This window comes from Paenibacillus sp. FSL H8-0280, from assembly GCF_045040665.1.
GTDB classification, from domain to species: domain Bacteria; phylum Bacillota; class Bacilli; order Paenibacillales; family Paenibacillaceae; genus Paenibacillus; species Paenibacillus xylanexedens_A.
The window spans coordinates 2,595,213-2,652,883 of the sequence record NZ_CP150296.1; the positions used below are offsets into that span (position 1 = coordinate 2,595,213).

At 39.7% G+C, this 57,671-nt stretch carries 61 protein-coding genes and 3 pseudogenes (2 of these 64 cut by a window edge); 51 read left to right on the forward strand and 13 right to left on the reverse strand.

Features of this window, described 5'->3' with window-relative positions; translation table 11 throughout:
* Window positions 1-385 carry the 3' portion of an ArsR/SmtB family transcription factor gene (locus tag MHI12_RS11700; protein ID WP_405172416.1) on the forward strand. Its footprint begins 308 nt before the window's first position, so only the last 385 of its 693 coding nucleotides appear in the window; its start codon lies beyond the left edge, outside the window; it ends in the stop codon at window positions 383-385.
* 191 nt (window positions 386-576) lie between these two features.
* Here the strand turns inward: MHI12_RS11700 and MHI12_RS11705 are convergent, their stop codons facing one another.
* On the reverse strand, window positions 577-1,143 hold the full coding sequence (locus MHI12_RS11705; RefSeq protein WP_036609176.1) for a TraR/DksA C4-type zinc finger protein: 567 nt from the start codon (window positions 1,141-1,143) through the stop codon (window positions 577-579).
* Between the two features lie 199 nt (window positions 1,144-1,342).
* Here MHI12_RS11705 and MHI12_RS11710 point away from each other — a divergent pair, with 199 nt between their 5' ends.
* The 4 genes from MHI12_RS11710 (at window position 1,343) to MHI12_RS11725 (ending at window position 3,946) form a co-directional block, all read left to right on the forward strand.
* The gene (locus tag MHI12_RS11710; RefSeq protein WP_017689054.1) at window positions 1,343-1,720 is read left to right on the forward strand and encodes a DivIVA domain-containing protein; all 378 of its coding nucleotides are present in this window, start codon (window positions 1,343-1,345) and stop codon (window positions 1,718-1,720) included.
* A gap of 42 nt (window positions 1,721-1,762) precedes the next feature.
* Window positions 1,763-2,197 carry an Rrf2 family transcriptional regulator gene (locus tag MHI12_RS11715; RefSeq protein WP_237175906.1) on the forward strand — a complete coding sequence of 145 codons (435 nt, stop codon included), beginning with the start codon at window positions 1,763-1,765 and terminating at the stop codon, window positions 2,195-2,197.
* A 158-nt stretch (window positions 2,198-2,355) separates the two neighbouring features.
* On the forward strand, window positions 2,356-2,853 hold the full coding sequence (locus tag MHI12_RS11720) for a metallophosphoesterase family protein (protein ID WP_405172417.1): 498 nt from the start codon (window positions 2,356-2,358) through the stop codon (window positions 2,851-2,853).
* Between the two features lie 889 nt (window positions 2,854-3,742).
* Window positions 3,743-3,946 (forward strand): S-layer homology domain-containing protein, encoded by a 204-nt coding sequence (locus MHI12_RS11725; protein ID WP_405172972.1) that lies wholly within the window; start codon window positions 3,743-3,745, stop codon window positions 3,944-3,946.
* Between the two features lie 1,470 nt (window positions 3,947-5,416).
* On the opposite strand, the gene MHI12_RS11730 is transcribed toward MHI12_RS11725, so the two are convergent.
* From MHI12_RS11730 to MHI12_RS11755, 6 genes are all read right to left on the reverse strand, one after another.
* Entirely contained in the window at window positions 5,417-5,962 is a 546-nt protein-coding gene (locus MHI12_RS11730) for a GerMN domain-containing protein (protein WP_405172418.1), read from the reverse strand.
* A 31-nt stretch (window positions 5,963-5,993) separates the two neighbouring features.
* Window positions 5,994-7,388: an N-acetylmuramoyl-L-alanine amidase gene (locus MHI12_RS11735; RefSeq protein WP_405172419.1), complete on the reverse strand. Its 1,395-nt coding sequence runs from the start codon at window positions 7,386-7,388 to the stop codon at window positions 5,994-5,996.
* Window positions 7,389-8,021: 633 nt separating this feature from the next.
* Window positions 8,022-8,387, reverse strand: a complete 366-nt coding sequence (locus MHI12_RS11740) for a hypothetical protein (RefSeq protein WP_340029860.1) — start codon at window positions 8,385-8,387, stop codon at window positions 8,022-8,024.
* Between the two features lie 2,964 nt (window positions 8,388-11,351).
* Entirely contained in the window at window positions 11,352-11,729 is a 378-nt protein-coding gene (locus MHI12_RS11745; protein ID WP_405172420.1) for a hypothetical protein, read from the reverse strand.
* A gap of 652 nt (window positions 11,730-12,381) precedes the next feature.
* Window positions 12,382-12,762 (reverse strand): hypothetical protein, encoded by a 381-nt coding sequence (locus MHI12_RS11750; RefSeq protein ID WP_405172421.1) that lies wholly within the window; start codon window positions 12,760-12,762, stop codon window positions 12,382-12,384.
* Between the two features lie 12 nt (window positions 12,763-12,774).
* Window positions 12,775-13,203, reverse strand: a complete 429-nt coding sequence (locus tag MHI12_RS11755) for a hypothetical protein (RefSeq protein ID WP_405172422.1) — start codon at window positions 13,201-13,203, stop codon at window positions 12,775-12,777.
* A gap of 173 nt (window positions 13,204-13,376) precedes the next feature.
* Between MHI12_RS11755 and MHI12_RS11760 the strand changes: the two are divergent.
* Window positions 13,377-13,746: pseudogene (locus MHI12_RS11760) on the forward strand (SOS response-associated peptidase); the annotation flags it as partial.
* A 953-nt stretch (window positions 13,747-14,699) separates the two neighbouring features.
* Here the strand turns inward: MHI12_RS11760 and MHI12_RS11765 are convergent.
* Window positions 14,700-14,927 (reverse strand): annotated as a pseudogene (locus MHI12_RS11765) (phosphodiester glycosidase family protein); the annotation flags it as partial.
* A gap of 2,022 nt (window positions 14,928-16,949) precedes the next feature.
* On the opposite strand from MHI12_RS11765, the gene MHI12_RS11770 reads away from it, so the two are divergent.
* The 20 genes from MHI12_RS11770 to MHI12_RS11865 all read left to right on the forward strand — a co-directional run bounded on the left by MHI12_RS11770 (window position 16,950) and on the right by MHI12_RS11865 (window position 34,826).
* Window positions 16,950-17,864: a sugar phosphate isomerase/epimerase family protein gene (locus MHI12_RS11770; RefSeq protein ID WP_405172973.1), complete on the forward strand. Its 915-nt coding sequence runs from the start codon at window positions 16,950-16,952 to the stop codon at window positions 17,862-17,864.
* Window positions 17,861-19,033 carry a Gfo/Idh/MocA family protein gene (locus MHI12_RS11775; protein ID WP_405172423.1) on the forward strand — a complete coding sequence of 391 codons (1,173 nt, stop codon included), beginning with the start codon at window positions 17,861-17,863 and terminating at the stop codon, window positions 19,031-19,033. Before MHI12_RS11770 ends, MHI12_RS11775 begins: the two co-directional genes overlap by 4 nt.
* 63 nt (window positions 19,034-19,096) lie before the next feature.
* Window positions 19,097-20,194, forward strand: coding sequence for a Gfo/Idh/MocA family protein (locus MHI12_RS11780; protein ID WP_405172424.1), 1,098 nt, complete (start codon window positions 19,097-19,099; stop codon window positions 20,192-20,194).
* Window positions 20,195-20,566: 372 nt separating this feature from the next.
* Entirely contained in the window at window positions 20,567-20,905 is a 339-nt protein-coding gene (locus MHI12_RS11785) for a hypothetical protein (RefSeq protein WP_405172425.1), read from the forward strand.
* Window positions 20,906-21,148: 243 nt separating this feature from the next.
* A complete protein-coding gene (locus tag MHI12_RS11790; RefSeq protein WP_405172426.1) occupies window positions 21,149-22,021 on the forward strand; it encodes a phosphotransferase family protein in 873 nt (290 codons plus the stop codon).
* A 430-nt stretch (window positions 22,022-22,451) separates the two neighbouring features.
* A complete protein-coding gene (locus tag MHI12_RS11795; protein WP_341006960.1) occupies window positions 22,452-22,892 on the forward strand; it encodes a hypothetical protein in 441 nt (146 codons plus the stop codon).
* Between the two features lie 609 nt (window positions 22,893-23,501).
* Window positions 23,502-23,927, forward strand: coding sequence for a GNAT family N-acetyltransferase (locus tag MHI12_RS11800; RefSeq protein WP_211085347.1), 426 nt, complete (start codon window positions 23,502-23,504; stop codon window positions 23,925-23,927).
* A 234-nt stretch (window positions 23,928-24,161) separates the two neighbouring features.
* Window positions 24,162-24,629 (forward strand): hypothetical protein, encoded by a 468-nt coding sequence (locus MHI12_RS11805; protein ID WP_062833900.1) that lies wholly within the window; start codon window positions 24,162-24,164, stop codon window positions 24,627-24,629.
* Between the two features lie 259 nt (window positions 24,630-24,888).
* A complete protein-coding gene (locus MHI12_RS11810) occupies window positions 24,889-25,293 on the forward strand; it encodes a DUF4259 domain-containing protein (protein WP_405172427.1) in 405 nt (134 codons plus the stop codon).
* 199 nt (window positions 25,294-25,492) lie between these two features.
* Window positions 25,493-25,924: a GNAT family N-acetyltransferase gene (locus tag MHI12_RS11815; protein WP_282321795.1), complete on the forward strand. Its 432-nt coding sequence runs from the start codon at window positions 25,493-25,495 to the stop codon at window positions 25,922-25,924.
* Window positions 25,925-26,177: 253 nt separating this feature from the next.
* Window positions 26,178-26,969, forward strand: a complete 792-nt coding sequence (locus tag MHI12_RS11820) for a GNAT family N-acetyltransferase (protein ID WP_405172428.1) — start codon at window positions 26,178-26,180, stop codon at window positions 26,967-26,969.
* Window positions 26,970-27,142: 173 nt separating this feature from the next.
* The gene (locus tag MHI12_RS11825; RefSeq protein WP_405172429.1) at window positions 27,143-27,862 is read left to right on the forward strand and encodes a ferritin-like domain-containing protein; all 720 of its coding nucleotides are present in this window, start codon (window positions 27,143-27,145) and stop codon (window positions 27,860-27,862) included.
* A 239-nt stretch (window positions 27,863-28,101) separates the two neighbouring features.
* Window positions 28,102-28,746, forward strand: a complete 645-nt coding sequence (locus MHI12_RS11830) for an HAD hydrolase-like protein (RefSeq protein ID WP_341006966.1) — start codon at window positions 28,102-28,104, stop codon at window positions 28,744-28,746.
* Between the two features lie 267 nt (window positions 28,747-29,013).
* The gene (locus MHI12_RS11835; RefSeq protein ID WP_405172430.1) at window positions 29,014-29,550 is read left to right on the forward strand and encodes an AAA family ATPase; all 537 of its coding nucleotides are present in this window, start codon (window positions 29,014-29,016) and stop codon (window positions 29,548-29,550) included.
* Between the two features lie 322 nt (window positions 29,551-29,872).
* Entirely contained in the window at window positions 29,873-30,652 is a 780-nt protein-coding gene (locus tag MHI12_RS11840) for a Cof-type HAD-IIB family hydrolase (RefSeq protein WP_405172431.1), read from the forward strand.
* Between the two features lie 201 nt (window positions 30,653-30,853).
* Window positions 30,854-31,621, forward strand: coding sequence for a nucleotidyltransferase domain-containing protein (locus MHI12_RS11845; RefSeq protein ID WP_405172432.1), 768 nt, complete (start codon window positions 30,854-30,856; stop codon window positions 31,619-31,621).
* A 114-nt stretch (window positions 31,622-31,735) separates the two neighbouring features.
* The gene (locus MHI12_RS11850) at window positions 31,736-32,194 is read left to right on the forward strand and encodes a VOC family protein (protein ID WP_339784444.1); all 459 of its coding nucleotides are present in this window, start codon (window positions 31,736-31,738) and stop codon (window positions 32,192-32,194) included.
* 183 nt (window positions 32,195-32,377) lie between these two features.
* Window positions 32,378-33,010: a hypothetical protein gene (locus tag MHI12_RS11855; protein ID WP_405172433.1), complete on the forward strand. Its 633-nt coding sequence runs from the start codon at window positions 32,378-32,380 to the stop codon at window positions 33,008-33,010.
* Between the two features lie 156 nt (window positions 33,011-33,166).
* On the forward strand, window positions 33,167-33,967 hold the full coding sequence (locus tag MHI12_RS11860; RefSeq protein WP_405172434.1) for an inositol monophosphatase family protein: 801 nt from the start codon (window positions 33,167-33,169) through the stop codon (window positions 33,965-33,967).
* A 205-nt stretch (window positions 33,968-34,172) separates the two neighbouring features.
* Complete coding sequence (locus MHI12_RS11865) at window positions 34,173-34,826, forward strand: lysozyme inhibitor LprI family protein (protein WP_405172435.1); 654 nt, start codon at window positions 34,173-34,175, stop codon at window positions 34,824-34,826.
* 240 nt (window positions 34,827-35,066) lie between these two features.
* Here MHI12_RS11865 and MHI12_RS11870 read toward each other — a convergent pair whose 3' ends face one another.
* The gene (locus MHI12_RS11870) at window positions 35,067-35,282 is read right to left on the reverse strand and encodes a hypothetical protein (protein WP_405172436.1); all 216 of its coding nucleotides are present in this window, start codon (window positions 35,280-35,282) and stop codon (window positions 35,067-35,069) included.
* A gap of 25 nt (window positions 35,283-35,307) precedes the next feature.
* Here MHI12_RS11870 and MHI12_RS11875 point away from each other — a divergent pair, with 25 nt between their 5' ends.
* From MHI12_RS11875 to MHI12_RS11945, 15 genes and pseudogenes are all read left to right on the forward strand, one after another.
* Window positions 35,308-35,529 carry a helix-turn-helix domain-containing protein gene (locus MHI12_RS11875; RefSeq protein ID WP_405172437.1) on the forward strand — a complete coding sequence of 74 codons (222 nt, stop codon included), beginning with the start codon at window positions 35,308-35,310 and terminating at the stop codon, window positions 35,527-35,529.
* A 186-nt stretch (window positions 35,530-35,715) separates the two neighbouring features.
* Window positions 35,716-36,117, forward strand: a complete 402-nt coding sequence (locus MHI12_RS11880) for a GNAT family N-acetyltransferase (protein WP_405172438.1) — start codon at window positions 35,716-35,718, stop codon at window positions 36,115-36,117.
* A gap of 104 nt (window positions 36,118-36,221) precedes the next feature.
* Window positions 36,222-36,432 (forward strand): annotated as a pseudogene (locus MHI12_RS11885) (helix-turn-helix domain-containing protein).
* Between the two features lie 369 nt (window positions 36,433-36,801).
* On the forward strand, window positions 36,802-37,359 hold the full coding sequence (locus MHI12_RS11890; RefSeq protein WP_405172439.1) for an HAD-IIIA family hydrolase: 558 nt from the start codon (window positions 36,802-36,804) through the stop codon (window positions 37,357-37,359).
* 55 nt (window positions 37,360-37,414) lie between these two features.
* Window positions 37,415-37,816, forward strand: a complete 402-nt coding sequence (locus MHI12_RS11895; protein WP_339784432.1) for an NUDIX hydrolase — start codon at window positions 37,415-37,417, stop codon at window positions 37,814-37,816.
* A 202-nt stretch (window positions 37,817-38,018) separates the two neighbouring features.
* On the forward strand, window positions 38,019-38,546 hold the full coding sequence (locus tag MHI12_RS11900) for a YfiT family bacillithiol transferase (protein WP_405172440.1): 528 nt from the start codon (window positions 38,019-38,021) through the stop codon (window positions 38,544-38,546).
* Window positions 38,547-38,578: 32 nt separating this feature from the next.
* Window positions 38,579-38,974, forward strand: a complete 396-nt coding sequence (locus tag MHI12_RS11905; RefSeq protein WP_405172441.1) for a VOC family protein — start codon at window positions 38,579-38,581, stop codon at window positions 38,972-38,974.
* Between the two features lie 126 nt (window positions 38,975-39,100).
* A complete protein-coding gene (locus tag MHI12_RS11910) occupies window positions 39,101-39,655 on the forward strand; it encodes a helicase (protein ID WP_405172442.1) in 555 nt (184 codons plus the stop codon).
* Window positions 39,656-39,697: 42 nt separating this feature from the next.
* The gene (locus MHI12_RS11915) at window positions 39,698-40,354 is read left to right on the forward strand and encodes a hypothetical protein (RefSeq protein WP_405172443.1); all 657 of its coding nucleotides are present in this window, start codon (window positions 39,698-39,700) and stop codon (window positions 40,352-40,354) included.
* Window positions 40,355-40,384: 30 nt separating this feature from the next.
* Window positions 40,385-40,867 carry a DinB family protein gene (locus MHI12_RS11920; RefSeq protein ID WP_405172444.1) on the forward strand — a complete coding sequence of 161 codons (483 nt, stop codon included), beginning with the start codon at window positions 40,385-40,387 and terminating at the stop codon, window positions 40,865-40,867.
* Between the two features lie 54 nt (window positions 40,868-40,921).
* On the forward strand, window positions 40,922-41,461 hold the full coding sequence (locus MHI12_RS11925) for an AAA family ATPase (RefSeq protein ID WP_405172445.1): 540 nt from the start codon (window positions 40,922-40,924) through the stop codon (window positions 41,459-41,461).
* Window positions 41,462-41,545: 84 nt separating this feature from the next.
* Window positions 41,546-42,343 carry an aminoglycoside N(3)-acetyltransferase gene (locus tag MHI12_RS11930; protein WP_405172446.1) on the forward strand — a complete coding sequence of 266 codons (798 nt, stop codon included), beginning with the start codon at window positions 41,546-41,548 and terminating at the stop codon, window positions 42,341-42,343.
* A 26-nt stretch (window positions 42,344-42,369) separates the two neighbouring features.
* Window positions 42,370-42,849 carry a DinB family protein gene (locus MHI12_RS11935; RefSeq protein WP_405172447.1) on the forward strand — a complete coding sequence of 160 codons (480 nt, stop codon included), beginning with the start codon at window positions 42,370-42,372 and terminating at the stop codon, window positions 42,847-42,849.
* Window positions 42,850-42,935: 86 nt separating this feature from the next.
* Window positions 42,936-43,871: an acetamidase/formamidase family protein gene (locus MHI12_RS11940; RefSeq protein WP_405172448.1), complete on the forward strand. Its 936-nt coding sequence runs from the start codon at window positions 42,936-42,938 to the stop codon at window positions 43,869-43,871.
* Window positions 43,872-43,889: 18 nt separating this feature from the next.
* Window positions 43,890-44,078 carry an HAD-IA family hydrolase gene (locus MHI12_RS11945; RefSeq protein WP_405172449.1) on the forward strand — a complete coding sequence of 63 codons (189 nt, stop codon included), beginning with the start codon at window positions 43,890-43,892 and terminating at the stop codon, window positions 44,076-44,078.
* A gap of 59 nt (window positions 44,079-44,137) precedes the next feature.
* On the opposite strand, the gene MHI12_RS11950 is transcribed toward MHI12_RS11945, so the two are convergent.
* Window positions 44,138-44,587 carry a DUF1569 domain-containing protein gene (locus MHI12_RS11950; RefSeq protein WP_405172450.1) on the reverse strand — a complete coding sequence of 150 codons (450 nt, stop codon included), beginning with the start codon at window positions 44,585-44,587 and terminating at the stop codon, window positions 44,138-44,140.
* Between the two features lie 157 nt (window positions 44,588-44,744).
* Here MHI12_RS11950 and MHI12_RS11955 point away from each other — a divergent pair, with 157 nt between their 5' ends.
* The 7 genes from MHI12_RS11955 to MHI12_RS11985 all read left to right on the forward strand — a co-directional run bounded on the left by MHI12_RS11955 (window position 44,745) and on the right by MHI12_RS11985 (window position 49,315).
* A complete protein-coding gene (locus MHI12_RS11955; RefSeq protein WP_405172451.1) occupies window positions 44,745-44,987 on the forward strand; it encodes an rRNA adenine N-6-methyltransferase family protein in 243 nt (80 codons plus the stop codon).
* 111 nt (window positions 44,988-45,098) lie between these two features.
* Window positions 45,099-45,926, forward strand: coding sequence for a methyltransferase domain-containing protein (locus MHI12_RS11960; protein WP_405172452.1), 828 nt, complete (start codon window positions 45,099-45,101; stop codon window positions 45,924-45,926).
* Window positions 45,927-45,960: 34 nt separating this feature from the next.
* The gene (locus MHI12_RS11965) at window positions 45,961-46,893 is read left to right on the forward strand and encodes a hypothetical protein (RefSeq protein ID WP_405172453.1); all 933 of its coding nucleotides are present in this window, start codon (window positions 45,961-45,963) and stop codon (window positions 46,891-46,893) included.
* Window positions 46,894-46,952: 59 nt separating this feature from the next.
* Window positions 46,953-47,582, forward strand: a complete 630-nt coding sequence (locus tag MHI12_RS11970) for a phosphotransferase family protein (protein WP_405172454.1) — start codon at window positions 46,953-46,955, stop codon at window positions 47,580-47,582.
* Between the two features lie 355 nt (window positions 47,583-47,937).
* Complete coding sequence (locus MHI12_RS11975) at window positions 47,938-48,384, forward strand: GNAT family N-acetyltransferase (RefSeq protein ID WP_405172455.1); 447 nt, start codon at window positions 47,938-47,940, stop codon at window positions 48,382-48,384.
* Between the two features lie 45 nt (window positions 48,385-48,429).
* Window positions 48,430-48,753 (forward strand): hypothetical protein, encoded by a 324-nt coding sequence (locus tag MHI12_RS11980; RefSeq protein WP_405172456.1) that lies wholly within the window; start codon window positions 48,430-48,432, stop codon window positions 48,751-48,753.
* Window positions 48,754-48,790: 37 nt separating this feature from the next.
* Window positions 48,791-49,315 carry a GNAT family N-acetyltransferase gene (locus tag MHI12_RS11985; protein ID WP_405172457.1) on the forward strand — a complete coding sequence of 175 codons (525 nt, stop codon included), beginning with the start codon at window positions 48,791-48,793 and terminating at the stop codon, window positions 49,313-49,315.
* 134 nt (window positions 49,316-49,449) lie between these two features.
* Here MHI12_RS11985 and MHI12_RS11990 read toward each other — a convergent pair whose 3' ends face one another.
* Genes MHI12_RS11990 through MHI12_RS12000 form a run of 3 tightly spaced genes read right to left on the reverse strand, consistent with a single transcriptional unit; the run spans window position 49,450 to window position 53,814 of the window.
* Window positions 49,450-50,415, reverse strand: a complete 966-nt coding sequence (locus MHI12_RS11990) for a sugar ABC transporter substrate-binding protein (protein WP_405172458.1) — start codon at window positions 50,413-50,415, stop codon at window positions 49,450-49,452.
* A complete protein-coding gene (locus MHI12_RS11995; RefSeq protein ID WP_405172974.1) occupies window positions 50,408-51,997 on the reverse strand; it encodes a response regulator in 1,590 nt (529 codons plus the stop codon). The genes MHI12_RS11990 and MHI12_RS11995 overlap by 8 nt, the downstream gene beginning before the upstream one ends.
* A gap of 5 nt (window positions 51,998-52,002) precedes the next feature.
* Window positions 52,003-53,814 carry a sensor histidine kinase gene (locus MHI12_RS12000; RefSeq protein ID WP_405172459.1) on the reverse strand — a complete coding sequence of 604 codons (1,812 nt, stop codon included), beginning with the start codon at window positions 53,812-53,814 and terminating at the stop codon, window positions 52,003-52,005.
* Between the two features lie 243 nt (window positions 53,815-54,057).
* Between MHI12_RS12000 and MHI12_RS12005 the strand changes: the two genes are divergently transcribed.
* From MHI12_RS12005 to MHI12_RS12015, 3 genes are all read left to right on the forward strand, one after another.
* A complete protein-coding gene (locus tag MHI12_RS12005; RefSeq protein ID WP_076216274.1) occupies window positions 54,058-55,080 on the forward strand; it encodes an ABC transporter substrate-binding protein in 1,023 nt (340 codons plus the stop codon).
* An 86-nt stretch (window positions 55,081-55,166) separates the two neighbouring features.
* Window positions 55,167-56,678: a sugar ABC transporter ATP-binding protein gene (locus MHI12_RS12010; RefSeq protein WP_405172460.1), complete on the forward strand. Its 1,512-nt coding sequence runs from the start codon at window positions 55,167-55,169 to the stop codon at window positions 56,676-56,678.
* Window positions 56,679-56,682: 4 nt separating this feature from the next.
* Window positions 56,683-57,671 carry the 5' portion of an ABC transporter permease gene (locus tag MHI12_RS12015; protein ID WP_405172461.1) on the forward strand. Its footprint extends 55 nt past the window's final position, so only the first 989 of its 1,044 coding nucleotides appear in the window; the start codon lies at window positions 56,683-56,685; its stop codon lies beyond the right edge, outside the window.

Here is a 57,671-nt window from a genome sequence, read left to right on the forward strand (position 1 = left end):
GTTTCGGTCCGAGACGCTCAAATTATTAAATGAGATGTTCGAACAAAGTCGTCAGCGATTCATGCATCAGGCGGAAAACGAAGATCGGATGTTTCTCTCGGATATCACGCTGTATGCAACCCGTGAGGAAGTAGAGCAGCTGTATAAAAACATCATAAAACTCTGTGAACCCTACACTACAAAAGAGAATCAACAAGGAGAACATGAGGTCTTTCAGTTATTCTCTGCTCTCTCCAAACCTATAGTGAAAATACCTGCTTCTAAGACAGATGCAAAAGAGAAAAAGAAAGCTACGTCCAGTAGGGGTAAAGCAACTCCGAAAACGTCTCAATCTGTGTCTAAGCGGCAGGAATCTGCATCATCTGGTAGTGAGTCGGAAGAATAAATGGATGGAATGCATGGGTTCAGCGTTATCGCTGGAGGCAAGTAACGGCAAACGTGAGAGACTGCTATGGAGAAAACTAGAAAAAGCCGCCCAATGGCGGCTTTTTAATGCGTGATAAGGAAGGCTAATGGTGGAGCAGCCTATGGAATCCAATTCAATTTTGACGCTTACCATTTCAGTTCATAACGAAGTTACATGTTCTCATCGTAGCCCTTCACGTCACGTTTGGCTGCGGTTGCGGGGGAATTAGATGTGCCATATTCTTCGACCGCTTCCCAGGCATCTGCGTTGTCGAACTTGCCGGCCCGCTGCTGTCTTCCTTCTCCAGCACCACTCGGAGGCATGGTCATTACTTCTTCTTCAACAGGCCGATCGTTGCTGATCTCCCTGTTAGGCGTGTCGTCAATACAGTAAGCGGTGTAGGGGATAGCCTCAAGTCGTTCGAAGGGAATATCTTCGCCGCACGTTACACAGGTTCCATATGTACCTTGCTCCATACGTTCCAATGCGTCGTTCACTTGATTGAATTCGTCTGTTAATGTATCGTCAATCGCCAGATCACGGCTGCGTTCAAATGTTTCTGTACCAGCATCTGCCGGATGATTATCATAGGAGGACAGCTCACCGGTTGAATCTTTCAGCGACTCGACTGGAGCACCGTCTTCCATGCTGGATTCAAAATGACGCTGCAAGTTTTCACGTTGCTCCAAAAGGGCGTTTTTCAGTATTTGATGTTGATCTTTAGTTAATGTACTCATAAGGACATGCTCCTTTCCCGTTGTGGGGTGTAGTGAGTCTTTACCCGAATTGGATGAAAAGCAATCATTTTCGTGAGGAATAGGGCTGTATCGTTTTATATCTGACGGATTATGTGTTATAAAAAATAGAGAGAGAAAATGCCGTATGATCTTTACAGGAAATAGAACCACGGCTTGGCTTATAATGGAGGTTGTCAATATGGATGAACATATGAAACGAAGATTGGATAAACAGAGACAATTGTTTAAACAATTGGGAGTGCAGCTAGATGCGTTATCGATACATGAAAAACAATTTAATTATAAACTTCGTGGTTATGATCCGGATGAGGTAGATGCTTATCTTGATCTGGTCATCAAAGATTACGAACGTTTCTATGCCAATATTGCAGATCTGATGGACAAATGGCAAGAACAGCAGTTAACGATCCGTGATCTCAAGTCGTCCGCGAAACCGGTGGAAGATCCAACCAAGATTGATCGCAAACAACTGGATGATATTGTAAAACAACTAGAATACAGTGTGCGACAGCTCAAGATCAGAGCACGTCCCGAAAAGGATCTGTTCTCTGAATAAGGTCAGCATATCCTGGATTATATTAAATAAAGGTGGTTAATCATGAGTACTCATTTTTCGGTCAGTGTGCATTGTTTGTTGTTATTGTCACTCAGCGCGCCTGAACGAATCACGTCTGCACATATTGCAGGTAGCGTGAATACCAACCCTGTCGTCGTCAGACGTATTCTGGGCGGGCTGAAAAAGGCAGGATTAGTGAACTCCTCTCCTGGAACAAGAGGCTTTTACCTAGCAAAGCCATCCAATGAAATCACATTAGCCATGATCTATCAGGCTGCCAAGGACGAAGGCCCATTGTTCCCGATTCACGGCAATTGTAACCCGGATTGTGAAGTGGGCTTGCATATAGACAGCTTGCTGACCAATCTGTATCAAGTTGCCGAGGCGAAGGTGGAGCAGTTCTTTGCATCCATTACACTCGAAGATATGGAACGTTCCTGTACTCAGATGCAAGCTGTTCCATCACAGACAGAATAGATTGCAACAAGACTTAAAGTGCATGTTCAAAAAGAGTGGTTTTCAGTACCGAGAAGATGGGATGAATTCCATATTCGATGTTGCGATGCCGTTAGGCATCCTTCGTAATCAAAAGCGGACTTTTTGAACGACCTCTTAAAGGAAAGGTGCGTTGTTATATGAAAATTGCAGTCATCTCCGACACACATTTATCACGTAAATCACGGAAGTTACCGACTAGGCTCCTGGATGTATTGCCGAGTGCAGATCTCATTCTTCATGCCGGTGACTGGTCGGATTGGAGCGTATATCCATTGCTTAGTGAGTATGCACCAGTTGAAGGTGTAGCGGGTAATACGGACCCGTCCGAAATCGCTGAAAAACTGGGATATTCCCGTATTGTTGAAGTGGAAGGGCTTCGTCTGGGTCTTGTGCACGGTCATCTGGGATCAAAGGGTACGGAGCAGAATGCAATTCATACCTTTGCAGGCCAGCATGTGGATGCTGTCATCTACGGACACTCACACATCCCAGTGATGCATACCGTGGACAACACACTGGTATTTAATCCGGGGTCGCCTACGGATCGGCGTTTTCAGAAACAATACTCATTTGGCATCATGACAATAGATCAGGGGAAAATACAGGCTGAACACGTATTCTTTGATCGGGATTAGAGAGATATGCGCTGGTTGCAAGTTGGACGAGTACAAGAGCCAGAACCAGCTACTGAAGTCGCGACTGGATAACTGATAGGGAACCTTTTCCTTAAATTTCATCTTATATATCTTCTAATTCAGGGAAGGATTAAAGAAGTTTATAAATCCTTTGAAACAACATGTGAGTCTTCTCTAGTATTATACTTGAGAAGAGGGTGCTTAAAATCTACAAGAGAAAAATGTATATATTAATGAAAAAGGTTATGACGGTGACGAGCTAGAGATGATTAAAGTAGTAATCTATCAACAAAGTTACAGAAATGAAGGAAACGAAGAGGAATAATTAAGGCTGTTTAATCCGGAACATATGAAGAATCGATAGTATCCCAACTAGAATCAATTAATTTCATGTCTGAGAATGTTGGAAGTGTGGAAACTGCGACAAAAATATGATGCAGAACAAGAGCCTGGAATAGCATTATTTGTTTTTGAGTAAGCGAAGGCAGGTGGATTTTTTCCGGAACAGACTAAAGAATGGGTTTAGGAAGAAGCAGTCACCGTTTAGTGGAGAGAAGTTCTGTTTCTACTAAGAAACGTCATATATATTGAATTTTCTTGCAAATAGCCACAAATGATTACTTAGATGAGCACTTAAGCATAATGACTATGGCGGATAAATCTAGGAGATGTAGCGTCGAAAATTTCAGGTATCAACGATGTAGTTTAAACATGTATAAGGTGATTTTCGGGGATGTTTTTCTCCGGATTTAATACATGAAGTATTGAATGTACAAAGAAACCGCCTCCTTTAAAATGATGGTCGCACTCCCATTTTTCCTAGGAACGGTATATTTTTTAACAAAGAGACTTTTTTATACTTCTTTTTATAAAATGTGGTATATATTTGTTGAACAATGGTGCTGTAATATCCTCCTATACTCCATACCAAGATAATAATGAGGTTTCTCTTTGGGCATGTGCAGGTGTGGATTTGGTATCTCAAGAATCGATTATGAAGGGATATCCTAATCAAAAGTTTATGACGAAAAGAGATCTAACTCGCGAAGAAGCAGCAATGATTATCTATAATTTAATCCAATGGAATAAATAATTTTGTAGCTAGGAGCAAAAATAAATTGAATTAGGTCAGTTAGCGCATAATAAGAGAAATCGATCTAATTGTTTTTATACCAAGTGAACAATGCGTTAAAGGATCTTTTTAGGTAATGTAACATTTGAAGCGAGGGTGGATGGAATATAAAATAAAAGAGAGTAGTGGAATAGACTTGGATTTCTTTCATCCCACAAACAATGATATATAATCTTCCTCTTGCTGTTTTACACAAATATGGGAACTTCCAGTTCTATTTTCTCGCAGAGCACTAGAAGTTCGTCATGAAGTAATAGCACGGTTTACTGCCTCCCCAATTCTTCAGGAGTAACTATTATCAACTTTTTAAGAAGAGAATCATGAAAGCAATCAGGGCCATTTCTTTTGAATACCATAGTAGATAAGCTACTAATAGAATTATAATTATTCACACCAATCACTTGCACTTTCATTTTTGTATGCTCTTATTAAACATCCTGATTTTACTATCGAACGTTGCACCTATAATTGACTATATGAAGGGGCATCGCCAACGGATAGAAGCTACCCTGAGGATAACAGGCTTTTGTCTCCCCCAAGAGTCACATTGACGGGGTGAATTGGCACCTCGATGTCTGCTCATCGCATCCTGGGGCTGAGATAGGTCCAAAGGGTTGGGCTGTTAATTGGCGAAAACCCAAGAACTACGAATCTCTTTCAAAATTCAATGTAAATGTTCTGCTACATATCCTGCACCCTTTAAAAAGACAATTAGATTTACACGTTGTAAATATTGTGGAGAGCGTGTCTTCGTGGATTATGCCGAGGGAATTTATTGAGAACCGTTTTGGCAAGGAATTATAAATGACCAATACTAAATTTTTATACTGTAACCACCTAACACCTGAGGGAGTTGAGAAATTATTCAACACATATGCCCCTAAAAATTAAACTTTGATAATTAGTGTTCGTATAACTTGTAAAGAGCAAAAGTACTTCCTATCTATAGTATGTAATTTGGGTATAATATAAGTAAAAACCAGACTTTTATGGTTATAGTCAAATCATAGCTACAATATTTTTTATCTTCTAACGACTTTAATTTTTGTTAACTATAGAGGTAATAGAGTAAACTGTTGTGGAGTAAGTGACCTCTTTAAACGAATCTTTGGCAGTGCAATAACGAAGATGTGATTGAATGCATTAGTGTAATTACCTCAACAGATATAAGAATTGATTCATAAACGAGTCAGTTGACAGTCTTAATATACAATTCCAAAAAGTAGATTAGTTTCTGCTAGTGATAATCAGCAGATCATCTCTGTTTTCATTCGTGAAATCTCTAAATATCGTGCTAAAGGATAAATATTACTTAGATATTGAGTACCAAAATATACGATAGTCGACGATATTTTTAGCAAAATAATATTATGTGTGAAGAAAAACAGCCGTTTCTAATAGAGATTCGGCTGTTTTTTCATTCGTCAAAAGTTATTCACGGGTTAGTGGGTTTTCTAATTCCACATGGCCCATTAAACTTTCAGTTGCATTTCCGTTAACAAGCAGTTCAATGCTTGTTACTTCATCAAACTGAAAAAATGTCTTTCTTAGTGCATCAATTGCTAAAAGTTCTCCACCAGATCCTAATCTTGCTTCATCCGGAATATTTACATCTAATATCAATTTTCCTTGATCAAAAGTTGCTGAAAGTAAATCAATATTTTTCCACAGTGGGATTAGTTCCATTTGATCGCTACTTTGAAGGGATGCGTAAGTTTTGCTATATTTATCGTATTCATCTTCGAATGTAATTTCCTTCTTTCGTTGATCGAGTTGTAATAGTTGATCATCAGCGTAATAAACATTAATTTCTTTAGATTCCTCGCTATTTTCGTCCTGATTAGCTATTGGAGCTGGTGTAGTACTTGTAGGATCAGAACCCTGCACTGGACTTGAAGAAGTAGGTTTACTACCACAACCCACCGCTAGTAAGCTTATGGCACAAATTGCGATAGCAACATAAATTCGTTTTTTCATAGAAGCACATCCTCTTAAAGTATTCGCTGTCCTATAACTTTAGATACTCTTTTATTCCATCCACAATGGCTTGAGCCGCTTTATTTAGATTGGTTTCTGACATCATGGCCTCTTCCTCAGACTTGTTACTTAAGAATCCGATTTCTAAGAGAACAGCCGACATTGTAGTTTCGCGGATGACCTGATAGTTTCCGTTCTTAACGCCACGATCTTTAAATCCCAAGGTCTTAATTAAATTTTTATGAATAATGGTCGCGAGTTCTTTACTACTTTCACGTTGGTAATAATAAGTTTCGGTTCCCGATACTTGAGGGGCAGCGGTTACGCTGTTGCCGTGTATAGATACAAACACATCCGCCTTAAGATCGTTTGCTAGCTTCACACGTTCCGAACGTGTTGGGTAGATATCCGTTTCACGAGTCATAATTAATTCTATATCAGGTTCTTTTTCTAAAAGAGCCTGCACTTTCAGGCCTAAAGCAAGGGCAAAAATCTTCTCAGGTTTTTTGGTGAAACTTATTGTACCTGGATCACTTCCTCCATGTCCTGGATCAATAACGACTATTTTTTTGCCACTGCTGACAGGAGTTGCAGGTGCAGGTTGATTTACCATACTGAGGTCAAGGATGAATTTTCCAGATATAGTCTCTTGCGTATAATTAACCGAACTTACATTGTTTAATTCAACGACGATTCGAACTTGAGCAGGATCATTTTTGAAAAGCGAATATCGTACCTCAGTAACACCTGGAAAGTCGCTAGTATCCAACCTTCCCATGGATCCTCCAGAGGGTACTTGTCCCATATTACCAAAGTTGGTAGATGGGAAATCCACAATAATTCGTTCTGGATTTTTTAGTGTTGATATGACTGGAGTAACTTCACGTTCTAATGAAACGACCAATTGATTATTAGTATAATTTATATCATGAATCAAGTTAGTGGTTGTTTCATTTACATTCCCATTAGAGGGAGGAGATGGGATTGATGTATTATTGCTAGTTAGAGTAACGATCTTGGCTTGGTTATTCCAGCCAACTCTGAGACCCATCTCTTCACTAACAAAACGTATGGGAACGACAACTGTATTTTTGATCATTTGCGGAGCAATGTTAAGAGATACGGTGTTATTTTGAACATTTGCTTGATCTTTTCCAACGGTTAGTGAAACTGCATTAGAACCTTGTTGGATATTCACGTTTTGTGTTTTTTGGTCCCAGTTCACATTGAATTTTAAATTCTCTGCAACTACTCGAATTGGAATCATAATATTGTTTCGGACATTAACTACTTCAACATCATTAGGTAAAATTAGTTCTTGACCATCTAAAATAATTTTGGTCTGATTTGTAGCTGCTTGAGTATGCATAGGAATCAGAAAGAGTAGCAACGCACTAAACAGTAACATGATTATAGATTTCTTCATTTTACACCTCGGTTTAAATTTACGTAGTATTAAACTTAAAGCTGAATGACAAGGTTACAGTAAGGTCTTCATCTATAAAAAGGAATCACAGGAAAATAACCTTTTATTTGAAGTGATCAACCCAGAGAAAGTTGAACTGATACTATGAAACTGAAAGGAATCAAAATAACGGGAAAACCAATCACCTCCTATAACCCGCAAGTTAGTTTAGAAATCTGAAATACTAACTATTCTAAATTATGACATCATCCTACAGTTATACATATTTATCCTGCGAATCCGTACAAAAAATGAAAAGATATGTAACTATCCCAATATTTAATGTTTACTATAATTCCTCGAGATGTAATTTTGGGAGAAAAAATTCCTAAAATTTTCTGCACATTAATAAGAACGCTATACCCCGTACAAAAGTTGCGCAGAAATTGGTTTTGATACAAAATTATTCAAATTATGGGTCGCAGAGCTCATGGGGATGTTGGACTTAGTTAGCCGACAGCTATAAGTGAAGGAAGATTATATAAGGTTTTTAGGAGGGATTTAAGTTAGGAAGAAATATACACCCCAAATTCTCCAACAGAAGAGTTTGGGGTGCTTTAAACCATATTAGTAGGAATTAGACATTAGATTTAATCAACCGTATTCTACCAAATAGGATGCTTGGATCCAACCCCATTGTTGAAATTTGTAGCTGTATACATTTACCCAAGTAACTCCGTTCACAACTCGTGTTTCATTACCGTTCACCAAGTCTCCAGCGTAGTGAGAGCCGATATACTCACCAGTAGGGGAAGGTGTTTTTCTAAAATTGGAAGATGCATTAACCTGCCATGTTGTCGACATAATTGTAACAACATCAGATCCGGGTTGTGTAGTAATTTGAACATCTGGACTAGAAGAAACGACACGATCAGTTATTCCTTCAGATGCAAATGCGCCTGTTGCAGGGAGAAGCACTGTTGCTGACACTAGTGAAACAGCAATAAATTTTTTCAACATCTTCACAACACTCCTTGTTCATGATTGTAGTTATCTTATATAGAAGTATAACAAGAAAAATTGTTAAAAAATAAATATATAACTATCACCTTACTTATATCCTTGTATATTCCATATAAGATATATACACAATATACCATATAATCTCATATTGTGGAAACTGTTTTTGCTTAATTTAAATATTGTTATGAGTGTGAATAATTTTGGTTTCTAAAAAAACAAGTTGAACAAAAGGTATAAACGAAACTGACTTATACTACACGGAAAAAATTTGTTCCTTATAAGGGACGGTGGACTGAGTACAAAAAAATAGAGGGTAGCTTAGCTTATAACTTTCTAGATAACACTACTCATTGTCTGAAAAAATTTAATGGCTAAGAAACACACGATTGGATTTTAATTATTTGCTCATTATTAAAAAATTATCTAGCTCTCAACCAATTACCTCTAAAGCCGAAAGCTGAATGTATCCCGATTCCCCAAGTCTATAGCTCGTTACTGGGGCCGGAATAACTCCGTTCAGAGTCACATAATTATAAGCACTTGTCAGCTGCTCGCCAGAATATAGAGAAGGGGATTGATCTTAAACTAGTAGCTGTTTTACTCTCAAAGTTGTACTCATAATAGTAATTACATCTGATCCTGGTGTAACTGTGATAGTTGGTGCGGCAAGTAAGGAAGGCTGTTATCTGATGTTTGAAAACACCTTATAAGTGAGAGAGAAATGATACATACACAGTAAGAATGTGGAGCCACTCAGGTGTTTGTATACTTCATCATGTTCGCTCAAAACTACTTATGGAAGCGTTTAACAATGAGTTATCATACTATAGCAAATTTTCCAGATAATCGTGACAAAAAAGGTACGGTGAAAGTGTATTCTGATTAAAGGTGATTTGGTTTTTGGTCCTAAGTATGCTTTAGGCAGAGGTTCAAATGATCCAAAAATGGTAACGGCCATATAAACTGGTCGCAGCGAAATTATAATTCACGGAGGTTCTCCTGCCACATACTTATCACTTTCTTGGTACCCACTTCGTCCAACATATGGTTGTAACAGACTTTCTAATGCGGATCAAAAAGCGTTGATTGATATCTTAGTGAAACACGGAATTAATTGAAAGATTACAGTAAACAACATTTAAAAAGAAGGGCGGAAATTCCTGCCCTTTCTTTGTTTATTTCGTAGGAAATTTATCTAATTCAAACCACTGTTGAAAATCTATCTGAGTAATTTTTTAAACAGGCTTAACCTTTTTGCTCTCTGTATTATATCTGAAAAGAATCCATTGATCTGAAGGATAGTCATTAATGAAATCAATACTTTTTCTGCTCTGATGCCATAAAATTAAACCGGTGCTAATATAGTTGGTTGCCTGAGGGAGATAAAAACAAAACGCTCTTTTTTATTACCGTATTTGCTAAAGTGCTTTTCTCCGTACTTTCATAAGAAAATGCAATGATGTCTTCTTTTGGTGACCAATTATCTGACACAATTGTTTCGACATCTTGTTCACCCTGTTTTTTCAAGACGTTCGTTTAAAATCGTGTACTTTCCTGTTGTAAGGTTCACGAGAATGAGGTTGCTACCTGCACTTTGTTCTTCTTCTTGAATAGCAATCCATCCGTTAGATGGAGTTCCAACAACACTAGTAATATCCAGTAATATAACTTCGAAATCTCCCGTTTGTAGGGTTTTCTTTACCATTGAGTAACTACAATGGTGTTAATGATGTTTTGTTCTAAATCTGCAGCAACATCTTGCTTTAAGGTGTTCGCGGTTATTGTGATGTTGTTACCTTTCCAAACAATTTTCGTTTTTTTTGAACTTAGGTATACTCTGGCATGTCGAAGAGTTCACAGAAGTTGTTTTTGCAGCAATTGGAGCTACTAACTTATCAAGAAGATGGAACGAAGCTGATGCAGTTGATAATGTGCCTATGCTTCCTAAGACAATGACACTTGACAATAAAACATTGGTGTATTTCATTATTATTTCTCCTTCAGTTGGGAGGCGGACGGTGTAGTTAAATGTCGAGCTAACTACCTACAATCGCTTAGCAATATCCTGAACATTTTTCTCGTGGTCTCTCCCATAACGGTGACTAAATTAATCCATCCATTATAATCATCCGAGAGCTCGGAATCTTCTGCTAAGTGTATACTACTCAATCCATGTTCAGAGTCGATATACTATGTGGATCCGATAGCGAAGAGAGAGTCTGACGGACATTAAAAGAGGGGGGACACGATAAGATGAGGGTGTGTTGGAAAGAGCAGAGCTAATACGGCTGTTACCCTACTGTTGAAGGAAGCGTGGCCTGATGCAACGCTTTCGCTAAGTAATTTACAGTGAATTGAACCAGTGGAAAAGATTAATTAAGCTAAAGGCCTAATTGCTCATATTAAGAATTCTCCAATTGTAGCTATGGCCGCATAGCTGGAGTCTATAAAATAGCACCATTAGATCTAATACGTATTTATTGAATTCACTCTAATTATCCCATAAAAATAGCAGGTACTTACTGTCTACGAACTTCTTGCAAGCAATGACGACTAAAGCTATTTTCATTTTCTCTTCTCATTCACATATCTCCTAATTCTAAGATCCGAATCTCTTATTGTCCTATCTTTTTAATTAAGTTATTTATTATACAATTTATATCATCACAAACGGACAATGATATTCTCCTGAATGTATATCGGATAATTTCATGTTTGAAAACAAATTTCCCATTTTCGAAAGACTGAGGGATGGAAATTTATAATGAAATTCTGACTGGGTTACTTTAATTGATTAGAATTTAGCTTTTACCGTGTTATTTCAAATTTTTATTCACGCATATATTTTCAGTAAAAAAAGATCCAATCGCTTAATTACAACGCGAAAGGATCTTTTTTAGTAATGCATTTTATTTAGTAATTAAAGTTTTACGTCCAAATTATATATAATCCCGGTGATTATTAACCAGTCTCTTCAAGAGCTGAGAGTAAAATGTAGCCCGCTACACCTGAATTGTTCCAGACATAGACCCATTCTTGTCCGTTCACAACAAAAACTTCACCGCCGTGCTGACCGGTTAAAGTATATCCTGGATATACTGTGAGCACATGTGCCCCAGTTGGCGAGGGAGTTTTTCTAATATTGGCTACAGTTCTGACTGTCCATGTATAAGCCATAATGGAGGTTTCGTCTTTTCCTGGCTCAACTGTGATCGTTGAGTCAATAGCATTTGGTGTATTTGTTCTAATTCTATCCGTTGGATTATCCGATGCAAAAGCTCCAGTTACCGGAAGTGCCATTGCGGCGATTAAAGAAACAGCAATTAATTTTTTCAACATTTTAAAGTCTCCTTTTTAGTTGGGTTTAGATATGTAAAAACAATATTCCAATCCTTTATATTTACTATTTAACTTATATATGTAAATAAAGAGGATATACATAATATACCATATAATCTCACAAAAAGGAAATGTCAGTTTTGTAACATTTATAATAAGTCAAATAAATAAGAACTTATTTTCTAAACACGGCTTAAGTTTTTTATAATGTGTTAGAAGGTTCAAAGCGAAAATTACTTATCGTGGAGCAGTGTTATTTGTTTGAATTGAATAAATCCTAATAAATAACTACTTTGATACACAAACCAACGTTTACCAGAGAAGTTATTACATTATTATTCCTGATAAAGTAAAGATAATTTTCAGAGTGCTTAATTTTGGATAATATTTATATATTAGAAAAATTAAGGAAATGGATCATTTTAATTTTTGAAGTTAATCTTAAGGATTCGTACTTTGATTTGTTTGACTAATTTGTAAGGGGTTCTCACATATCAGCTTACAAGGTATACAAAGCATAACAAGGAGATAGAGAAAACAGGATACCCCTTCTCAAAAAAATGAGGAGGGGTATCCTGTTTATAGGTGTTGAGATTTTAAAGTGCTCTCAATCATTATGGGAAATTTTTTTGGGGGAGTAGTGAGATTAGTGTTAATCTTCAGAACTAACGAGTAGAAATTTTCCGATAATATTCTCGTTGCTATCGTACAAGTTTATATACTTATCGACTTTTGGTTCATTCATACTCTGAATTGCCTCTTCGGGAGTTCGTGGCAAATCTTGATTCATATCTGAAGTCTTGATGTAACCTTCAGTTCCGTCTACACCAAAAGCCTTAACTAGATCTAATTCTGTTTCATCATGATAAAGAAGTGAACCATATGTTTCACCTTTATCATTGATTTTTATTTCCATTTGATCTTTAGAGGGACTAGTATCAGCAGATGCAGCTCCCCAGCCATAGACACCTATTCCAACTCCTAAAGCAAAAGTCACACCAACTGTAATTAATTTTAGTGATATTGTTTTCATTAGAAAATCCTCCTAATGTTGAATGATTGGTGTTTTAGAACTACCGTAATATTCATACTTACTAGTACCAGACTGCCAAACGGCAAATATTGCTTCAGTTTGGTAATCCCCTGATCCGAAATTTATAGTCATGGAGGCATTTGCATATGAAGATACAGATTTATTATAAGTGTAGCTGCCTTGCCTTACCACAACACCATTTTTATACAATATTGGCTTCGCTCCTAAAGACCCTACATCAAGTGAACTACCATTAGTGGTTTGAACCAAAGCACCTGCTGTCATAGGGCTTGAATCATCAAGGGAGGCGAAGCCCTTAGTACCGTAGCCAGAAGACCAGTTACTAGATGTATACGCTGCAAATACGGATGGTGTTAAAGAACCGAAAATAATACCTGCAATTAAGAAAATGCTTAAGAATTTAATACGTTTAAGCAACATATACTCATCTCCTCTATAATACTTTTTTACTTTAACTCCCCCCAATTGTAGTAACTCTATTAAATTACTCAATTTCAAATTATTGTAACGTTGCACTTGGTGATTGTCAACCATTTTTTAGGTTATTTAGATGCTTATGTAACCGTTCATCGTGATAATACGCTGTGAATAGAATGAAGGATGACAGAATATTTTCGCTTGCCGGTCTTTATGATACCTGGACAGACCCAGACGGAAACAAACTGAGTACGTGTACATCATCACTACAGAACCGAATAGTCTAATGGAAGATATCCACAATCGTATGCCGGTTATTTTGCGACCTGAAGATGAGGAAAAGTGGCTTGGTCGAAACAGTGATGTTCAATCGTTGCTCGGAATACTAAAACCATTTCAATCATCTGAGATGCGGTTATTTGTTCCAAAGAATTAGGGAATGTGAGGAATAACTATGAGGAATTATTGAAGGAAGTAAATCAGGAGTTTAACGGGAGTGGGCACCCTAGGGGGGAAGCACTCTTTTTTATACAAAAATATATGTAAATACCTAACATTCGTTTAACCGCACAAACAATATAATGGTTAATTTATTCGGTATAGGGATCATTATCGCAATGTTTGTACTTGCAATGCTAGCTTTTAAAGCAATGTTTAGAAATATAAAAAGAAAGTTTAAACCTAACGCAAACAACTTAATGCATTGCGAAACTTGCAGAAGTGTGATTTCTGCGGAGGCTTTCATGTGCCCACACTGCGGGCAACATTAAGGTAAATCAGCACTGGTAATTCTATATGTTAATGTTTATTGACCGGATGAGGATTTTCGTTGGGGGCATTTTATGGTCTCCAACTCTTCTTTGAAGAGAAGGAGGTTCTTATTTTTATCCAAACATACTGGATTTATTTGCATCTTTTGTAATGAGGGTGATCTTAGTAGGGGGACTACGGGATGAATATAAAAGAAGTATTATTGGCTGATATTCTTGTGTTGAGTGTACTCTGAATAGCTGTTTGTGAATCCGATGAGGCGCAGGCACCATATCCTGTTCAATCAACAGCGCAAGAACCTATCCAAACAAAGGAAAAGGATCAAGTTAAATGAGGAACAAAGTGTATACATTGATGAAGCTGATTATGAGGGTGAAGAGCTAGAGCTGATTAAAGTAGTAAATCTTTCAACAAAGTATAGAAATGAAGATGAAGGGAACGAAGAGGAATTCCTGAAGCTCTAAAACCCGAATCATATGAAGACGTTAACTCCGACTCAAGTTGAAAGTATTCAACTTGAGTCAATTAACTTCATGTCTGAAAACGCTGAAAGTGTCAAAACTACAATAAATTATGATACAAACAAGAGCCTGGAATAGCTTTATTTGTATTTGAGAAAAACGAAGGCAAGTGGATTATCTCTGGTACAGACTAAAGAACAGTTTAAAAGAAGAAGCAGTCCTCACATAAGGGACTACTTCTTTGTTTGTATCGAGCCTTATACCCATTTAGTTGCTTCTACGGCGAACATCGTGAATATTACCTGGATCAAAAGATGCGGGTGTTGGATTAGCGTTACGAACAACGACATACTTCATCCATGATGAGTCTCCACCGTCGAGCATAATAGCCAGGTTGCAGCCGCGGCTAATCATGAACCGACGTACTTCATATGCATTCTCTGACTGGAACACCACTAAGCAGATTTTTGATCTATCCCAACCAATTGCTGTGCGTGGACTGAAGCGATAAGCATTTTAAGTATTGGCTTTAGCGTTAGGACATGCTTTAAAATCACCTGTGCCATTAGTGGCAGTATAGAATGCTGCAGCACTAGCGTATGATACAGACTGTACTGGCCGATGGCTAACTTGATGTTGCTCAAGCTAGTTCAGTGTATGCTCCGACAACGCCTGTACTAATGGCATTCCCACCATTTTAACAATACATGGTACCTCGTTTGGTAGCAGTACCGCATGGTCCTTGATTGAGAGTTTATTAATGTGTACTCTTGCTACACTGTGCATAGCGATACTAGTCAATTGACCGTTTGTAAGGTTGAAGAATATTCCGTTGACTTCGATCTGTGGTTGGTTAACAACAGCTATAGCACCGATATTGCGAAGTACTTATGGCCCCCAGATCTGCTTTAATTGCATGCACTACTCTGCCGTTTTGTGTATATTGAATATGTAAAGCGATTGTCATATACAAAACCTATGCATTCTCCGAATTAGATGTCGGTTGTTTGGTAGGAGTACCTGCTCCGTTAATGTCAGCTTGATTAGCATCTTAATTTGCATAACTTTTGGTTGGATGTAAAACGTATCCCCCGATAGCCTAGAGAATATCGTGTGGGGTTTCATTAGATGGATTCAACTTTGATTGTGTTCAGATCGGCTTGAATATACCGAACTGCGTTTCTGGCATGTATGATTGTTACATATTTCTACTTGATATCATTACGACTCTAGACATTATTAATTGTATCTATTTATAAATAAGTAAAATTTTTTTGGTTTCCAATTATCCTTAACTTCTCACTTAAATAAATATTTTTACTAATAGATTCAATCTAAATTGCAGATATTACGGTTATTATAAAGTTTGTTTCTGGTCTATTAGCTAACGCAAACGTAGAACTGGAGACCTAGATAGGTGAACAGAAGAATTAGTGAGAACACTGCAATGGATGAGTTAAATATATATTTTATGATCAGAGTTCCTTTCCTTGAAAATGAGGTTAGGTATCCAAGATAAAAAGCACCTTGAATTATGCGAACTACGCAGTGAAATTAACTCCTTGTTAGATGCGACATTGTATCTATATTTTAGCCTCCATGCTAATCTTTTTTAATTCTGAACTGTATCTTTCTTTTATGGTCTGCATTCTAATGACCTCAGAATTTTTATGAACAATAGTTTTAGTTTATATTAAACTGGTAGAAATTGCTTAAGCATGTGGTGTTTCAGTGGATGTCGAAAGTAAGAATCATTTGAACTCCAAAATTTAAATGTATATTCTAACTTACGTAAAACTTAAATATATTGTGTGATACAATGCAAAATTACAAGATATTTTAATTTTTTTTTATATGGAATTAAGACGTATCTTGATACTCTAGCTAGCCACATCATAATGGATACTAAGGCCAATACCAGTTCGCCTACCACAATAATTCTTTATGTTGTTAAAGGCATTCTCCCCAATCGCGCTCTGTGTACACATCCCGATCATATTTTGGAATTAAACAACGATTTTTTTCATAAATAACCATTTTTTCTTGTTGTTCTTTCAAAAAGTTTTGAATGACATTTATGCGCTTGGTCGGCTAAAAGATGCAGCCATGTTTTAATTGAATTCTAGTGGCCGGTTGTGGATCTATATCAGCTGTTTCACCGTTATCATTTCTGAATTTAGGAGATAAATTTAATAACTTTACTAACTCTTTTTCTTCGCCCTCACACTTCGATGCATCAACAAGTACTTGTTGATGCTCTTTGACTTGATCCTTTTCCGCTATATATAAAAGTATTATACAAGGCATCTTTGAACAGAATTGAAATCTGTTCCAAGGATGTCTTTTTTGATTTTTGATCACATCATTCTTTTGGAAGTTATCTCTGAATGGGGAATGTGCTCAGTTCGTTATCTGTCATTCATCTGTTGGCGTTTTCCCCTATGGTGACGTTCAGTGGAGTGATACAATGCCTTTACGACATAAAATGAATACGTTTACATAAGGAGATGGATCATGATGAAACTGTCTGTATTCACCGTGGCTACCCCTGATCTGAATGCAGAAGAATTGGCATCGGCTGCGGCTGCAGCGGGGATCGATGGAATTGAGTGGAGATTCCGTGGAATTCCTGAAGATGCTATGTCTGAAGAGCCGTCTTACTGGAGGAATAATCGATGTTCGGTAGATCCGAGTCGCTGGGAGGAACAGGTTCATGTTTTTCGTGAAGCAGCGTTAGGGCAAGGTAGAAAATCCATCGCACTTGTACCGTATCTGAACTGTGGAGATCTGTCTGCCACCGAGCAGGCGTTTCAGGCTGCGGCTGGGTTAGGAGCTTCAATGATGCGTGTGGGCGTTCCTGGATATGATCGTAAGACCAGTTATCCTGAGTTGTATCGTAAAGCCGTTGATTACCTGAGTGAAGTACAGGATTTGGCCAAACAGTACAACATCAAGGCGATTGTAGAGACACATCACCAGACGATTGCACCGACGGCATCGCTGGCCTATCGGCTTGTGCAATCGCTCGACCCTCAGCATGTGGGTGTATTGTACGATCCAGGCAATATGGTGCATGAAGGATATGAGAATCATCGAATGGGACTTGAGTTGCTGGGCCCTTATCTGGCTCATGTACATGTAAAAAATGCCGGGTGGTTTGAACCAGAAGGGAAAGATTCACAAAAGGCTAATGTGACTGAGAAGAGCAGCGTAGTGGCTCTGAATACAGCCTGGAAATGTCACTGGACTCCGCTGACTGAAGGCATGGTCGATTGGGTACAGATGGTGCGAGATCTTCGTGCCGTTGGGTATGACGGATACTACGGAATTGAGGACTTTAGTGGTGCCTTGGAATCCAAGGCGATGTTACAGCATTTTGCAGACGTTTTCGCCGAAATTGAGCGTCGTGTGGACGAGGAGGAGCAGTCATGAGTATCGTACGAGTAGCGGTGATTGGTATTGGAAACATGGGAGCAGCACATGCCAGAACGTTGGTGGCTGGAGAAGTACCCGGTGCAGAGCTGGTCGCCGTATGTGATGTAAGAAGAGAGATGGAGAGCTGGGTATCCAATCATCTTCCGGCAACGGTCACCTATTGGCAGGATGCTGAGCAGATGATGGCTTCGGGTACGATTGATGCAGTCATTATTGCAACGCCGCATTATGATCATCCGGAACAGGCCATTCAGGCTTTCAAGCATGGCTTGCATGTCATGATCGAGAAGCCGGCCGGTGTGTATACAAAACAGGTACGCAAGATGAATGAAGCGGCCGCAGCCAGTGGCAAAGTCTTTTCCATGATGTACAACCAGCGAACCAATCCACTCTACATTAAGCTGAGAGACTTGATTGCTTCGGGCGAACTGGGTGAAGTACGGCGTACCAACTGGATTATTACGAACTGGTATCGATCCCAAAGTTACTATGATTCCGGCGGCTGGCGGGCAACATGGGCAGGTGAAGGGGGCGGTGTACTGATTAACCAAGACCCCCATCAACTGGATCTGTGGCAGTGGACTATCGGCATGATGCCGGTACGAATGCGTGCGTTCTGTTCGTTTGGCAAGTATCGGAACATTGAAGTGGAAGATGATGTAACAGCTTATGTGGAGTATGAAAATGGAGCAACGGGTGTCTTCGTAACGACTACTGGAGAAGCACCGGGTACCAATCGATTCGAGGTCAACGGAGACCGGGGTAAAATCGTGATCGAAGATGGAAAACTTACGTTCTGGCGACTTCGGGAATCTGAGCCTGAATTCAATCAGCGGTTTACCGGAGGTTTTGGACAGCCAGAATGCTGGAAATGCGAGATTCCGATTACAGGTGTGGAAACGGGTCACCCGGGTCTGATTCGTAACTGGGTTGATGCGATTCGTACAGGCGTACCACTTATTGCTCCCGGTGAGGATGGTATACACGGATTGACGTTATCGAACGCTATGTTGCTGTCCACCTGGACGGATAACTGGGTGGATCTGCCGATCGATGAGGATCTGTTCTATGAGCATCTGCAGGAACGCATTGCTGGATCAACGACGAAGAAAGACAAGGCATTCAGTGGCAGTCAACCTGCTGATTTGAGTCAGACGTTTAAATGAAGACGATTTGTTATGTAAGACGAGTTCATTGTAATCAACATTTTATAAAAAGGATGGGATGACATGGCTAAAGACGGGATGTTTTATGCACCAAAAAGTGTTACAAAAGAGGTCGTATGTGGTCCGGGTGAGTTCACGATTGCTGCTGTTGCGCTGGATCATGGACACATCTACGGCATGGTTGGGGCATTGTTGGAGGCTGGAGCTACTCTCAAGTGGGTGTATGATCCGGACCCGGCGAAGGTAGAGGCATTTCGGAAGCAGTTCCCGCAGGCTCAAGTCGCTGGATCTGAAGCAGAGGTGCTTGCAGATGATGAGGTGTTATTGGTGGCAAGTGCAGCGATCACTTCAGATCGTGCGCCGCTTGGTATGAGAGTTCTGGCTGCAGGCAAGGATTATTTTACAGACAAAGCCCCATTTACCACACTGGAGCAATTAAAGCTTGCACGAGAAGAAGTGAAGCGAACGGGCAAGAAGTACATGGTGTATTACAGTGAACGACTGCATGTAGAAAGTGCGATCTATGCGGGGCAGCTCATTGAACAAGGGGCAATCGGCAAAGTAGTGCAAGTTATGGGTACAGGCCCGCATCGCCTGAATGCTGGAGGAAGACCCAACTGGTTCTTCAAGCATGAGCAGTATGGCGGCATTCTATGTGATATCGGGAGTCACCAGATCGAACAATTTCTGACGTTTGCCTCATGTACGGACGCTGAGGTAGGTTTCAGTCGTGTGCATAACTTCAATCACCCACAGTTCCCGGAATTGGAAGACTTCGGCGAAGCTTCTCTGATCGGGGACAACGGAGCGTCCGGTTACTTCCGAGTGGATTGGTTCACACCCGATGGTCTGGGCACATGGGGCGATGGGCGTACAGTTATTCTTGGAACGGACGGTTATATCGAGCTGCGGAAGTATATCGACATCGCAAGGGAACCTCAGGGGGATCAGGTGTACCTGGTCAATCATGAAGGGGAGTACCGTTACAATGTAAAAGGCAAGGTCGGCTACCCGTTCTTCGGTCAGCTCATCCGCGATTGTCTGGATCGCACCGAGACAGCCATGACACAGGAACATGCATTCAAAGCGGCAGAACTCTGCCTGATTGCACAGCACAAAGCGATGAGCGAGCGTGTGGTCTGGAGTAGCGGAGCGAAGTAAATGTTTTAGGTGAAGGGGAGCAAAGGTTGATCACTAAAGGTTATTAGTAAAGTTGAGCGAAGAAAGAGCAGCCCAAATGTAAAACTGGCTCCCAAAGGTTAGTCTTTTCTAACAAATGGAGCAGTTCGCACTGGGGCTGCTTTTTTTGAGTATGTTCGTGACTTCGCATATGGATTAATTTGGGTTATATTATATGTAGTTCGGATATTCGTTAAAAAGAAAGGTATTTACGAAGTTCTTAAATATGATGTTATCCGAAATACCTGAAATGGGGAATTGAAAATGGAGTACTTGAATACAAGAAGAAAAAGGTTTATGTTTGCATGTTTGCTCATCGTAGTAATTTATTTTTCTCTTTCTGGATGGATTAGCATGGAAGTGAAAAAAACAGTAAGAAGTGTATTGCTAACTGAAGATTTTATAAAGAATGAAAAAAATATAAAGAAAGAAGCATTTGATAACTTTTTGAGATTTAGCGGTAGGGAAGTTTATCCGTTATATAACAAAAATGATGTTGAGATAGATGTTGTTGTAAGTCAACCTATTTCAATTCATTATTTTGTTGGGGGATATGCATGGATGACTTATAGATATAGAGGAATTGACAAGAAGACTAATGAAATACTATTTGGTGCAAATGCTCCAATAAGAATAAAAGTAGATCTGGTTAAGGGTCGATGGAAAATCATTAAGAAATGGGAAAAACCGTGAATGAGAGTAATTCAATGAAGTCATGTACATCGGATAACAATACATTCCTACTGTGGGCATTCGCCCTTGATCGCTTAGAAGGATTTTCAAGAAGATTATTCAGGCGATACATTCAACCAGCTAAGTCTGACGACCCGTTCCCTGCGGTCACTTAAGCTGCTTGAACGTCAGGAATGCCAAACGTTATAGGAAATCAGCGACAATTCAAGTAAACAAAATATTTATTATTGAAGGAGCTTGTATATGATCTCTACCTACGTTCGACGCATTCAAGAAGTTTACCCAAATTTACATATTCAAGATGTTAAACAAAATGAGATCGGACAGAATAATAACGTATTTATTCTTAATGAATCTCTCGTTTTTAGGTTTCCTAAGTATAAGGAAGAATTAGAGAAATTAAAGCGAGAAACCGAGATGTTAGAAACTATTAGTAAGACTGTAACATTGCAGATTCCCTATCCAGCTTATAAATCCATTGATAAGATGGAGGTAGGTAAGGCTTTCATGGGCTATGAGCTGATTGAAGGTGCTCCTTTTTGGAAGGAAGAATTATTAACCATCAAAAGCCAAGACCTAATGGTTACAATTGCCTCACAACTTGTTACTTTTCTTATTGAACTCCATTCTATGGACATACCGAAAGCAGTTGTTATTCAAAAACAACATGAAAGTGTACATAGAATTATAGAAAATCTGTTTATTAGAATAAGAGAGAAACTCTTTCCATTTATGCGTGTAGATGCGCAAGAAAAAGTAGTAGATAACTTTAATACATTTTTAAATAATACTCATAATCAGAATTTAGAGAAAACCTATATTCATGGAGACTTTGGAGCAGGCAATATCATATGGAATCGAAAAGAAAACAGAATTGCAGGAGTTATTGACTTCGGAGGCTCAGGACTTGGGGATCCAGCATATGATTTCGCAGGAATTCTCTCCAGTTACGGAGAAGAGTTTTTTGAAATATGCACTAATCTGTATCCGGGTGGAAAACAAATTTCAGAACGAGTTCACTTTTATAGAAGCACCTTTGCTTTACAGGAAGCTTTACATGGGATAGATCATAATGACCAAGAAGCTTTTGAGAATGGAATTAAAGAATTTAAATAGTTCAAAGAGGGCTGACATCCTATAACATAATATCTACGCTGCGGGCCGTTCGGCCCTTGGTTCGCGAGAAGTGGAAAGCGGAGAAGTTGAATCAGCGAACAACCCTGAGAGGCTAAGTCCGTCAGACCCGGTCGCTGGTGCTCCCTTAAGCCTCTCGAGTTCGTAGATACAGGAACGTTATACGCAACCCCTTAAGAATGTTAAAACATGCAACCAATTAATAACAAATAATAAATATAGGTGAAAGAATACATTTACAACGTAGCAGTTGAAAACCAGGATGAACGGAATATTAGAAGGTGTACCATATAACAATAAATTTCCACATCGTTAGTTATGCTCCTTGGTCATCAAGAGGAATACCAGAGAAGCGGATACATAATAAAGTGCAAACTAAAGAATATTTCTATTATGCGAAAGAGAGGATCAAATGAATTATCATTTTGGTTTTTCATGGAAGGGTCTGATAATCTTTTTATTGCCAATGATACCAAATATATTTTATTTTTTAATCCCTGCGTCAGATATATCAGGAAACCATGCAAATAGCCATTTGATTTTAGATGTTTTGGAGCACGGAAGTCAGGCGATATTTTTCTTTCTTCTGATATTTGTTGTAAGAAAACAAGCATCTGAAATGCGATGTCCGTATATAATTGGTATGGCAATAATGTTGATTTTTTATTATGGGCTATGGATATTGTATTTTACAGGCAACGCAAACTCGATTATTTTTTTGGGGATGGCCGTTCTCCCGGTAGTATATTTTATATTAGCTGAGATTTGGCTTCAAAATTATCTGGCTATTATACCAACAGTACTTTTTGGTATTGTGCATGTCATTAATACATATTTGACTATTGCGAATTAAAGGGAGGACAACAATCCTCTTAAATTTTGATTGTGCGTTCAGCATCTATTCTATATCAAGGATTAAGTCCCGAATGGTGAGGGTAGAAGTAAGCCATAGCTTAAGGCAGGGGTGTCCAACGTGGGCAGGAATCTGAATGAAGCCATCGGCAAATCTCCGGTCCGAGGAACACGAGCCTCTTCTAAGGCTAGCGTTCATTGGATGAAGTTATTACACAAACCAAAGTTGATACTGCTGGAGGCGTACGAGAGTAAATGAGGGGATCTTTCCAATGCGGAAACGGATTTGATAGGAGCAAAAGATAGAACCAAAAGATAAAACACGTAAAGACATATTAAATACATAAAACACACAAGACATATAAGGATGTGGAATCGAAGAAGAAGGGGCAGCGTATAACAATGTATTTTTGCTTCGTCGCTGACGCTCCTCGGTCTTCAAGAGGGATTTCGGAGAAGTGGAATCAGGCGACACATCCAACCAGCTAAGTGGCAAAGCACCCGGACCTTCGGTCCTTAAGCCGTTTGGACGTCAGAAATGCGCAACGTTATAGGAAATCTGCTTAGAGCTTAAAACCCACAATATTAACAATAAAATGGAGGTGTTCTCATGGAGATGATCTATAAAGATTATTTAATTTCTGATGATAAATCTAAGCTTGACAAGCAAGTGATTTTAGATTTTTTAGTCCAAAGCTATTGGGCTAATAGGAGACCACAAGAACGTATATTAAGATCTATAGAAAATTCACATTGTTTTGGAGTTTATCATAATGACAAGCAAATTGCTTTTGCAAGAGTAGTTACAGATAATGCTACTGTCTATTATCTCTGTGATGTATTTGTATTGAAAGAATATCAAGGTCAGGGGATTGGAAAGAAATTGGTAGAACAAATTGTAAATTCTGATGAATATGAATGGATGAGTGGAATTCTTGGGACATTAGATGCACATAGTTTATATGAACAATATGGATTTGAAAGAGACTTAGAACGATCAATGAGAAGAATACCTCAGGGAAGAAAAACAATGTGAGCAATTAAAGAAGACACAGACTTCATATAACATTATATCCACTCTTCGGGCCTAAAAGCCCTTGGTCCGCTAGAAGCGATTGGCAGGGAAGCAGAATCAGCGGACACATCCGCACCGACTAACCGCTCGCGGCCGGCACCTGGCGGAGCCTTAAGTCGGTAGTACGTCGTGGATACAGGAACGTTATGCGTAAGATCTGGAAAATGAAAATTATATTAGAAAGAGAGATACTTAATGAATATATTTTCTATAGATATGCAGACAAGTAAATATGTCAATGTAGAACATCCTGTAATAACGATTGATGGAATTCCGTTTGATTTATATCTTCATAATTTGTATCCAGATAATTTATATTTAGGTTTAATTCCGACAATTACTGATTGGATTGGACTGAAGGAAGAAGCAGAGTTAGTACTAAGACGTTTTCTTTCAGAAGAAGAGATTGTTATTTTACCAATATTAATGTGTCCGGATGATTGCGATTTAACATGTACACTAATTGTTGCTGAAGTTTTAAAATTAAATGATCAAGTGATTTGGAGACGGATTGGAGTGGATTCTAGTAATCTAGGAATACCATATAATTATGAGTTAGTCGGGAAAGAAGTTACCTGGTTAGATTTAGTGCCCAAAATGAAATTTAGCAAGGATAAATATATTGAGAATCTTAAAACCATTTATAAACATAGTATCTCGTAGAAGTCAGGTACTACGCATAACATAATATTCACGCTTCCGGCCATTCGGCCCTCGGTCTGGCCGGAGTCAGAAGTGGATTCGATGATGCTATTCGCAGTAGCGGGTAAGTGAATTCAGCCAGACACATCCGCACCGACTAACCGCATCGCGACCGATCCCGTTGGTCGCTTAAGTCGGTGGGACGTTGTGAATACAGGGAACGCTATGTGAAATTCCCTAAGGGCTTTAAAACATAATGACACTTTTTGGAGGTTAATTGATGGGAGCATGGGGAACTGGGATTTTTGAGAACGATGATGTATTAGATTGGAAGGCAGATTTACTTGATTCTGATGACATCGAATTAATTGAAGAGACGATTGAAGAAGTATTAGAAGAAGAATATATTGACTCAGATTTAGCTTCAAATGCTCTAGGCGCAATTGAGATCCTTGCAGCATTACAAGGTAGTCCTGGGAAAGAGATATTGAATAATCAAAGTAATACAGGAGATCTATATGACTGGATCGATACACATAGAGGTAAAGGAAAAAAACTCATTTCAAAAGCTAAACGAGCAGTCAAGAAAATTAAGAAAGATTCAGAACTAAAAGAGCTATGGGAAGAATCAGAAGAATATCCGATCTGGTTAAATACAATAAATGATTTAGAAAATCGATTGTAAAGAACTTGATAGCTTTTCGAGAAAAGGGAACTTCACATAACAAAATATTCAAGCAGCGGCTCCGATGAAGTCTTGGTCTGCGGGAAGGATTTCAAAGAGGCACTTCGGTAGACAACCCCTTCGGGGTTCGTGAATACAGGAACGTTATCCGAACTTAACAAAGAACTATTAAAAACAAAATATAATTGGAGTGAAATCTTTGATTGAAACGAATATTCAAATTCGAATAGCAGAGGCAAAAGATGCAAAATATCTCGCTAAACTTAATGTTGAATTTAATGGAGTAGGAATTTCTGAAGAAGAAATCATTGCAAGCTTATCTGATTCAAATGAGATTGTTGTAATAGCCTTAATCAATGATTTACCAGTTGGATTTGCATGTGCCCAGTATTTTAAATCAATCTGTTATTCAGAACCGTATGCAGAAGTAACCGAATTGTATATTATGGGTGACGCTAGAAGGAAGGGAATTGCTACAAAGGTATTAGACTTTGTTGAGAAAGAACTTATATTAAAAGGCGTTAGATCGGTGAAAGTGCTCACAGGTAAAAAGAATGAAACAGCGATAAAAACATATGAAAAATCAAATTATATAAAGAAAGAGGAGCAAATACTACAAAAGAAAATATAAATAAAATAGAACAATAAAGATGTATTGAACCTAAAGGTTATAAAGAATGTGAAAGTAAGTTCAAGAAGTCATTAACATCGGATAACATAATATTCATGCTATGGCTCCGATGGAGCCTGGGTCTACGAGAAGGAATTCGGGGAAGTATTTCAGTAGACAAGCCCTTCGGGGGGCATGAATACAGGAACGTTGGGTGAAACTACTCAAAATTAATTGCATAATTATATGCAAATTAAGGAAGGGGATAGATTTAATGATTTTTAATTTTGAACTAGCGGATATTTTAGAAAAATCTGAAATTAATTATATGGTTGATCGAATGACTGCAATTAGAGAACGAGGAGGAAACCCTGAGGGGATTGAAATAAAACGATTCGGGGAGAGCACGGCGTTTTATAGCAAAACCATGCCCTGGGGTCTATTTAATAATGTAAAGGGAAGAATTTCTGAAGATGTCATTGAAGATATCTTAGACTTTTATAATGAGCGGGAGAGGAATTTTGAGATTCAAGTCATCCCCGGTAAGATAGATCAAAAAGTAATGAAAACGCTCCATAATAAAGGCTTTTATCAATCAGGATTTCATACAACGCTTTTTTGTGAACCTGGAAATCTAAATTCGTTTGATCATCATAAACTGGAAATTCGTGAACTACTTGAAGATGAGTTTGATACATATGCAGAAATTCATTGCTTAGGTACAGGATTATCTCTTGATGGGAAAGAACACGTAGCTGCAAATAACCGAGTACTGTTTTCCCGTCCTGGATGGCACTATTATTTGGGGTTGGATCAGGGCTATCCAGTTGCAGTAGCTGTAATGTATATAGAGAACAATGTTGCTTCATTAACATTTGCGACAACACTACCTGAATATCGAAATAAAGGATTTCAAACAAATTTATTACTTAGACGAATTCATGATACCTACAACAATTGTAATCTCGTTGTTAGTCAGTGCTCATTTGGCTCGCAAAGCCATCGGAATATGGAAAGAGTGGGTATGAGAATTGGATATACCCGGGCAACATGGACAAGGAATTAACTGTGAGGGGAAATTTAGGCTGGCATCGCCTAACATAATATTCAAGCAGCGGCCCTTCGGAGCCTGGTCTGCGAGGTGGATTTCGAAGAGGGATTTCAGCAGCCGACCCCTTCAGGGTTCATGAATACAGAAACGTTATCTGACATAAACCTATTACATTTTAGGAGCAAATAATGAAGATCACTTTCTCGAAATGGGTTCAATATTATCGAAGAAATAATCAAAATCTCAAATATATTCATTGGGATGACAACTTTAAATTAACAAATAATGAAAGAGAAATAATCATTAAGTCAATTCAACAGTTTCAATTAGGAGAAAACTCTGAAGGTAAATATCTAATTAAACGTGCACAAGAATATGTACATCAGACACAAGATCAGGATTACTATGAAGCGCTTATAGAGTTCATTAAAGAAGAACAAAGGCACGCTAGAGATCTGGGCAGATTTATGAAGGTACAGGGAATCCCACTCCTTCGTAGACATTGGGTGGACAATGTATTTAGAAGATTACGTCGATATGCGAGTTTAGAACAATCAGTCATTGTTCTATTAACCGCTGAGATCATTGCTAAGTTGTACTATAAAGCTTTGCAAAAATCTACAAAGTCAGAAGTATTAATAGATTTATGTAATCAGATTTTAAGTGATGAGGAGAAACATGTTCAGTTTCAATCCGAAACACTTCATAAATTTGCTCAGAATAGAAACGTTCTCTTTAACAGAATAGTTTATATCCTTCGTAGAATCCTTTTTGAAGGAACGCTAATTATAGTGTGGTATCAACATAAACCTGTATTTAAAGCTGGGGGATATAAACTCAAAAGTTATTACTATGAATGTCGTCATGAGTTTAACTTAACGAACAAGATTATAGCTAATTCACAGTAGAGGTTTACGTCAGATAACATTATATATCCAAGCTTTGGGTCCTGACGCTCCCTCGTTCAGCCCGAAGGGAATTGGCAGGGAAGTGGAATCAGGTGGACACATCCGTACCGACTAACCACATCGCGGTCGCCCCTAACGTGGCTTAAATAGGTGGGACGTCGTGGATACAGTAACGTTATAGGAAATCAGCGTATAAAAATACAAAATAAATTATTCAAACTCTGAATAGGAGTGAAATCATGCTGGAAGCGGTTATTTTCGATATGGATGGTACACTATTTCAAACAAACAAAATCTTAGAGTTATCGTTAGAAGAAACGTTTTCTGTCTTGAGGTCTCGTAATGAATGGTCGAGTGAAACTCCAACTCAAAAATATCGTGAAATTATGGGAGTTCCTCTACCAGTAGTTTGGGAAACGTTACTACCGAACCACTCAAACGAAATCAGACGAATTGTGGACGAAATCTTCTTGGAGAAGTTAATTGCAAATATAAATTATGGTAACGGTGCACTTTATCCGCATGTCAAAGAAGTTTTTGATTTTTTAAAACAGGAAGGCTGCTTAATTTTTATCGCAAGTAATGGACTAATCGAATACCTCAATGCTATCGTTAACTGTTACAAGTTAAATAATTGGGTGACAGAAACCTTTAGCATCCAACAAATAGAGACTCAGAATAAAGATGAATTAGTTAGATATATCCTTATGAAATATCACATCAACAATGCTGCTGTAGTTGGCGACAGGATCTCTGATATCAATGCAGCAAAAAACAATGGATTGAAGGCTTTTGGTTGTCGATTTGACTTTGCCCAAGAATGGGAGCTTAAACAAGCGGATTATATTATTGATGATTTACTTGAATTGAAAAAATATATTTAACATCATGGGAAGTGGAATATTTGTGTAAGTGTTATGGAAGAAGACGCTGACATCCTATAACATCATATTCAAGTAGCGGCGCCTTACGGAGCCTTGGTCTGCAAGGATTTCGCAGAGGAATTTCAGCAGACACCCCCTTCGGGGTTCATGAATACAGGAACGTAATCGGAAATCAGCGTAAATAAGAAAAATACAAATTTCTATTAAGAGACATAATGGAGACTCCAGAGAATATTAACCTTACTCAAAGATGAAAGGAGAATTTGAGTGCGTAATAATCATGAAATAGACGATTTTATCTATCAAGTTGATGTTTCCGTTCCATTAGTAGTTATGATGTGTGGTGTGGCTGGATCGGGAAAAACAACATTTGCTCAACGATTAGAGCAGAGGGGCTTTGTACGTCTCTCTATTGATGAAGAAATTTGGGCTACAAATGGTCGTTACGGAATTGATTATCCAGTTGAAATCTATGAGCAACTAAAAATTAAAGCCGAGTTAAAGCTGCGTAATGAACTAGTACATCTTATGAATGAAAAGCGCAATGTGGTTATTGATTTCAGTTTTTGGCAGCAGAAGAGACGAAATGAATATAAGAAGCTAATTGAAGATGGAGGAGGAGAGTGGAAACTGGTTTATTTGAAAGTTCATCCTAATGATTTGCGTGAACGACTTCGCATTCGGAGCCAGCGATTCGATGCTAATGCTGCGTTTACAATAACAGAAGAAATTTTATCTTCTTTCCTCAAGGGTTTTGAAGTGCCTTCTGGAGAAGGGGAAATTATCATAGAAGCTAAAGAATAATCAAAGTGACTGATGTGTTGAGGTTCCAATGAAGGCGCTGACATCGGTGACAAGGCTTAAAGATGAAGAATATATCTCAATCTTAATGAACCAAGCACATTGAAAGTAGCTCGAAGAAGCCCCTAAAATCTTGCCAACACCGTATTCACACTGAGGGGCTAAGCCCCTTGGTCTGCCAGAGGGATTTCGAGGAAGTAGTATCCAGTAGACAACTCCTGTGAGGATAAGTCTTCGACCCAGTCGCTCCTTTAAGTCTCTCGGGTTCGTGAATGCAACAACGGTAGATAAAATAACGAAGAAGTTTATATTGGGAGTTGATTCATTGAAGTATTCAACTGTAGTTCTTGACTTGGACGGAACATTATTAAATTCAAAAAAAGAAGTATCTAAGAGAAACGTAGATGCGGTCTTATCTTGTTATCAGAAAGGAATAAGAATAATATTTGCAACAGCTCGACCGCCCAGGGCGGTTAATTGGTTGCTTCCACAAGGATTAGTAGATATCGGGGCTTTTGTATATTATAACGGAGCTCAAGTGATATGTAAGGAGACCAAGATAGAAATTAATGAATCAATCCCTGCTAATGTAACTACAGAAATTCTTGATTACTGTTTGAAGTGTGACCCTCAAATTGAGCTGACTATGGAAGTGAAGGATGAGTGGTTTAGTTTAAGAGAGCTTGATTATATTAGCTCAATGGACACACAATCAAACCCTATAGTAAAACCCTTAAAAGAATTAAAGCAATATGATGCTACGAAGATACTTCTGACTGGCGATAATCACAATTCTGGATTGATTGAAAAATTCAAGGATAGAGTGAATATACTAATTACGGATAATAATAAATTAGTACAAATCATGCCTCTTCTGGCATCGAAGGAAATGGCAATTACTAAACTCTGTGAATTATATAATGTAGAATTGGATTCCGTTATTGTATTTGGTGATGATCATAATGATATAGGCCTCTTTAAGATGGCTGGACATTCTATTGCTATGGGAAATGCGATTAGGGAATTAAAGGAAATCGCTGATGAAATAACCGTTAATAATGATGAAAACGGTGTTGCTGTAAGTCTAGAAAGATTTTGTGGGTAACTCAAGGTTACTTTATCTCACAGTACATTCATACACCGTCGCACTTGCTCCTCGGTCGCCAAGAAGGATATCGGAGAAGTTGATTAAGGCGACACAACCAATCAGCTAAGTCTATTGACCCGTTCCCTACGGTAAGCTGCTTGAACGTCAGGAATACAACAACGTTAGCCGAAAGAAGCTCATATTTTAGGAGGAGTCTATATGATATTAGAAAAAGTTATAAATAGAATTGCCATACAAAGTGAATATAAGGATTTGGTTGATAAGTATGTGGATCATATTCTTAACGAATTCAAAGATAAGATTCATAGCATTTATATGTGTGGCTCGATTCCAAAAGGAACAGCTCAACCTTTTAAATCAGATGCAGACTTTACTATTGTATGTGCAAATCCCGAAGATATTGATTACGAAAGATTGTCAATGATTAAAGACAGGCTTTTGGAAGAATATCCATTCGTCACTAAGATGGATACGATCATTTGCTCGATTGATGATGTATTAAGTAGACCGAACGATTGGGGTTTTTGGGTTAAGATCATTTGTGTGTGCATACATGGGGAGGACATTGGTGAAAAAGTACCCCCGATCATAATTTCTCCAGAATTCATTGTAGACTTAAATACAGATACCAAGGAGGAAGTGGATCGTGTACATCGTTCACTTTCTAATGTTAGTGATCAATCAATGAAAACTAGATATATTAAAGGTTACTCTAAGAGATTAATTCGTGCATTATACTCTTTGGTTTTAGAAGATACAGGGGTATGGGAAGATGAAATCATTAAGATGAAGAATGCCATATTAAACTATTGTGAGATTGACTCCGCTTTAGTTGAGTATCTGTATGCTTGTTACTTGGATAGCGATGTATCTGTTGAAGAGTTTCTGGAAATCGCAGATGAAGTATATAGCTATTTTGAGAACGCCTTAAATACAATGGCTGTTTCCAGAAATTCATTTGGCTAACAACATATTGACGCTACTAATGACTCTTAGAAGCGAGTGACTACATCCAGCCCCCTAAGCACGTCGTCAATACAGGAACGTTATCTGAAACCGGCAAGATTGGAAGGAGAAAACATGATACTTGGGTTGTATGAAGCACATTTACCAGTGAGTAACTTACATCAATCAATCGAATTTTATTCTAAATTAGGATTAGAGCTGGCCTGGAGAGATGAAGATACAGCTTTCTTCTGGATTGAAAAAGAAAAGAGTTGGGTCGGTCTATGGCAAGGTGCAGAGTATCTCACTTCTTATCATCCATCATTAAGGCATATAGCATTTCGAGTGAGTTATGAAGATCTTAAAGACAGTGTGAAATGGCTTCAAACTATTGAAATAGAGCCTGTCCCATTTGGAAAAAGAGATTCAATAAATCCATTTGTAAGGCCTAATCAGGGAAATGCTTCAGTCTACTTCAATGATCCAGATGGAAATAGTTTAGAGTTAATGTGTTTTGTAAGTGTCCCAGAGAACTTAAAGAATATTTCCAATAAATTATCAATCGAAGAATGGGAAGACCTTTTGAAGAGATAAAAACTAAAGAATGTATTTGGGGATTTAAAAGAAGTATCAGCATCAGATAACATATATTCAGGCTACGGCTCCTTCGGAGCCTTGGTCTACCGAATGAAAGCGCTTCATAAAAATATTAAACTACGTTGAACGTATGAATACAGAAACGTTAGGCGAAATAATTGCTAGTGGAAGGAGATTTAAATGCATATTAGAGGAATAATTCTTGAAGGATACTCAAATGCCGGGAAGACTTCAGTATTAAAAGCAATTAAACGTTATCAATCACAAGAAGAATCCTCTGAACGGAGCGTAGTTATCCTTGGAGAACATTATTCTCAAATTTTGAATAATAAACATGGAGAATATGTAAGTCTAACCCGGGAAGGACACATTGAGTTACTTAAAGAGCGGGTTGACATGCTAAAGAAACTTAACGAATGGGCAATTCAACTTGGTCCTGCATCTAGAGGATCTAGGGGACTATTTTATGTTCTGGAGAGGTTTCACTTAAATCATAGAGCTGCATTTGTAGATTCGGATTTGGATGAGATAAATAAAATAGAAGAACAGCTTGAGTCTTTAGGTGCCAGGTGTATTTTGCTTACAATCTCGCCCGAAGTTGTAGAAGAAAGAATTAAAAGTAGACAACCAGAAGAATGGATCTATAAAACAGAAGAAGAAGTAAGATCGTCGGTAAGTGAATTATTAAGAATCCAAAATGTATTAAGACATCAAGCTCAAATCTCAAGAGTACCAACAATAGAAATCAATACAGATGATAAGGATTGGGATGAGTATGTAAGGGTAATCATGGAGGGCAACGACATCGCCTAACCAGATGTTCAAGCATTGTCGCTAGTGCTCCTTGGTCGGGTAGAAACTATAAACAGAAGAATGTATCCAGCCAGTCGTATCAGGCATTCGCCAGTCGTCGTGAACACAAAATGTTAGATGAAATCAGTTAAAATCAAAATCAATATGAGGTGCGTAATGGATCGTAAGATTATTCAAACCGCAAAAGAGATAGCAATAAGAATTATTCGCGAAGCAGGTCTAATCTCTAAAGAGAAGTTTGATAACTTTGTTGAACTGAGATCTAAAGATGAATTTGGGGATGTGGTTACTGAAGTAGATCATATCTGTGAAGAAATCATTATCAAACAAATACAAGACGTATTTCCAAGTCATCAGATACACAGTGAAGAGGCAGGGCTTATCGGAACTAAGCACGATTGGTTATGGTTAATTGATCCTTTAGATGGAACTAATAATTTTGCGATTGGTTTACCTGTTTTTGCGATATCAATCACCTTAATGTACAAAAGAGAGCCTGTGCTTGGAGTGGTCTATGAACCTCTAACAGAACGTTTATTTGTATCTGTTATTGGTGAAGGGGCAAGCTGCAATAATCGACAAATACAAATTAAGAGTAACCCGAATATATTCAAAGGAAATATAGGTTGGATTCAAGGTCACAGAGTACAAAACGACCCACAAGCAGTAAAACTAAGACAACACATTGATATTAGATTTAAACGAATGTTAAGATTGTGGGCTCCAACGCTTCAATGGTGTATGTTGGCCAAAGGAGATATTGATGGAATTGTTCTGTACAATTCTGAAGGTGATGACTTGTATTCAGGTATCTTAATGGTTAAGGAAGCAGGGGGGCTTGTTATAGATTTTGAAGGAAATAAGTTTAATGGAATGAAAGAAGAACCTTATTTAATTGCATGTCACCCAGACCACAAAGAAGAATTATTGCAAATTGTAAGAGAAGGATTGAGTTAACGCTAAAAGCAACTGACATCATCTAACATTATATCCACGCTCCGGAGCTTGACAGCTCCTCGGTCTGCGAGAAGCAATTGGCAGGGAAGAGAATCAGCGGACACATCCGTACGACTAACCGCATCGCGGCCGCTCCAATTGGTCGCTAAGTTGGTGGGAGGGTCGTGGATACAGTAACGTTATGCGCCATTAAAGGAGATAATTTATGAAAGGTAAGATACTCTTATTAGTTTTTATTACAATAGTGTTTTCATCTTGCCAAAATAGTAGTCAATCGACTACCTTGAACAGCGAAACTAAATCAAAAATGAATTCTGAACTGCCTCCTGATGAAGTGAGTACAGGTAATGGAACAGAACCGAAAGAAATAACTGAAGATCGATCAGATGCTTCTAACAATGAAGTGTTATCCATGAGCATTGGAAACTATGAATTGAAAGGAGAATTTTATGATGAAATGCTTCGAAATCCTATAGATCATGATTATGAAGTGGAATTTGATGAGGCTCAAAATTCAAAAGAGATTATTACAACAATGGGATGGGGGGCGTTGGAAAGCAAATATACAGAGATTTGGGATAATGAGTTGAATCAAATATATAAAATGCTTCTTTCTAAGTTGGATAGAGAATCAAGAGAAGCACTAATTGAATCGCAGAAAGAATGGTTACAGCATCACTTAAGGGAAACAAAATTTGTAGAGAAGACATTTATTGATAATGGTTACCTTGGATCAAAAGGATCAGTAAGCCTAACAACGGTTATACGGGAGAGAATTAGGGAAAGAACAATGCAATTATTTGAATATCGATATTTGCTAGATGGTGAAGTTGAGTTTTTATACCAAAGTACAAAATAGAATTGGAATCTGGATCAAAGGTATTTAGGTAATGCTTCGAAGTCAGTAACGGCACATAACAATGTATTCAAGCTGCGGGGATACCACGCCTTGGTTGTAAGATGTATAATCATGGAAGAACATTCAGAAAACATGACTCAGCCTAAGATAAGAGCTATCTAAGGCTGGGTATTTTCGTGAACGTGCAGGACGTTATACGACAGAATCAAAAACAATAGAAAAAGAGGGTCATATAACCCTCTAAATACTAGAATTCTGCAATTCACTAAATAGTTGTAGGGCATCTTTGAAACCTTGTATGTAGATAGTTCTTTCTAGGATGGATTGGAGTGAGATTTGTGCGTCTTCATAAAGAAAAACTGTATGTTGAAGTTGATCGGGCAAAGTATCACGAAGTGTTTTAAAGTATTGATCTGTCTCCGCAGAAAGCTGAGTGGGCTCCCTATGACACTCCATAAGATAGAATTACGGAGGGGAAAAGATGAACATAATCAAGTGTAATATACGAGAACTCATGGCAAAACACCGAATAGATGATATAACAGAATTGATGGCAAAATCGGGCTTAAGCCGGAATTCGATCAATAAGCTCTATAGGGAAACAAATATAGAAACAACAAAGCTGGAAACCTTATTCAAGCTATGCGATACATTTAATTGTAAATTATCTGATTTGATTAAATACGTACCAGGAGAAAAATAAATCGTGAAGGTCAATTCGAGAAGCGATTCCATCTCTATAACATAATATTCAAGCATTGCTCTTTGGGAGCCTGGGGCTGCGGATGGATTTCGAGAAGATGCTCAGCAAACATCCCCCTCGGGGTTCTTGAATATAGAAACGTTGTCCAATACCCCCAATCCAAACAACAAGCATAGGAGCAATATAATGACAATCATGTTCAAAGAAATAAAAGACATTGATACACAGGCAATTCAAGAACTGTTTCATTCGGTGGACTGGAAATCAGGAGATTTCCCAGAAGATCTTAGACAAGCAATAAACAACTCGCATACAGTTATTACTGCATGGGATGATAACAAATTAGTTGGTTTAATAAATGCATTGTCTGACGGAGTGATGACAGTATATTTTCATTACATGTTAGTACACAAAGAATATCAATCATTAGGAATTGGAAAGAGAATGATGGAACAAATGCTTAGTCGATATTCTAATATCAAAACAAAAGTGCTTATATCCTATGATAGTGCAGAAAAATTCTATAGATTATTTGGATTTAAGCCAGAAGAAGGCACAAAAGCCATGTTTATTTCAGATATGGTATAGCATTGAAGTAAAGATTCCGATCAAATGAGAATTGATTATAGATGGAGTTGTTTTTTGAGAAGGTCGCTATATAAAACTTCAATTCGGATATGAAGGGATACCAGATGATAAGTTATAAACTATTTCAAAAATTATTGATTGACAGGGAGATTAAGAAGCAGGATTTATTAAAAATGACGTGGATTTCATCGGCAACGATGGCAAAACTCAATACGAATGAGTCTGTATCGTTAGAAGTAATCGTTAATAATGTACGGCATTGGATGCCAGCCTGTAGATCTATTGGAGCTTATAGCAGATCCGAAACCAAGTTAAAGAAGAAAAAATATGTTAGTCAATCAGAGAGTCGATTCCGCCATATAACATTATATTCATGTTATGGCTCTTAACGGAGCGATAGTCTACTGGAAGTGTATTTTATGGAAGCGCTTCAGCATACATATTTAAAAACGCTGAACGTCGTGAGTACGGGAACGTTTTGTGAGATTATCGTTAATGTTAAAAGCAGGGAGGAATAACGGTGAGTCTAAGACAAACTTTAGCTAGATTTAGAATCAATTCTTAGATGTTTCTCAAGAGATAATCTGAATGTTGGTTTCGAGTGGTGATTACAGAAACGTTATCGGAAAGTCTAGTGAAGATGTATTTATAAATGATCAAAATCCGATAATTTGGAGGTTAATTATGAAAGCGTTCAATGTAGAAGCAGTTTTTATTGATCGTGATGGAACGATCGGTGGTTCAGATGAAGTCCTTTACCCGGGGGAATTTGAATTGTTTCCATACACTAAAAAATCTCTGGAAAAATTAAAAATACTTGGAATTAAACTGTACGGATTTACGAATCAGCCCGGTATTTCAAGAGGTGAAGCTACAAAAGAAGCATTTGTCAGAGAAATGATAGAATTTGGCTTTGATAATGTTTTAATATGTCCGCATCAACATACTGAGAGATGTGAGTGCCGTAAACCGAACCCAGGAATGTTACTCGACGCTGCTAAGAAAAACAATTTAGATTTAAGTAAATGTATTGTAATTGGGGATCGATGGTCTGATATTTTAGCAGGTCATCATGCTGGATGCAAAAAGATATTAGTTTTGACTGGAGCAGGGAATGAAGCTTTAAATAAATACAGACATAAATGGTTAAACACAGAAGCGGATTTTATTGCACGTGATTTCGAAGAAGCAGTTAATTATATTATTAGTCTGGAAGGAACGATTGAAGCGGACCTAAGATAGGAACTAACTAAGATAAGATATATTTTAAAGAAATAAATTAACAGGAGGAATTAGAATGAAATTTATCGTTTCTGCTAGTGTAATCGTTCTCAATGAACATAATGAGATTTTGCTCATGAAAGGTCGAAGAGGTTGGGAAATGCCTCAAGGTTGTGTTGAAGAAGGAGAGACTATTAGGCAGGCAGCGGTTCGAGAAGTGAAAGAGGAAACAGGGATTGACATTGAATTAATTAAATTTTGTGGTTTGTATCAGAACATAACGCGTGGCGTATGCAACAATATATTTACTGGAAAACCGATTGGTGGATCTTTAACTACCAGTGATGAAAGTGAAGAAGTGGGCTACTTTACTTTAGAAGAAGCTCAGCAAATGATAACATGGGGAAATTTTTATGACAGAATTCATAATGCATTAGATGAGCAAAGCCATCCATTTTTGATTGAATTTTCAGAATAAGGTCACTCATTATGATAGACTCCACCTTAAAGTTGCTCGTCTCTTGGTTGGTGATACAGATATGAGAGTAGTTTAATATAAGGAGTAGCCTGGGAACAAAGGTTGCTTCTTTTTTTTGCTTTTACACTTCGCAAATGGAACATTGTGGGTTATATTGGATATGATTTGGTACTATAGTAGAGAAATGGAGAGGTGGACAACCTTGGATGAAAAAATATGCTTTCCGATAGGACACTTTGAGCCAAGTCTTAAATTCTCTAATGAGGACCGAATCCACATCATAGGTCAAATTCCCGGAATTACGAAGTCCTTAAGAGAGATTACACAACATCTCAATGATGATCAACTTTGTACTCCTTATCGTGATGGCGGTTGGACGATCACACAGATTGTGCACCACCTTGCGGACAATGACATGAACGCTTATATCAGATTTAAGAGAGCCTTGACTGAAGATGAACCGATGGCAAGCTCATATCGAGAAGATTTATGGGCATCATTACATGATTACAGGAATACGCCCATCGAAGATTCAATTTTGTTGATGGAGATACTGCACAAGCGACTTCTCAGTCTGCTGCTTGGTTTACATCCCGATCAGTTTAGACGAACACTCCGAACAGAAGTGTTAGGTACAATTACATTGGATATCGCGATTCAAAGATTTGTATGGCACGGGCAGCATCATATTGCTCAAATTAAATCTTGTATAACATCCCAAGGGTGGTAGGGTCTTATACATCTCAAGTGTGGAGGTAACATATGGGGAATGGAAGGATTCTGGGCATAGCATATAATGTAATTCCAGTGAAAGATTTAGAAGTGTCAGCCGCCTGGTTTGTAAAACATTTTGGATTTAACATACGCCACCAACGCGAAGGATATTTGAGTTTATTTCGGGGGAATCGCCCAATTTTGGACTTGATCCAAAGCGATAATGAAACACGAGCGACATTTGAAGTTCATCAGAAAAAGAGATGGGTCATTACATTTTTCACTGATGACATTGGTTCTTTACATGACTACTTAACATCAGAGAATGTGAAAGTAGGGGCTATTAGTGATGAGGGACAGTATGGGAAGTTTTTTGTGTTAGAAGATCTGGACGGTAACTTATTTGATGTGTGGGAACACCATGATTGTGAATTGAATTTCTAATGAGGAGCCTTGATCAGCTACTATCAATCACCTAAGATCTGTATGTAAACGGATTCAGAATTAGGTGAGAGACTGCATTTTATATATAAAGTCAAATAGAAGTGAATCCAGATTAGGGAGATGCGGATGTTGATTGAAGATGAAAAAGTATACCCTGATTGCGCAGTTGAAATTAGAATAGTAGACGTTGGCGGTTTAACAAAACCACAGCTTATACAGAAACTGGACCAACACTCTATTTTATTGAATAAATATGGAGAACAGTTGTTATATGATGAGAGATTTGTAGTTTCCGGTACAAAGCAAAGCTTGCAAACGGTTGAGTTGACCGTCAGACAACTTGGATTTTCGGAGGGTGCTACGACTTTTCAGCTCTTTCGAAGAGCAAATGATCTTGGGTTGGAATGTTGTCCTATTGAGTTAGGTCCTTATCTAAGAATGCAATATTTAGATCAGCCTGAGATATGTTCTACCAATATTTCAGAGAGTAACAAAGCTCCGTCCGGCTCCATTACCATAGCATCTGCAGCCCTTACGGAGGATAATGAATTTCCAAAAGGTTTTTATCTCAGACGAATAAACGACAAGTTATGGTTACGAGGATATCTTGCCGACGATTTGCATATTTGGAGTCCTCATGATCGTTTTATCTTCTGTAGGTCTCAGCTTTCTATAGCATGAAGATCAGAAAGGTATTTTTGAAAACAAAGGAGTGAAAGACCAATGGATATCAAAAACAAAAGCGGAGATGTGCTTGGAAAAATTCAAATTGAATCTTTACGCAATGATCATGCGATTGACCGGATCGTCATTGACTTAAAGCCTGGTGACGGGAAGGCGATTTACACTGCAGATGTTATAGAAAATCAATTCACGCAACAGACCAATTATGCACCCATTCCATGGGAAGACGGTCTGGAACTATTGCAACGACACTACTCTCCATGGCAGCCGAAATTTCCGATTGATTCAGATATAGATGCCATTCATGTATTTTATGGATTTGATAATTTAACTCCACTAGAAATCGATGAAATGATTGAAGAAAGTAACAGGTCAGGCCGAAATGTAGTGATTCGAGACTTGAAGCCCAATAAGAAGGTTGTGGGCATCAGCATCACGTATAAAGAATACGGTGGTTATAAACTTAATATTTTCGGGACAACAAAAAGCCGGATCACATTGCCTGATCATGGTGGTACTACGGTTAAACAAGCAGCCATACGTGGCGTCGAAGCATTTTATATTTTCGATGACCAAACTTCCCAATTGATATGGATCGAAGAGGATGTGCATGGGAAGGCGCTGCAATACGAGATCATTGGCAGAAACATGTCAGAAGATCTTGTGATGAAGATTGCGAAGTCAATGAACGGATAAATGATGATATTATCTGAGTGAGGTGCAACGATGAGTTACAAAGCTATTCTCATAGACCAATTAAACGCCTGTTATCATGACAAGAGCTGGTTTATACCGCTTCATGATATTTTGACTGACCTCAATGCGGCGGAAGCCGCTTATGTAAAGAATGAGGGGGATCATTCCATTTGGGGGATCGTCAATCATCTTATTTTCTGGAATGAGAAGTGGCTTAAGAGATATGTTGCCGAACAGGTCGGCGGGCAGCATTCAGTGAATAATGAGGAAACATTCGAGATAGATCCATCTAACCTGAATGATGTGGAGTGGCGCAAGACATTACATAGACTGAAAACCGTCTTTAGTGATTGGAACAGGGCACTCGAAGATAGTGAAGAAGATAAATTGACCCGTGAAATCCCTTCCTATTTCAACGCGCCATGGTGGGGAGTTGTATCAAATCTATGTATTCATAACGCCTATCATATTGGCCAGATCATGCTGCTCAAAAAATCAATGAAACACACGTAGAACACGTTGTATTACATTTATAAAACTATACTTAAGAAAAGGAAGATGACTATCATGGAAAAAGGAAAAATTATATTTTTGAACGGTGTAACCAGCTCTGGTAAAACTTCAATTGTAGAGGCGATGCAATCATACGATGATCCGTTTTTCTATGTTGTGGCTAATGATTTATTTGAAAATACGATCGGTGATAAACATCTACAGACGGATTACTGGAAGTATCTGAGTGAAGCAATTGTAATGATGTATCATACGGCAAAAGTGTTTTCAGACCATGGCAAGCATGTTCTGATCGATGGCATACTTGTGGAAAGACCAGAGCTCGCGCCGCATTATGAACAAGTCAAACAGATTTTTGAAGGGTATCCACTGGATATCGTTGAGTTATATTGCCCCCTCGACATCTGCCGTCAGCGGAACATTGAGCGTGGTGATCGCAGAGAAGAGCAATCGGATGAGCAACATCAAATCATGGCCCAAAACATCAACTATGGCTACTCCATTGATACAAGTATGAACACACCGGAAGAATGTGCAGAGAAGATTATTGCAGCGCTGTTCAAGACCTATGATGAACCATTGAAAAATATGTAAAGATTATATTACGAAGCTGTAGTGGAATCGATATCTAGTAACAACTTTGTCTGCTTTGGTCTGGAGGATTAAATGAGGATTTCAATGGATTTACAAACAAGAAAAAGTATAGTTAATGATTTAAAGTCAATGGGGATAAGGGAGGGCATGACGATAATCGTTCATTCCTCCTTCAAAGCAATAGGTAAGGTTATAGGTGGCCCGGTAAGTGTTATCTTAGCTCTGGAAGAAGCCGTTGGAACCAATGGAACCATTGTTATGCCTACTCAAACAGAACATCTTTGTGAACCTTCAGAGCATGACGCGAACCTGTCCTCAGAGGAAATTGAGTTCATCAAAGACAATATGCCTATTTATTATCCTGATTTAACACCAACCTCGTATATGGGGATCATTCCTGAGGTGTTTCGGAGGCAAGATGGTGTGTTTCGAAGCTCACATCCGCACATGTCTTTTGCTGCCTGGGGGAAAGAGGCAAAACGGATAATGGAAGATCACAACTTGCATTATGCATTAAATGAGAAATCTCCGTTAGGAAAAATCTATGATTTGAGTGGATACATTCTGTTACTTGGTGCGCCAACAAATAGTAACACCTCCTTGCACCTGGCAGAGTATAAACAGCAGAATTCATTTGTTAAGCCAAAAGTCTGGGGAGTAAAAATGCTGGTGGATGGACTTGAGCAATGGACTACATACGATGATATTAACAATGAATCAGATGATTTTGAATTGATTTTTAATGAGTTTAAGATCCAGACTAACGCTGTTACCGAAGGAATGGTAGGGGAAGCTGTGAGTTATCTGATACCCCAAAGAGAGATGGTTGATTATTCTTTGGGATGGATGAATAGGAACAGAAGAGAACATATCGAGCAGTGAAAAAGAAAGAAGGGGGGAATGTAATCATGACCAAAGAGATTGAACATTTGCTTCAAGCTTTTGAAGAATGGGCGTTGTTTGTCAAGACGATGAATCATCTCGAGGAGAAGACCTGGAATTCCAGCATGGAAGAAGGGAAATGGACGATAAAATCCATCGTCAGCCATGTGATGTTATGGGACCGATATTTTTACAAAGAAGCGATTGAGAAGATTGCTCTGAAGCAGCCAGTTACGTTGAAACATATGAATTTTGAAGAGTTTAATCGCAAAGCTATTGAATTTGGTAACCGCACAGAGACGTCCGAAATCGTAAATAAGGCTATCACGTACCGCCATAAAATTATGAATGACATTCGAGGGTTATCGGAGGAACAGCTTCATCAGACGTATTTAGACGCAGAGGGGAACGTATTTTATATTCCCCAATACCTTAAAGATTTTATATGGCATGACCAGCATCATATGGAACCGTTGAAGAAATATCTTGCCAACCTTGAAGCGTAAAGGATTTAGCAGGCAGGGGGTGACACGGAATACAGCATGTTGCTTGCTTGAAAATAATACGTATCCCAAACCAGGGAGGGATTGTAGTGAGTAGTCATACGATTGAATTAACTCAGGAAAATCTGATTGGTTCATTTACTAATGAGGTAACCCCCATTTTGAGCGTGAAATCTGGTGATTCCATTCGTTTTCAGACGCTAGATGCGGGCTGGGGAACAGGTGTGAGTTATGTGGAACGCATGAAACCTTTTGATCGACAAGGTGAAAAAGATGGAGGTCATGCCTTAATCGGTCCGATCTATATCGATGAGGCGAAGCAAGGACAGACGTTGGAGATTGTTTTTAATGAGATCGTACCCGGGAGTTACGGGTTTACTTCCGCCGGCGGATATCCGAACTGGCAGAACCAGAAGTTACATCTAACAGAGGTTGAAGAACTGTCGCTGAACTGGACACTTGATCGCCAAACGATGAATGGAATCTGTGAAATAAAAGGAAAGTCCTTCACTGTATCTCTCTCGCCGTTTATGGGTGTAGTGGGCATGCCGGCAGAGTCAGGTGGGATTCATACGACTTGGCCGCCTCGCTATTGTGGAGGAAACATCGACTGCAAGGAACTGGTGCAGGGAAGTAAATTATATTTACCTATCCCCGTAGACGGGGGTTATCTCGCGATTGGTGATGGTCATGCACGGCAGGGGGACGGTGAAGTCAGCTGTCAGGCCATTGAATGTCCGATGGAAGTGGTGGATGTCACGCTTAATGTGATTGATGATATGATTTTGACCAATCCTCGTGCACATACGCCATCCGGCTGGATTACCTTCGGTTTTCATGAAGATCTGAATGAGGCTACGGTTCAAGCATTAGACGGGATGCTCAATCTGATGGGTGAGTTGTACGGACTAGATCGAGTGGAAGCGATTGCACTTGGAAGCGCGGTAATTGACCTGCGTATCACCCAAATTGTGAATGGCGTTAAGGGTGTACATGCTGTCCTTCCGCATGACGCTTTTAAGTGACTTAAGGCCTCAAATCAAGTGGGTTTATGCAAACCTGAGATTGAGATATACCAACGGGTCAAAACCCTCCTGGCAGCTGGAGAAGAGGTTCTATTTATAGATGATCAAGAGAAAAATTTACATTCTGCTAAGCTACTTGGTTGGAGGACTTTACTGGCTGACGAAGAAGGAGATTGGGTTAATGAAGTTGAGTCATTGCTAATTTAGAATGTAATCCAGAAACAGTAATAGAACAGCATGCATAACTGGCACACCGTGCATAACCGCTAAACTCCAAATTGCTTTAGATGATGATCTAAATGCTTGTATATGCCTTTACCCCATTGCTCGGCTGTTAATTTTCCGAAGAAGGGATGGGGGTGGCGGGAGAATTTATCTGAAGCACCTTGTTGAAAGATATTAATCTGTTGCTCAATCTTTTCTTTTTCTGCCATAAACTGTCGTTGGTCATCAATAATGATTGTCGGGATCGTAGACATATTATGGGGCAAGGGCTTGTCATTATAAAACATTGGTTTTGCGAACCGTCCTATAAGTCTCCCAAGTAATCCTCTAGGTGGAAAAGCATTTCCTAAGGGGATATCATGAAATGCTGAACAGTGAGCCAGCATTTGAGAGACCTGCATCGTGCCCCATTCAGGGATGGATTTTTCACTAAGTTGAGCCATGCGCTCTGTAATTTCAGCAGCATTGATCGTATCAAATATACTTTTCACAAGAACACCTCAGTCCTCCAGGATATAAAATTTGAACTTAAACTATCATCATTCTCTTATTGAAAGGTTTATCCTCTTGCTGTCAAGAATAATAAGATATGGTAATTTTAGTCAATGTATTATAGGAAAACCACAATTGAAATCGGAGGATGCGAACTTGGAAAATAAGGAAACGTTTAATCTCGTAACACATGAATATGAACGATATAGACCCGTCTATCCGAGTGAAATGTTTGATGATATTTTTACATATCTGAATCTTAATAAAGAGGATTCCATTCTTGAGATTGGCTGCGGAACGGGGCAGGCCACTGGCGGATTGGTGAGCAAGGATTATACAAACATCACGTGTATTGAATTAGGCAGCAACTTGGCTGGAGCGAATCAAACATTCCATTGATGCTGCAGGTGGAACGATAGAGAAACAACATAAGGTTGCTCTTTTTCTAGGGAAGAAAAAGGTCTAAGGATATATGTTTTTATTATTCCACTTAAGAACAGGAGAGAATATATGAGTGATCCGCGTTCAACATACAGTATCCAAACGGCAGTGTTAAGTTTACAAGAGGAATTAGAGAGGTTAAAGATGCAGGCGATAATGGGGTGGTCCAAAGAATTCCGAAATCTAGAATGGTATGGTTTGAAAAATGGAATGCGTGTATTGGAGGTCGGAAGCGGACCGGGTTACATTACAGAGCAACTATTGAACAGTCTGCCGGACAGCGAGCTTACCTCGCTTGAGATTGATCGTTCACTGCAAGCACAAGCCAAAGAACGGCTGAAAAATATTCCTTCCAAGCGATTGCAATTTGTAGAGTCTTCCATCTACCAGATGGATCTGCCTGATGATTCTTTTGATTTTGTCGTGGCAAGACTGATCTTTCTTCATTTGAACAATCCTGACGAAGCTGCACAAGAGATATATCGTGTACTGAAGCCTGGCGGCCGTCTTGCCATTATTGATGTGGATGACGGCGTTTTTGGAGCGGTGAATCCTGATGTTCCTGCTTTGCATACGGTATTAATGAAAATTTCGGATTATGTGGCACAACACGGCGGTAATCGTTTAATTGGTAGAAGTCTGCCGCGTCTCCTTTCTGAGAACGGATACATCGATGTTGACATTGATTCTGTCCTTCAACATAGTGATCTGTTAGGCATAGAAGGCTTTAAGCACCAGTTTAATCTTAATCGTTTTGTACATTTTTCTGAAAAAGGTGTGATCAGTTCGGAGGAATTTGCTCAGCTGCAACAAGCTTCTGAAGCGATAAATCATTCGCCGGAAGCCTATGCCATGATGAATTTCATTACAGCTTGCGGCACGAAGCCATTGACATAGCTGGGTTGAAACTAATTAGGGACGGAGGATGGGGATGAATATCGTTCAATCTTTACAGGAATTAGTAGTTCGAGGGAATCATCAGGGTATGATTGAGTTACTGAAAAACTATGAACAATCCAGAAAATTGTCTGTTAATGAACTGGGCTGGGTCTACTGGAATATTTCCGATGGTTATGCCTTGTTAAGAGAGCCTGAACTGCTTTATGCCAATCACCAGGCATTCTTCGAATGGGGGAAAGAAAATCTCGCTCCGGAGCAGTTACACTGGATTGTTTCGGATTCAACACAAGCGTTGTCATTATCTCTGGGGAACTACTTTGATCATTGGATGGATTGGTACCAATATGCTTGTGATCATGCCCCGAAGTTGGATACCAACCGAGGTGTTCGATTCGAGAGTCATCGGGCTTTGGGTGGTTCGCTTTGGGTTTTGGAGAGGTACAGTGAAATGGACAGTGTGCTTGAAAATATGAACCAACTCATACAAGAAGATGAGACATGGTCCAATATTCTTTTTGCCCGAATTACATATAACAAACAGCGTCTGGCCTATCTGCATCATGTTGGGGAGGTTAGAGAAGTAAATCTGCTTCTGGATGAAACGCTGAATTTGATAAACAAGATCGACTGGTCAGCATTAGATCAAATAAAAAATCAGGAAGTTGTAGGTAGCTGGAGACAATTGAATTCATCCAGTAACTCACAGAGAGATGTTCACATCGCGATGAACAATCTGGCATGTATTTTGACAGATATTGAAAAGGTAGAGGAAAGTGTGGGGTTATTCAGACGGCTACAGGACAGTGGATATGCTTTGAATGGGTATGCTTTTTCTAAATATGTCTGTTCGGTCTGGAAGTCAGAGGGGGTTGAAGCTGTTAGGGAAGTGTTAGGTGCCAATAAATCTTTTGAAATCGCTGAACTGATTAAACATAGTCCTATGCTTTCAGAGATCGAAGATTAGGTTTGAGGTTGTCTAAAAGAGGACTGAACTTCAAGACTAAGAAAGAAGGAATGCATGAAGTGAACCATGACATCTTGTTAAACAGATTTCCGAATGTGAACATTGTTAAACTAACAGGTGGTTATACCAATACGACCCTTTTACTTGAGGGAACTGATCCGCAGATGATTGCTAAAATCTATCATGTAGAAAATACAGATGCAAGGACAGAAATAAGCGCGCTAAGGTTGTTAAATCATTCTGGCGTGACTCCGCGAGTGCATGATTTCTTTGAAAAAGAAAACTGTCTGTTTGTTATGATGGATTATGTTCCAGGAATAAACGCACAGAGGCTGCTGGATCAAGATGGACGTGACCAAGGCAGGAAAATTTATGAGCAGCTTGGTATATATCTCGCCAGAGACGTGCACACAATCAAACGAGGTGACTGCGAAGCAGAGCTGCCAGTCATAACGAAGTCCGCTAATGATGTGGAGGAACTTGAGTTTGTACCCTCCGGAATCAAAAGCATGGTAAAAGAAGTGTTGGACATTTCCGATCATGGGGAGCAAACTCTGATTCACGGAGATTACGGACCACATAACGTCATGTTATCCAACGATTCAATGTTCATTTTGGACTGGGAGTGGGCAGGTTTGTGCATCTTCATTACCCTCACATGGCAAAGGATCTGTCAGAAGTCTTCTTAAATGCGTATACAGAACGTACAAATATTGAAGTAACAAATGATCTAATTCGGGCATATTCCACATCCAAAGTAATACAGATCATGAACCGAATCAAGAATGCTCATCCAGATGTACATAGGGAATGGCTGCGCAGATTAGAATGGACAATGCAAGCGAGCTTTGGTAAGGCTTAATCGTGAAATTTTGTTGAAACGCTGAAATATACGTGAGAGGAGTGATGTGATATGCGAAAAAATATGAAAATGAAAAGAAGAAATAAAGTTGCCAGAGGTGTTTTTGTCTAGCGCAGAGGACCCAGGAAATGATGTTCCATAGGATTCCTCTGTGTAATTTTTACGAGGAGGAATTTCAAACTATGATTCAATTAAAAAGTGTGTCGGTGGATAATTGGTATGCATGTACTCAACTTAATGTAACGGAAGAACAGAAAAAAAGTTTTCCCGCGCCGGTTGTATATTGGATTGCTGAATCCAAAGTAGTGGAAGACTTTCAACCCATGGCCATCTATTTTGATTCGGATCTGGTTGGATTTGCTGTGTACTCAGATAAGGCGGATCATGAGGATAACTACTGGCTTTTTGCTCTAATGATAGATACAAAATATCAGGGCAGAGGTTATGGAAGAGAAGCATTGAGGAAGTTAATTGATCTAATGAAAGAATCGCAGAATTGCAAACGCATCATGATGGGACACAGGCCGGAAAATGGTATCGCCGGAAATCTGTATGAATCACTTGGTTTTCACAGCGTAAGTGAAGGGCTGATTGATGGCGAAGTCGTTCGGCTTCTAAGATGCAAGTAGTGCCAAAACACACGCGATGTGGATTGTAAAGGAGGTAGCTTGTCTTTGAAGCATGTACACATTATTTTCTCATTACTCTTTATCATGTTAGGAATTGTGATTATTACGATCTCGAAAATGATTGAAGAGGTGATTCCCAAGCTAGGCTATGCAGCATTCCAGTCAGCAGCAGCTGGCAGTTATACTCCGAGTGATTATCAAGTGAATTTTGCACTGAATTATTGGATAGCCGCGATATGTATTTTGGGTGGAGTTATCTGTTTAATTAGTACAATGAATGTTGTCAGAAACTACATTCATGAAATGAATATAAGAAACAAAGCGTTTGATAAAACTCATAATTATGACGACACAAGAGAACTGAAATAAGATATGATATGACATAAAAAAAAAGGGGCGGATATAGTTGATTACATTCCAATACTTTGAACCGGAAGATTTTGATCAACTAATCGAATGGAGTGGAGATGAAGCGTTTCTGCTCCAGTGGGCTGGCCCACAGTTCCATTATCCACTTTCCAAGGAACAGCTAGCGGATTATTTGCAAGGTGCGAATGATAAGAACACTTCGAATAAGTTCATTTATAAAGTGATGGATGAATCGACTCAGGAGATTGTAGGTCATATTGCTCTTGGCGGTATCGATCGATATAATCGTTCAGGGCGTATCGGTAAGGTGCTACTTGGCAAGCCACATCAGGGTAAAGGTTATGGAAAGCAAATGATCGATGAGGCACTTCGAATTGGATTTGAAGAGGAGAAGTTACACCGGATCAGTCTGGGCGTATTTGATTTTAATGTCTCAGCCATCCGATGTTATGAAAAAGCAGGCTTTGTACAAGAAGGACTTATTCGTGATGCGAGAAGACATGAAGATACATTCTGGAATCTTATTGAGATGAGCATATTAGAAAACGAATGGAAGAAATAGCTTCTCAAAAGGATCATCATACTTGAGAGTCATCTTTCTTGAGAAACACTTCCATGAACGGATGTAATAACTACGTGTACGAAAATTTAAAAGGGGATGTCCACCTGTCATCAGAATGACAGGTGGACATCCCCTTAATTACTTTCTTCCTGGTTTATTTCAATGATCCCCGTATCAATAAATTCCTTCACAGACACACCGTCGCTAGCGAGTAACAGGGTCTCCATCATTTTGGTACCCCAGACTCCTTCATTCTGAGAAATGACAGCAGACAATTGACCGTTGAGCAACCCGTTTTCACTAGTCGGGCTGTCACCGAACGCGATTAAATGCCGGTTAAGGCCTTTTGCTTTCCAGATCAGGGTAGAAGCAGAGACGGAAACAAAATCGAGCCCTATAATCGCATTGAAGTGAGGGTGAGCTTGAATCATGTTCTCCATATCGGACATGGCTTGATCTTCATTCCCTTGATGATAACGAACTTCCAAGATTTCGATGTCTGTTTCACTGCGGATATAATCAATGAATCCATTAAGCCGCTGTTGCAAACCTTGCATCTCCTCCAAGCCATTCTCGACAAGAATCATACCTTGATTATGCAGAAGTCTTGTAGTCGTCATGGCGAACTGCTGGCCAGTACGGTAGTTATCGGCGCCCACATAAGCGATTCGATGACTGGATGGGACATCTGACTCAAATGTAATGACAGGAATACCCGCGGCTTGGGCTGCATCAATAACGGGTGTAAGTGCAGCAGCATCCACAGGAGATATAGCTATCCCGTCCACATGCTGTTTGATCATATTCTCCATGATACGGATCTGTTGTTCGGTATTGGCTTCATCAGGGGCGTTTACAATTAACGTGATATTGTGTTTCCCTGCATACTCCGTTGCATCCTTCGTGATCATCTCATAGGTTGGATACGTCATTGGATAGATAATACCAAAAGTTTTGCTCGCTGCAGATTTCTCTACAGGTGAAGTCGCAGGAAGTGCTGTAGCCATCTGTTGTGGGCGAATGTGTGCCGAACCGGATGAAATGATCATCGGGAACACAAGGATTAGTGTAAGTAAAAGTGCTAATCTGGCTTTATTCATACATTTGCTCTTTTCTCATATCTGCTGGTCTGGCCTGCGATTCCTCGGTCCCTTGAGTTCGGTATTCTCTTGGTGTAAAACCTGTTGTTTTCTTGAATATATTAGAAAAATAGTGAGAATCGTTGTAACCAACTTTGTAAGCAATCTCAAAGGTTTTGTTGTTGGTTGTTTTCAGCAGCTCCTTGGCTTTGCCGATTCGAATCTGGGTTAGATACTCCGTTATCGTTTGACCAGTTTCCTGACTAAAAATCTTGCTTAGATGACTTGGACTGATTCTGACGTGTGCAGAAATCATCTTCAACGAGACCTGTTCGTTATTGTATTCACGGGATACATAAGCTTTCACCTGATCAATGACATCACTGTATTTACCGGAGCAGGCTGCTCTTCTCTGCCATAACAAGTTAAGCAGGGAGCACAGATATTGGGTGCAATCCTCCCAGCACGTAATCTTCCGAATCGTCTGTTGTAGGGAAGTAATGTTCTCATCCGAATGGTCACTCATGCGGAACAACTGATTCGCGAGCCGAAACGACTCCAGCGTAAGATCATTCAACAGATAGAAGCCATACGAGGAGGACTTCCAGTCGAAGGACTGTAATGGAGCGGCAAACTCTTGCACAAAATGGTCACGCAGATTGGGGCTGCCGATTTTGAGAAATTCAAGAAACGAATTCCTGTCGAGAAAAAGAGTCGTTTGCTCATCCAGGTTAATGTCATGTAGAGAAGCTCTGTTCTGAAGGGTGAGTCGATTAATATATTTATCCTCCTCCGCTTCCAGATAAGAGACATGAATTCCTTGTAGCCGCTCCTGCTGACTGCCAATGCCCAGAATAATATTACATTTGAACGTATGCTCAAGTTCCATACGAACCCGCCCGCGAAGCTGCTCCAGATATACGGATATACTGTCATCGGAGTGATACTTGAGCAGAAGCACCAACTCGGTCCGGCTTCGAATATAAGGAAGAAGTTCAACGTGGGGATCACGAGTTTCCTCCAGTATGGGAAGCAGCTTCTTCATCAGGGATTCCGGGTCCCGGGAGTCATCTGTTAATCGAACGTCGATAATGACAATTGTATAATACCGGGCCGAGAGTGGAAGTGAGAGTTGTTTGGCTGATTCAATCGCATCGGTTGTACCGATGAGTCCTCCGCACAGATCGGCCAGCAGTTTTTCTTTGGTGATCGTCCGGTTTGTCATGCGTTGATGTTCTTCATCCATTTGTTTGCTGACCTTATGAAGCATTTGGATTAGCTCTGCTGCACTAATGGGCTTTAGACAGTACTCGGTCACACCAAGTCGGATAGCCTCCTGGGCATAGCTGAATTCATCATGACCGCTCATGATAATGATTTTGATATCAGGTTGTTGAGTGCGAACGATGGAGGTCAGTTCCAATCCGTTCATAAATGGCATTTTAATATCCGTAATTAGAATATCCGGAGCCCATTCATGAATTAAAGGTAACGCAAGCTCGCCGTCAGGTGCATCCCCGCAATAGTGAAAACCTTCCTTTTCCCAATCAATGCAGCTCCGTATATTCTCCCGAATTCCAATTTCGTCATCCACAATCATCACCTTTTTCAACGGTTAACCTCCTTGCTTTTGGGGATACGAATCATAAATGTGCTGCCTTCCATATACGTACTTTTCATTTCAACGCCATAAGCTGGTCCGAAATAGAGTCGAATCCGGTGATGTACATTGAGCAGACCAAATCCGCCTTCCTGCTCGTCATCTTGGGGTGAACGGGAACCAGCCGGCTTCTCCAGCTCTTTACGTAATTGTGCCAATCGATCCGCAGACATGCCAATTCCGTTATCCTGTACGGTGAGAATGATGCTATTGTCCTCTACATATCCGTGTATGGATATCAGCCCTTGACCACGTTTGTTCTTAATTCCATGGTAGAGCGCGTTTTCAATTAGGGGCTGCAGCGTCATTTTTAAAATGGGATAGTCCTGAAGCTCACAGTCAACGCTGATCTCGTAGGTGAGAATATCGTGGTACCTCATCTGTTGAATAACCAAGTAACTCCGTGCATGTTCAAGCTCGGTTTGAATGGTCACCCAATCGAATCCTTTGTTCAGACTCAAACGAAAGAACTTCGAGAGGGCCTGGACAAGCTTGATTACATTTTCTTTTTTCTCTGCTTCAGCCATCCACAGAATAGACTCCAACGTGTTATACAGGAAATGAGGGTTGATCTGAGCTTGCAGCGTACGTAGTTCAGCTATTTTCACCTGTTCATTCTCTCGAATGCTCTTTTCGATTAGCATTTTGAGCTTATCCAGCATCACGTTGAAGCTTTTGCCCAGATCAGCAATTTCGTCCGAGCCGTGTGGTGTGACTTTGGCTTCCAAGTAACCGTTTGCAGCTTTACGCATCTTGTTCATCAGAATCTGGATGGGAAGAATCAGTCGATTATTCAGGAAAAAATATAACGATATCGCAAAGAAAGCACTTAACAAAACCGTAATGATGATCAATTGGCGAATGCTATTGGCCTCTGCAATGATTTCCTGATAAGGAGCTACCCCGATCATTTTCCATCCGGTCTGTTTTGAGGTGCTGTATACAACAAACTGGGGCTTGGATCCTGCAGACAAGATAAAGCTGTCGTGCTGTAGATGTAAAGGGACCGATCGGATCTGATCCATCATGGATATGGATGCGGGGGTGGCATCCGGCCTGAAGAGTGTATTTCCGTATTGATCACTAATATAGAAAAAACCGGAATCCTTAATAGGGGTATTCGTCAAAAAATCATCAATGAACGAATCATTCAAATCAATTACTATGAACCCGATGACCTCATGTGTAATCCGCTCTTTGACCGTAGTTATAATTGAAAGCGCATTCTGTTTGGGGTAAGCAAACCCATCCAGCCTGTTATATTCGGCATAGGCTGCAGAATGAGGGATGCGCAGTATGGCATCCGGATACTGTATCAGATACTTGAAGTACGGGTTACGCAGCGGATTTCGTTCCAGCTTGAACACGCCTTTTCGTTCACTTATGCCTTTTCCATAGAAATTCACGAACGAGATATTAAGTACCTTGTCATACTTGTAGGTTTCCCGATAAAGATTATATGTCTGAAGGATGGCTTTGGCTTCCGGGTAGGACTCCGATTGAGAATACAGGTATTGAAGCACTTGCGGGTTCTTGCCCAGTTCGAGCAGCCGTTCCGTATCCTCAAACAAGATGTCAATGTTCCTGGCAAGCTGGTCGGCAACCAGCTGTGTCGAGGCCTTGTTATGATTGGATACGACTGTATAGGATTTGTGGTAAGAAATCAATCCAACCACGATCAGTGGTACTGAACTGAGGATGATAAACATGCTGAGTAATTTAAGCCTGAGGCTTGAAGCAATCCATTGAATGAGTTTCAACGTATTCCACTCCATCTGAAGGGATCAAAAATGTATCATTAGTATAACATGATTTTCTAATATGTAAGAGAATCGCTAAATACTACACAATTAAACAAAGAAATTACACTTTCTAAACTCCATTTTTTGAAATTACTAAATTATTACATAAATAAAGTATGAGACTCCATATAAGCTCGGAATGAAAGCGTTCTATAATGTGGTCACACCACAAGGTGAAACGAAAAAAGGGAGGATCACAACATGCGAACCAAAAAAAAGTGGGGACTTGCCATAACATTGGCTATGGTGATGCTGGTTAGCACGGCATGTAGCAGTACCAATGGAGGAGCAGGCTCCGATAATGAAACTTCAACGAGTGGGAATGGCAGTACACCTGCCAGCGCCAAAACCATTACGCTTGGTTTTTCGCAGGTTGGTGCGGAGAGTGGCTGGCGTTCGGCGAATACCAAGTCGATTCAGGATTCAGCCAAGGAAGCGGGTTATGATTTGAAATTCTCTGATGCGCAGCAGAAGCAGGAGAATCAAATTAAAGCTTTGCGATCCTTCATACAACAGAAGGTGACGGTGATTGCTTTTTCCCCTGTTGTAGAATCCGGTTGGGATACCGTATTGAAGGAAGCGAAGGATGCAGGCATTCCCGTGATTTTGACGGACCGTGCTGTGGATTCGCCGGATAAAACCCTCTACAAAACCTTTATTGGCTCCGACTTTGTAGAAGAAGGACGCAAAGCAGGTCAGTGGCTTAGTGACCAATACAAGGACACACAAGACGAGATCAACATTGTTGAGCTGCAGGGTACAACAGGCTCCGCACCAGCGAATGACCGTCAAGAGGGCTTTATGGAATTGATTGCTTCCAATTCGAAGCTTAAAGTGATTGCATCACAATCAGGTGACTTTACACGTGCCAAAGGCAAAGAAGTCATGCAAGCTTTCCTCAAAGCACATAAAAAAATAGATGTTCTCTATGCACATAATGACGATATGGCACTTGGTGCAATTCAGGCCATTGAAGCGGCAGGACTGAAACCAGGCGTAGATATCACCATTATCTCTGTGGATGCCGTGAAGGATGGGATGCAGGCTGCAGCTGATGGCAAAATCAATTTTATCGTTGAATGTAATCCGCTGTTAGGACCTCAATTAATGGAAGCGGTTCAAGCGGTAGTGGACGGGAAAGACATTGAACCCCGAATCGTAACGGATGAGACAACTTTCACATCGGAGCAAGCCAAAGAAGCATTGCCAACACGCGAATATTAAAAGATAGATTCGTATAACACCGAAAAGTCATTTTTCGACCAGGCTGTCGCTAAATGACTTTTTTCCATAACAAAGGAGAGGGTTATATGGCCGAGCAAGCACCCATTTTGCAAATGACAGGCATCACCAAACAATTTCCCGGGGTTAAAGCGCTGTCCAGCGTCAGCTTTCGCTTGTTTCCGGGCGAGATTCATGCCTTGATGGGTGAGAACGGAGCGGGGAAGTCGACACTTATTAAAGTTCTGACCGGCGTTTATTCCATTGATGAAGGAACGGTAACCATGGATAACCGGGATCTTTCGATCTCCGGTCCGCTTGAAGCGCAAAAGGCGGGAATCAGTACCGTTTACCAAGAGGTCAATCTCTGTCCGAACTTAACGGTTGCTGAGAATATTTTCATCGGGCGGGAGCCGATACGATTTGGAAAAATCAATTGGAAGCAAATGAACAAAGATGCGGAGAACCTTCTGCGAGACAGATTACATCTGTCCATCGACGTTAAGGCTCCTTTACAGACCTACTCGGTCGCGATGCAACAACTGATTGCAATTGCAAGAGCACTCAGCATCTCGGCAAAAGTGCTCATATTGGATGAACCCACATCCAGTCTGGACAAAAACGAGGTTCAGCAACTGTTTCGTATTATGCACAAATTAAAGAGTGAAGGTCTCGCAATTCTTTTTGTTACTCATTTTCTTGATCAGGTATACGAAATGTCGGATCGTCTAACGGTGCTCCGTAACGGGGAATTGGAAGGAGAGTACATAGCCGCAGAACTTCCACGCATGGAACTGGTGCTCAAGATGATCGGCAAGGAGCTTGAGGTGCTTGAGGAGCTTCCGAAGGAAGCAGATGCTGCCCAGGCGGAGTCGGGAGAAATGTTAATTACCGCTAAGGCACTTGGACGCAAAGGAGCAATTGAGCCATTTGATCTGGACATTCGCAAAGGAGAAGTCGTTGGCTTGGCTGGATTATTGGGGTCTGGTCGTACTGAGATTGCTCGCCTTTTCTTTGGTGCAGATCGTTCAGATGAAGGCAAGCTGCTCGTTGTAGATACAGGAAGTACGGTCAAGTCTCCGCGTCATGCAATTGATCAGAATATTGCTTTTTGCTCCGAGAACCGTAAAACCGAAGGCATAATCGATGATTTGACCATTCGGGAGAACATTATTCTGGCTTTACAAGCGACACGAGGTTGGTCCAAACCCATCTCACGCAAGAAACAGGATGAGATCGCCGAAAAGTACATCAACCTGTTAAATATCCATCCGAAAAACCCGGAGCATTTAATTAAAAATCTGAGCGGCGGTAATCAGCAAAAGGTGTTGCTTGCACGGTGGTTACTGATGAACCCCGATCTGTTGATTCTTGATGAACCTACGCGTGGAATTGATATCGGTGCCAAGACTGAAATACAGAAGCTGGTGCTCTCTCTGTCGAAGCAGGGCATGGCCGTGCTGTTTATTTCGTCCGAGCTGGAAGAAGTGATTCGTGTCAGCCACCGGATTGCCGTAATCCGGGACCGCAAAAAAGTGCAAGAACTTAGCGGGGATCAGATCCATCAACAGCAAATCATGAAAGCAATGGCAGGAGGTTAAAGAGATGGCGGGCAAGATGCGTAAACATCATTTGTTTTGGCCGTTATGTATGCTTGGTTTACTTTTAATCTTTAATTTGCTGTACTCTCCGGATTTCTTCTCCCTCGTCATGCGTGAAGGGAATCTGTATGGCAGCTTGATTGATATTCTCAATTTTGGAGCGCCTTTAATTCTGGTATCGATCGGTATGACACTGGTGATTGCGACCGGAGGTATCGATTTGTCCGTGGGCTCCATTGTAGCGATCTCCGGTGCCGTGGCTTGTATGAGCATCAGCAGAGGAGTGGATCAGAATTCGCTCGGGCTTATGTTGGGCGCACTTGGATTATCTATAGGTCTCTCACTGATCTTGGGCATATGGAATGGGGCGCTGGTTTCGGTTGCCCGAATCCAACCCATTATTGCAACACTTATTCTGATGGTAGCTGGACGTGGGATTGCGCAATTGATTACGAGTGGACAGATTATTACTGTATCCAACGCAAACTATGCCTATATCGGAGCAGGTTCGCTTGCAGCATTGCCTTTTTCCATCTTCATCGTATTAACTGTGCTGCTTGTTGCCTCACTGTTGACGAGAAAAACGGCACTAGGACTGTTTATCGAATCGGTCGGAAGTAACGCAAACGCGAGCCAACTGGCAGGTATTCGTTCAAAAACGGTTATTCTCACGGTATATGTCTTCTGTGGTCTGTGTGCCGGCATTGCCGGGCTTATTCTCAGCTCGAATGTATCCAGTGCGGATGGAAACAACGCGGGTCTTTGGTATGAACTTGATTCCATTCTTGCTGTAGTCATCGGGGGTACTTCGCTCAATGGTGGTCGTTTCTATCTAATGGGTACCGTCGTTGGAGCACTCATTATCCAAACCTTAACAACGACGATCTATATGATTGGAGTCCCGCCAGAAGTTACGCTGGTTGTCAAAGCCTTCGTTGTACTGGCCGTTTGTTTAATTCAATCCGATTCATTCCGCAATTCCATGGTGATCCG

Coding starts and splice junctions, on each gene's coding strand:
- MHI12_RS11705 (WP_036609176.1), bottom strand. CDS start 1,143: ATGAGTACATTAACTAAAGATCAACATCAAATACTGAAAAACGCCCTT.
- MHI12_RS11710 (WP_017689054.1), top strand. CDS start 1,343: ATGGATGAACATATGAAACGAAGATTGGATAAACAGAGACAATTGTTT.
- MHI12_RS11715 (WP_237175906.1), top strand. CDS start 1,763: ATGAGTACTCATTTTTCGGTCAGTGTGCATTGTTTGTTGTTATTGTCA.
- MHI12_RS11720 (WP_405172417.1), top strand. CDS start 2,356: ATGAAAATTGCAGTCATCTCCGACACACATTTATCACGTAAATCACGG.
- MHI12_RS11730 (WP_405172418.1), bottom strand. CDS start 5,962: ATGAAAAAACGAATTTATGTTGCTATCGCAATTTGTGCCATAAGCTTA.
- MHI12_RS11735 (WP_405172419.1), bottom strand. CDS start 7,388: ATGAAGAAATCTATAATCATGTTACTGTTTAGTGCGTTGCTACTCTTT.
- MHI12_RS11740 (WP_340029860.1), bottom strand. CDS start 8,387: ATGTTGAAAAAATTTATTGCTGTTTCACTAGTGTCAGCAACAGTGCTT.
- MHI12_RS11745 (WP_405172420.1), bottom strand. CDS start 11,729: ATGTTGAAAAAATTAATTGCTGTTTCTTTAATCGCCGCAATGGCACTT.
- MHI12_RS11750 (WP_405172421.1), bottom strand. CDS start 12,762: ATGAAAACAATATCACTAAAATTAATTACAGTTGGTGTGACTTTTGCT.
- MHI12_RS11755 (WP_405172422.1), bottom strand. CDS start 13,203: ATGTTGCTTAAACGTATTAAATTCTTAAGCATTTTCTTAATTGCAGGT.
- MHI12_RS11770 (WP_405172973.1), top strand. CDS start 16,950: ATGAAACTGTCTGTATTCACCGTGGCTACCCCTGATCTGAATGCAGAA.
- MHI12_RS11775 (WP_405172423.1), top strand. CDS start 17,861: ATGAGTATCGTACGAGTAGCGGTGATTGGTATTGGAAACATGGGAGCA.
- MHI12_RS11780 (WP_405172424.1), top strand. CDS start 19,097: ATGGCTAAAGACGGGATGTTTTATGCACCAAAAAGTGTTACAAAAGAG.
- MHI12_RS11785 (WP_405172425.1), top strand. CDS start 20,567: ATGGAAGTGAAAAAAACAGTAAGAAGTGTATTGCTAACTGAAGATTTT.
- MHI12_RS11790 (WP_405172426.1), top strand. CDS start 21,149: ATGATCTCTACCTACGTTCGACGCATTCAAGAAGTTTACCCAAATTTA.
- MHI12_RS11795 (WP_341006960.1), top strand. CDS start 22,452: ATGAATTATCATTTTGGTTTTTCATGGAAGGGTCTGATAATCTTTTTA.
- MHI12_RS11800 (WP_211085347.1), top strand. CDS start 23,502: ATGGAGATGATCTATAAAGATTATTTAATTTCTGATGATAAATCTAAG.
- MHI12_RS11805 (WP_062833900.1), top strand. CDS start 24,162: ATGAATATATTTTCTATAGATATGCAGACAAGTAAATATGTCAATGTA.
- MHI12_RS11810 (WP_405172427.1), top strand. CDS start 24,889: ATGGGAGCATGGGGAACTGGGATTTTTGAGAACGATGATGTATTAGAT.
- MHI12_RS11820 (WP_405172428.1), top strand. CDS start 26,178: ATGATTTTTAATTTTGAACTAGCGGATATTTTAGAAAAATCTGAAATT.
- MHI12_RS11825 (WP_405172429.1), top strand. CDS start 27,143: ATGAAGATCACTTTCTCGAAATGGGTTCAATATTATCGAAGAAATAAT.
- MHI12_RS11830 (WP_341006966.1), top strand. CDS start 28,102: ATGCTGGAAGCGGTTATTTTCGATATGGATGGTACACTATTTCAAACA.
- MHI12_RS11845 (WP_405172432.1), top strand. CDS start 30,854: ATGATATTAGAAAAAGTTATAAATAGAATTGCCATACAAAGTGAATAT.
- MHI12_RS11850 (WP_339784444.1), top strand. CDS start 31,736: ATGATACTTGGGTTGTATGAAGCACATTTACCAGTGAGTAACTTACAT.
- MHI12_RS11855 (WP_405172433.1), top strand. CDS start 32,378: ATGCATATTAGAGGAATAATTCTTGAAGGATACTCAAATGCCGGGAAG.
- MHI12_RS11860 (WP_405172434.1), top strand. CDS start 33,167: ATGGATCGTAAGATTATTCAAACCGCAAAAGAGATAGCAATAAGAATT.
- MHI12_RS11865 (WP_405172435.1), top strand. CDS start 34,173: ATGAAAGGTAAGATACTCTTATTAGTTTTTATTACAATAGTGTTTTCA.
- MHI12_RS11870 (WP_405172436.1), bottom strand. CDS start 35,282: ATGGAGTGTCATAGGGAGCCCACTCAGCTTTCTGCGGAGACAGATCAA.
- MHI12_RS11875 (WP_405172437.1), top strand. CDS start 35,308: ATGAACATAATCAAGTGTAATATACGAGAACTCATGGCAAAACACCGA.
- MHI12_RS11880 (WP_405172438.1), top strand. CDS start 35,716: ATGACAATCATGTTCAAAGAAATAAAAGACATTGATACACAGGCAATT.
- MHI12_RS11890 (WP_405172439.1), top strand. CDS start 36,802: ATGAAAGCGTTCAATGTAGAAGCAGTTTTTATTGATCGTGATGGAACG.
- MHI12_RS11895 (WP_339784432.1), top strand. CDS start 37,415: ATGAAATTTATCGTTTCTGCTAGTGTAATCGTTCTCAATGAACATAAT.
- MHI12_RS11905 (WP_405172441.1), top strand. CDS start 38,579: ATGGGGAATGGAAGGATTCTGGGCATAGCATATAATGTAATTCCAGTG.
- MHI12_RS11910 (WP_405172442.1), top strand. CDS start 39,101: ATGTTGATTGAAGATGAAAAAGTATACCCTGATTGCGCAGTTGAAATT.
- MHI12_RS11915 (WP_405172443.1), top strand. CDS start 39,698: ATGGATATCAAAAACAAAAGCGGAGATGTGCTTGGAAAAATTCAAATT.
- MHI12_RS11920 (WP_405172444.1), top strand. CDS start 40,385: ATGAGTTACAAAGCTATTCTCATAGACCAATTAAACGCCTGTTATCAT.
- MHI12_RS11925 (WP_405172445.1), top strand. CDS start 40,922: ATGGAAAAAGGAAAAATTATATTTTTGAACGGTGTAACCAGCTCTGGT.
- MHI12_RS11930 (WP_405172446.1), top strand. CDS start 41,546: ATGGATTTACAAACAAGAAAAAGTATAGTTAATGATTTAAAGTCAATG.
- MHI12_RS11935 (WP_405172447.1), top strand. CDS start 42,370: ATGACCAAAGAGATTGAACATTTGCTTCAAGCTTTTGAAGAATGGGCG.
- MHI12_RS11960 (WP_405172452.1), top strand. CDS start 45,099: ATGAGTGATCCGCGTTCAACATACAGTATCCAAACGGCAGTGTTAAGT.
- MHI12_RS11965 (WP_405172453.1), top strand. CDS start 45,961: ATGAATATCGTTCAATCTTTACAGGAATTAGTAGTTCGAGGGAATCAT.
- MHI12_RS11975 (WP_405172455.1), top strand. CDS start 47,938: ATGATTCAATTAAAAAGTGTGTCGGTGGATAATTGGTATGCATGTACT.
- MHI12_RS11990 (WP_405172458.1), bottom strand. CDS start 50,415: ATGAATAAAGCCAGATTAGCACTTTTACTTACACTAATCCTTGTGTTC.
- MHI12_RS12005 (WP_076216274.1), top strand. CDS start 54,058: ATGCGAACCAAAAAAAAGTGGGGACTTGCCATAACATTGGCTATGGTG.
- MHI12_RS12010 (WP_405172460.1), top strand. CDS start 55,167: ATGGCCGAGCAAGCACCCATTTTGCAAATGACAGGCATCACCAAACAA.